Annotated in this window: 50 protein-coding genes and 1 pseudogene; 28 read left to right on the top strand and 23 right to left on the bottom strand. The window is 72.8% G+C overall.

The window, feature by feature from the left end:
* Positions 1 to 60: 60 nt before the first annotated feature.
* Positions 61 to 762 carry a FadR/GntR family transcriptional regulator gene (locus IE294_RS38820; RefSeq protein WP_189894092.1) on the bottom strand — a complete coding sequence of 234 codons (702 nt, stop codon included), beginning with the start codon at positions 760 to 762 and terminating at the stop codon, positions 61 to 63.
* A 164-nt stretch (positions 763 to 926) separates the two neighbouring features.
* Between IE294_RS38820 and IE294_RS38815 the strand changes: the two genes are divergently transcribed.
* The 8 genes from IE294_RS38815 to IE294_RS38780 are packed head-to-tail and all read left to right on the top strand — an operon-like array spanning position 927 to position 8,817.
* Positions 927 to 1,991: a sugar ABC transporter substrate-binding protein gene (locus IE294_RS38815; RefSeq protein WP_189894091.1), complete on the top strand. Its 1,065-nt coding sequence runs from the start codon at positions 927 to 929 to the stop codon at positions 1,989 to 1,991.
* Between the two features lie 41 nt (positions 1,992 to 2,032).
* Positions 2,033 to 3,541 carry a sugar ABC transporter ATP-binding protein gene (locus IE294_RS38810; protein WP_189894090.1) on the top strand — a complete coding sequence of 503 codons (1,509 nt, stop codon included), beginning with the start codon at positions 2,033 to 2,035 and terminating at the stop codon, positions 3,539 to 3,541.
* Positions 3,534 to 4,559: an ABC transporter permease gene (locus IE294_RS38805; protein ID WP_189894089.1), complete on the top strand. Its 1,026-nt coding sequence runs from the start codon at positions 3,534 to 3,536 to the stop codon at positions 4,557 to 4,559. Before IE294_RS38810 ends, IE294_RS38805 begins: the two co-directional genes overlap by 8 nt.
* 35 nt (positions 4,560 to 4,594) lie before the next feature.
* Complete coding sequence (locus tag IE294_RS38800; RefSeq protein ID WP_189894088.1) at positions 4,595 to 5,935, top strand: L-fuconate dehydratase; 1,341 nt, start codon at positions 4,595 to 4,597, stop codon at positions 5,933 to 5,935.
* Positions 5,932 to 6,705: an SDR family NAD(P)-dependent oxidoreductase gene (locus IE294_RS38795; protein ID WP_189894087.1), complete on the top strand. Its 774-nt coding sequence runs from the start codon at positions 5,932 to 5,934 to the stop codon at positions 6,703 to 6,705. The genes IE294_RS38800 and IE294_RS38795 overlap by 4 nt, the downstream gene beginning before the upstream one ends.
* Positions 6,702 to 7,670 carry an aldo/keto reductase gene (locus IE294_RS38790; RefSeq protein ID WP_189894086.1) on the top strand — a complete coding sequence of 323 codons (969 nt, stop codon included), beginning with the start codon at positions 6,702 to 6,704 and terminating at the stop codon, positions 7,668 to 7,670. The genes IE294_RS38795 and IE294_RS38790 overlap by 4 nt, the downstream gene beginning before the upstream one ends.
* Positions 7,667 to 7,981 (top strand): L-rhamnose mutarotase, encoded by a 315-nt coding sequence (locus IE294_RS38785; protein ID WP_189894085.1) that lies wholly within the window; start codon positions 7,667 to 7,669, stop codon positions 7,979 to 7,981. Before IE294_RS38790 ends, IE294_RS38785 begins: the two co-directional genes overlap by 4 nt.
* Complete coding sequence (locus IE294_RS38780) at positions 7,978 to 8,817, top strand: amidohydrolase family protein (RefSeq protein ID WP_189894084.1); 840 nt, start codon at positions 7,978 to 7,980, stop codon at positions 8,815 to 8,817. Before IE294_RS38785 ends, IE294_RS38780 begins: the two co-directional genes overlap by 4 nt.
* Here the strand turns inward: IE294_RS38780 and IE294_RS38775 are convergent.
* Positions 8,805 to 10,226 carry a lipase maturation factor family protein gene (locus IE294_RS38775; RefSeq protein ID WP_189894083.1) on the bottom strand — a complete coding sequence of 474 codons (1,422 nt, stop codon included), beginning with the start codon at positions 10,224 to 10,226 and terminating at the stop codon, positions 8,805 to 8,807. The genes IE294_RS38780 and IE294_RS38775 overlap by 13 nt on opposite strands.
* A 127-nt stretch (positions 10,227 to 10,353) precedes the next feature.
* Here IE294_RS38775 and IE294_RS38770 point away from each other — a divergent pair, with 127 nt between their 5' ends.
* The 3 genes from IE294_RS38770 to IE294_RS38760 all read left to right on the top strand — a co-directional run bounded on the left by IE294_RS38770 (position 10,354) and on the right by IE294_RS38760 (position 14,772).
* Positions 10,354 to 11,709 (top strand): DUF6777 domain-containing protein, encoded by a 1,356-nt coding sequence (locus IE294_RS38770; RefSeq protein WP_189894082.1) that lies wholly within the window; start codon positions 10,354 to 10,356, stop codon positions 11,707 to 11,709.
* 74 nt (positions 11,710 to 11,783) lie between these two features.
* On the top strand, positions 11,784 to 13,868 hold the full coding sequence (locus tag IE294_RS38765) for a SpoIIE family protein phosphatase (protein ID WP_189894081.1): 2,085 nt from the start codon (positions 11,784 to 11,786) through the stop codon (positions 13,866 to 13,868).
* A gap of 40 nt (positions 13,869 to 13,908) precedes the next feature.
* On the top strand, positions 13,909 to 14,772 hold the full coding sequence (locus tag IE294_RS38760) for an Fpg/Nei family DNA glycosylase (RefSeq protein ID WP_189894080.1): 864 nt from the start codon (positions 13,909 to 13,911) through the stop codon (positions 14,770 to 14,772).
* Positions 14,773 to 14,848: 76 nt separating this feature from the next.
* Here the strand turns inward: IE294_RS38760 and IE294_RS38755 are convergent, their stop codons facing one another.
* The 3 genes from IE294_RS38755 to IE294_RS38745 form a co-directional block, all read right to left on the bottom strand.
* Positions 14,849 to 15,502: a zf-HC2 domain-containing protein gene (locus IE294_RS38755; RefSeq protein ID WP_189894077.1), complete on the bottom strand. Its 654-nt coding sequence runs from the start codon at positions 15,500 to 15,502 to the stop codon at positions 14,849 to 14,851.
* A 150-nt stretch (positions 15,503 to 15,652) separates the two neighbouring features.
* Positions 15,653 to 16,168, bottom strand: a complete 516-nt coding sequence (locus IE294_RS38750) for a hypothetical protein (protein ID WP_189894075.1) — start codon at positions 16,166 to 16,168, stop codon at positions 15,653 to 15,655.
* Positions 16,169 to 16,318: 150 nt separating this feature from the next.
* Positions 16,319 to 16,867, bottom strand: coding sequence for a sigma-70 family RNA polymerase sigma factor (locus IE294_RS38745; protein ID WP_103813702.1), 549 nt, complete (start codon positions 16,865 to 16,867; stop codon positions 16,319 to 16,321).
* 262 nt (positions 16,868 to 17,129) lie between these two features.
* Here IE294_RS38745 and IE294_RS38740 point away from each other — a divergent pair, with 262 nt between their 5' ends.
* On the top strand, positions 17,130 to 18,278 hold the full coding sequence (locus tag IE294_RS38740; RefSeq protein WP_189894073.1) for a CapA family protein: 1,149 nt from the start codon (positions 17,130 to 17,132) through the stop codon (positions 18,276 to 18,278).
* Here the strand turns inward: IE294_RS38740 and IE294_RS38735 are convergent, their stop codons facing one another.
* Entirely contained in the window at positions 18,279 to 19,700 is a 1,422-nt protein-coding gene (locus IE294_RS38735; RefSeq protein ID WP_189894071.1) for an amino acid permease, read from the bottom strand. It lies immediately after the preceding gene.
* A gap of 349 nt (positions 19,701 to 20,049) precedes the next feature.
* On the bottom strand, positions 20,050 to 20,454 hold the full coding sequence (locus IE294_RS38730) for a universal stress protein (protein ID WP_189894095.1): 405 nt from the start codon (positions 20,452 to 20,454) through the stop codon (positions 20,050 to 20,052).
* A 172-nt stretch (positions 20,455 to 20,626) separates the two neighbouring features.
* Here IE294_RS38730 and lysX point away from each other — a divergent pair, with 172 nt between their 5' ends.
* Complete coding sequence (gene lysX / locus IE294_RS38725) at positions 20,627 to 23,905, top strand: bifunctional lysylphosphatidylglycerol synthetase/lysine--tRNA ligase LysX (protein ID WP_189894069.1); 3,279 nt, start codon at positions 20,627 to 20,629, stop codon at positions 23,903 to 23,905.
* Between the two features lie 95 nt (positions 23,906 to 24,000).
* Positions 24,001 to 24,837: a polysaccharide deacetylase family protein gene (locus IE294_RS38720; RefSeq protein WP_189894067.1), complete on the top strand. Its 837-nt coding sequence runs from the start codon at positions 24,001 to 24,003 to the stop codon at positions 24,835 to 24,837.
* A gap of 49 nt (positions 24,838 to 24,886) precedes the next feature.
* On the opposite strand, the gene IE294_RS38715 is transcribed toward IE294_RS38720, so the two are convergent.
* Positions 24,887 to 25,558: a class F sortase gene (locus IE294_RS38715; RefSeq protein WP_189894065.1), complete on the bottom strand. Its 672-nt coding sequence runs from the start codon at positions 25,556 to 25,558 to the stop codon at positions 24,887 to 24,889.
* Positions 25,559 to 25,890: 332 nt separating this feature from the next.
* On the opposite strand from IE294_RS38715, the gene IE294_RS38710 reads away from it, so the two are divergent.
* Positions 25,891 to 26,871 (top strand): hypothetical protein, encoded by a 981-nt coding sequence (locus IE294_RS38710; RefSeq protein ID WP_189894063.1) that lies wholly within the window; start codon positions 25,891 to 25,893, stop codon positions 26,869 to 26,871.
* A 161-nt stretch (positions 26,872 to 27,032) separates the two neighbouring features.
* On the opposite strand, the gene IE294_RS38705 is transcribed toward IE294_RS38710, so the two are convergent.
* On the bottom strand, positions 27,033 to 27,797 hold the full coding sequence (locus IE294_RS38705) for a bestrophin-like domain (RefSeq protein WP_189894061.1): 765 nt from the start codon (positions 27,795 to 27,797) through the stop codon (positions 27,033 to 27,035).
* 33 nt (positions 27,798 to 27,830) lie between these two features.
* Entirely contained in the window at positions 27,831 to 27,959 is a 129-nt protein-coding gene (locus IE294_RS49165) for a hypothetical protein (protein WP_258055832.1), read from the bottom strand.
* Positions 27,960 to 28,755: 796 nt separating this feature from the next.
* On the opposite strand from IE294_RS49165, the gene IE294_RS38700 reads away from it, so the two are divergent.
* The 3 genes from IE294_RS38700 to IE294_RS38690 all read left to right on the top strand — a co-directional run bounded on the left by IE294_RS38700 (position 28,756) and on the right by IE294_RS38690 (position 32,946).
* The gene (locus IE294_RS38700) at positions 28,756 to 29,721 is read left to right on the top strand and encodes an SCO0930 family lipoprotein (protein ID WP_189894094.1); all 966 of its coding nucleotides are present in this window, start codon (positions 28,756 to 28,758) and stop codon (positions 29,719 to 29,721) included.
* Positions 29,722 to 29,992: 271 nt separating this feature from the next.
* On the top strand, positions 29,993 to 30,805 hold the full coding sequence (locus IE294_RS38695) for an SAM-dependent methyltransferase (protein ID WP_189894059.1): 813 nt from the start codon (positions 29,993 to 29,995) through the stop codon (positions 30,803 to 30,805).
* A complete protein-coding gene (locus IE294_RS38690) occupies positions 30,802 to 32,946 on the top strand; it encodes a putative bifunctional diguanylate cyclase/phosphodiesterase (protein WP_189894057.1) in 2,145 nt (714 codons plus the stop codon). Before IE294_RS38695 ends, IE294_RS38690 begins: the two co-directional genes overlap by 4 nt.
* Here IE294_RS38690 and IE294_RS38685 read toward each other — a convergent pair.
* Complete coding sequence (locus tag IE294_RS38685; RefSeq protein WP_189894055.1) at positions 32,883 to 33,803, bottom strand: LysR family transcriptional regulator; 921 nt, start codon at positions 33,801 to 33,803, stop codon at positions 32,883 to 32,885. The genes IE294_RS38690 and IE294_RS38685 overlap by 64 nt on opposite strands.
* Positions 33,804 to 33,961: 158 nt before the next feature.
* Here IE294_RS38685 and IE294_RS38680 point away from each other — a divergent pair, with 158 nt between their 5' ends.
* A complete protein-coding gene (locus IE294_RS38680; RefSeq protein WP_189894053.1) occupies positions 33,962 to 34,852 on the top strand; it encodes an NAD(P)H-binding protein in 891 nt (296 codons plus the stop codon).
* Between the two features lie 208 nt (positions 34,853 to 35,060).
* Here IE294_RS38680 and IE294_RS38675 read toward each other — a convergent pair whose 3' ends face one another.
* A complete protein-coding gene (locus IE294_RS38675; RefSeq protein ID WP_189894051.1) occupies positions 35,061 to 35,945 on the bottom strand; it encodes a LysR family transcriptional regulator in 885 nt (294 codons plus the stop codon).
* A 120-nt stretch (positions 35,946 to 36,065) separates the two neighbouring features.
* On the opposite strand from IE294_RS38675, the gene IE294_RS38670 reads away from it, so the two are divergent.
* The 6 genes from IE294_RS38670 to IE294_RS38645 all read left to right on the top strand — a co-directional run bounded on the left by IE294_RS38670 (position 36,066) and on the right by IE294_RS38645 (position 42,509).
* Positions 36,066 to 36,737 carry a succinate dehydrogenase gene (locus IE294_RS38670; RefSeq protein WP_189894093.1) on the top strand — a complete coding sequence of 224 codons (672 nt, stop codon included), beginning with the start codon at positions 36,066 to 36,068 and terminating at the stop codon, positions 36,735 to 36,737.
* Between the two features lies 1 nt (position 36,738).
* Complete coding sequence (locus tag IE294_RS38665; RefSeq protein WP_189894049.1) at positions 36,739 to 38,688, top strand: fumarate reductase/succinate dehydrogenase flavoprotein subunit; 1,950 nt, start codon at positions 36,739 to 36,741, stop codon at positions 38,686 to 38,688.
* A complete protein-coding gene (locus IE294_RS38660) occupies positions 38,685 to 39,434 on the top strand; it encodes a succinate dehydrogenase/fumarate reductase iron-sulfur subunit (protein ID WP_189894047.1) in 750 nt (249 codons plus the stop codon). Before IE294_RS38665 ends, IE294_RS38660 begins: the two co-directional genes overlap by 4 nt.
* Positions 39,435 to 39,528: 94 nt before the next feature.
* Positions 39,529 to 40,557, top strand: coding sequence for a hypothetical protein (locus IE294_RS38655; RefSeq protein ID WP_189894045.1), 1,029 nt, complete (start codon positions 39,529 to 39,531; stop codon positions 40,555 to 40,557).
* A 255-nt stretch (positions 40,558 to 40,812) separates the two neighbouring features.
* Complete coding sequence (locus tag IE294_RS38650) at positions 40,813 to 41,583, top strand: GNAT family N-acetyltransferase (protein WP_189894043.1); 771 nt, start codon at positions 40,813 to 40,815, stop codon at positions 41,581 to 41,583.
* Positions 41,583 to 42,509 carry a lysophospholipid acyltransferase family protein gene (locus IE294_RS38645; protein ID WP_189894041.1) on the top strand — a complete coding sequence of 309 codons (927 nt, stop codon included), beginning with the start codon at positions 41,583 to 41,585 and terminating at the stop codon, positions 42,507 to 42,509. Before IE294_RS38650 ends, IE294_RS38645 begins: the two co-directional genes overlap by 1 nt.
* On the opposite strand, the gene IE294_RS38640 is transcribed toward IE294_RS38645, so the two are convergent.
* From IE294_RS38640 to IE294_RS38630, 3 genes are all read right to left on the bottom strand, one after another.
* Positions 42,485 to 44,821, bottom strand: a complete 2,337-nt coding sequence (locus IE294_RS38640) for an ATP-binding cassette domain-containing protein (RefSeq protein ID WP_189894039.1) — start codon at positions 44,819 to 44,821, stop codon at positions 42,485 to 42,487. The genes IE294_RS38645 and IE294_RS38640 overlap by 25 nt on opposite strands.
* A 29-nt stretch (positions 44,822 to 44,850) precedes the next feature.
* Complete coding sequence (locus IE294_RS38635; protein ID WP_189894037.1) at positions 44,851 to 45,048, bottom strand: antitoxin; 198 nt, start codon at positions 45,046 to 45,048, stop codon at positions 44,851 to 44,853.
* A 74-nt stretch (positions 45,049 to 45,122) separates the two neighbouring features.
* The gene (locus IE294_RS38630) at positions 45,123 to 46,130 is read right to left on the bottom strand and encodes an MsnO8 family LLM class oxidoreductase (RefSeq protein WP_189894035.1); all 1,008 of its coding nucleotides are present in this window, start codon (positions 46,128 to 46,130) and stop codon (positions 45,123 to 45,125) included.
* Between the two features lie 105 nt (positions 46,131 to 46,235).
* Here IE294_RS38630 and IE294_RS38625 point away from each other — a divergent pair, with 105 nt between their 5' ends.
* Positions 46,236 to 46,727, top strand: a complete 492-nt coding sequence (locus IE294_RS38625; RefSeq protein WP_189894033.1) for a phosphatase domain-containing protein — start codon at positions 46,236 to 46,238, stop codon at positions 46,725 to 46,727.
* A 21-nt stretch (positions 46,728 to 46,748) separates the two neighbouring features.
* Here the strand turns inward: IE294_RS38625 and IE294_RS38620 are convergent, their stop codons facing one another.
* On the bottom strand, positions 46,749 to 46,964 hold the full coding sequence (locus IE294_RS38620; protein ID WP_014676440.1) for a dodecin: 216 nt from the start codon (positions 46,962 to 46,964) through the stop codon (positions 46,749 to 46,751).
* A 209-nt stretch (positions 46,965 to 47,173) separates the two neighbouring features.
* Between IE294_RS38620 and IE294_RS38615 the strand changes: the two genes are divergently transcribed.
* Positions 47,174 to 48,430 carry an extracellular solute-binding protein gene (locus IE294_RS38615; RefSeq protein ID WP_189894031.1) on the top strand — a complete coding sequence of 419 codons (1,257 nt, stop codon included), beginning with the start codon at positions 47,174 to 47,176 and terminating at the stop codon, positions 48,428 to 48,430.
* 15 nt (positions 48,431 to 48,445) lie between these two features.
* Here the strand turns inward: IE294_RS38615 and egtD are convergent, their stop codons facing one another.
* From egtD to egtA, 4 genes are read right to left on the bottom strand one after another with little or no spacing between them, the layout of a single operon-like run.
* Positions 48,446 to 49,405, bottom strand: a complete 960-nt coding sequence (egtD, locus tag IE294_RS38610) for an L-histidine N(alpha)-methyltransferase (RefSeq protein WP_189894029.1) — start codon at positions 49,403 to 49,405, stop codon at positions 48,446 to 48,448.
* Positions 49,402 to 50,217, bottom strand: coding sequence for an ergothioneine biosynthesis protein EgtC (gene egtC, locus IE294_RS38605; RefSeq protein ID WP_189894027.1), 816 nt, complete (start codon positions 50,215 to 50,217; stop codon positions 49,402 to 49,404). Before egtC ends, egtD begins: the two co-directional genes overlap by 4 nt.
* Positions 50,217 to 51,560 carry an ergothioneine biosynthesis protein EgtB gene (gene egtB / locus IE294_RS38600; protein WP_189894025.1) on the bottom strand — a complete coding sequence of 448 codons (1,344 nt, stop codon included), beginning with the start codon at positions 51,558 to 51,560 and terminating at the stop codon, positions 50,217 to 50,219. The genes egtC and egtB overlap by 1 nt, the downstream gene beginning before the upstream one ends.
* Positions 51,557 to 52,903 (bottom strand): ergothioneine biosynthesis glutamate--cysteine ligase EgtA, encoded by a 1,347-nt coding sequence (gene egtA, locus IE294_RS38595; protein ID WP_189894023.1) that lies wholly within the window; start codon positions 52,901 to 52,903, stop codon positions 51,557 to 51,559. Before egtA ends, egtB begins: the two co-directional genes overlap by 4 nt.
* Positions 52,904 to 53,173: 270 nt before the next feature.
* Here egtA and IE294_RS38590 point away from each other — a divergent pair, with 270 nt between their 5' ends.
* On the top strand, positions 53,174 to 53,998 hold the full coding sequence (locus tag IE294_RS38590) for a TIGR02452 family protein (RefSeq protein ID WP_189894022.1): 825 nt from the start codon (positions 53,174 to 53,176) through the stop codon (positions 53,996 to 53,998).
* Positions 53,999 to 54,106: 108 nt separating this feature from the next.
* Here the strand turns inward: IE294_RS38590 and IE294_RS38585 are convergent, their stop codons facing one another.
* From IE294_RS38585 to IE294_RS38575, 3 genes and pseudogenes are all read right to left on the bottom strand, one after another.
* Entirely contained in the window at positions 54,107 to 54,553 is a 447-nt protein-coding gene (locus IE294_RS38585; RefSeq protein WP_189894020.1) for a type II toxin-antitoxin system PemK/MazF family toxin, read from the bottom strand.
* 88 nt (positions 54,554 to 54,641) lie between these two features.
* Positions 54,642 to 54,880: pseudogene (locus IE294_RS38580) on the bottom strand (IS5/IS1182 family transposase); the annotation flags it as partial.
* Between the two features lie 122 nt (positions 54,881 to 55,002).
* On the bottom strand, positions 55,003 to 55,563 hold the full coding sequence (locus IE294_RS38575) for a DUF6650 family protein (RefSeq protein ID WP_189894018.1): 561 nt from the start codon (positions 55,561 to 55,563) through the stop codon (positions 55,003 to 55,005).
* Positions 55,564 to 55,662 lie beyond the last annotated feature (99 nt).

Here is a 55,662-nt window from a genome sequence, read left to right as displayed (position 1 = left end):
GCGACCGTGCTGGTCGCAGCCATCAACGAGTGGCTGTGACCAGCACTTTCACAACAGACCCTAGCCGCCGAGCTGGGCCCGTAGCCATTCCTCCACCTCGCCCACGTGGGCCGCTGCCGCCGCCCGGGCCGCTTCCGGGTCGTGGGCGGCGAGGGCGCGGTGGATGGCGGCGTGTTCGCGGCGGGTGCGGGCTAAGGCGCCCTCCTCCTGGTAGCCGCGCCAGACGCGGGCGCGGAAGGTGCGGGAGGACAGGCCGTCCAGGATGGCGGCCATGGTCTCGTTGCCGGCGGCGGACGCGATCTCGCGGTGGAAGGCGAGGTCGTGGACGAGGATCTCCTCGGGGTCGTCGGTGGCGTTCATGGCCGCCAGGTGCTTCTCCACGGCGGCCAGTTGGTCGGCGGTGATGCGCGCGGCGGCCAGCGCGGTCGCCGTCGACTCCAGGATCCGGCGCACCTCCAGGAGTTCCACCAGGCGCGGGCCCCGGGACAGGTCGGCGACCACCCCGAAGGTCTCCAGCAGGTCGCCGGCCTCCAGTGCGGTGACGTAGATGCCGGACCCGTGCCGTGCCTCCAGGACGCCCATGACCGTCAGGGCGCGGATCGCCTCCCGCATCGAGCTGCGCGAGATGCCCAGCTGAGCAGCGAGTTCCCGCTCGGTGGGCAGCCGCTGGCCCGGCTCCAGCCGGCCCTCGGCGATCATCGCCTTGATCTCCTCGATGGCGCGCTGGGTCACCGTGCCCTTCTGCGGGGCTGCCTCGTCCACGCCACTCCTCCAGTCACCGGGTGCGTCGCAGTCTAGCCAGCCGAGTGGTCCGACCACTATGCGTCGGCAGCCGGAATTTTCGCTGCAAGAGGGTGTTCCACCGGCCGAGTGGTCTGATAAGTATGCGGTCGTCTGCTCGAACCCCCTCGACGAGGAGCCGCGAGATGCCCGCCAGCACAGTGACCAAACGCAGCAGGTCCCGGATCACCGGCGCGGCGGCCCTGGCCGTCGGTGCCTCGCTCGTGCTCGCCGCCTGCGGCAGCACCAAGGACACGGCGAGCGCGGGAAGCGGCGGCACCGGCAAGGTCGGCGTGATCCTGCCGCTGCTGACCTCGCCGTTCTGGCAGTCGTACAACGACTACGTGCCCAAGATGGCCAAGTCCGAGGGCGTCGAGGTGCTGAAGACGGTCAACTCCAACAGCGACCCCTCGCAGCAGATCACCGACATCGACAACGAGCTCAACCAGGGCGTCAAGGGACTGGTCGTCGCCCCGCTGGACAGTGCCGCCATCCAGGCCGGACTCGACCAGGCCGAACGCAAGGGCGTGCCGGTCGTCGCCGTGGACGTCGCGCCCGACAAGGGCAAGGTCGCCATGGTGGTGCGTGCCGACAACGTCGCCTACGGCAAGAAGGCCTGCGACTACCTCGGGCAGCACGTGAGCAGCGGCAAGGTCGTGCAGATCATGGGCGACCTGGCCTCGGTCAACGGCCGCGACCGATCCGAGGCGTTCCGGTCCTGCGTGAAGGAGAAGTACCCCAGGCTCAAGGTGCTGGAGATCCCCGCCAAGTGGGAGTCCGACACCGCCGCCGCCAAGCTCGACACCCTCCTCAACGCCAACCCCGACATCAAGGGCATCTACCTCCAGGCGGGCGGTGTCTACCTCGCCCCGACCCTCCAGACCCTGAAGTCGAAGAACATGCTCAAGGCGGCCGGGCAGAAGGGGCACATCGCGATCGTCTCCAACGACGGCATCCCGCAGGAGTACGAGGCCATCCGCAAGGGCCAGATCGACGCGACCGTCTCCCAGCCGGCCGACGCCTACGCCAAGTACGGCCTGTACTACATCAAGGCGGCGATGGAGGGGAAGAAGTTCAAGCCCGGCCCGACCGACCACGACTCCACGATCGTCAAGCTGCCCAGCGGCATCCTGGAGGACCAGCTGCCCGCCCCGCTGGTCACCAAGGACAACGTCGACGACCCCAAGCTGTGGGGCAACACGGTCCGATGAGCCACGGTCCGATAAACCACGGTCCGCAGAGCCACGGTTCGATGAGCACCCCGCCCGTCGACGTCACACCGCTGGTCGAAGCCACGGACATCGTCAAGCGGTACGGTCCCACGGTCGCCCTCGCCGACGGCCGGCTCACCGTGCTGCCCGGCGAGTCCCACGCCCTCGTCGGCCGCAACGGCGCCGGCAAGTCCACCCTGGTGGCCATCCTCACCGGCCTCCAGGCCCCGGACGCGGGCACCGTCCGCTTCGACGGCGAGAGCGCGCCCCCGCTCGCCGACCGGGACGCCTGGCGCCGCAAGGTCGCCTGCGTGTACCAGAAGCCCACCGTCGTACCGGAACTGACGGTCGCGGAGAACCTCTTCCTCAACCGGCAGCCGCGGGCACGGGGGCTGATCAGCTGGCGCCGGCTGCGCACCGAGGCCGCCGACCTCCTCGCCACCTGGGACGTCCACGTCGACCCGGAGGCCCGTACCGCCGAACTCAAGGTCGAGGACCGCCAGATGGTGGAGATCGCCCGCGCGCTGAGCTTCGGTGCCCGGTTCATCGTGCTGGACGAACCCACCGCCCAGCTCGACAACCGGGAGATCGAGCGGCTGTTCAGCCGGATGCGGGCGCTCCAGGACTCCGGGGTGACCTTCCTGTTCATCTCGCACCACCTGCAAGAGGTCTACGAGGTCTGCCAGACGGTCACCGTACTGCGGGACGCCCGCTGGATCACGACGGCCCCCGTCGCCGAGCTGCCCAGGTCGGCCCTGGTGGAGGCCATGGCAGGGGAGTCGATCACCGAGCATGCGCGGTCGCGCGGCACGGTGACCGGCGCCGCCCCGGTCGTGCTCGACGTGCGCGGCCTGACCTCCACCGCGTACGACGGCATCGACCTCACCGTCCGCCGCGGTGAGGTCGTGGGACTCGCCGGGATCAGCGGCAGCGGCAAGATCGAGCTGGCCGAGACCCTCGCCGGACTGCACACCCCGGCCGGCGGATCGGCCCTGCTCGAAGGGGAGCCGCTGCCGTTCGGAGACGTGCGGGCGGCCCTGGACGCGGGCGTCGGCTGTGTGCCCCGCGACCGGCACGAGCAGGGCCTCGTCCCCGGCATGACCGTCGGCGACAACACCACCCTGAGCGTCCTGGACCGGCTCGGCCGCTTCGGTTTCGTCGGCACCGACCGCAGAAGCGGCTTCGCCACCGAGCTGATCGACCGCCTCGACATCCGCACCGAGGGCCCCGGACAGCCCGTCTCCGACCTGTCCGGCGGCAACGCGCAGAAGGTCGTCATGGCCCGCGCCCTGGCCTCCGACCCCCGCCTGCTCGTCCTGATCAACCCGACGGCGGGCGTCGACGTGAAGTCCAAGGAGTCCCTGCTGGCCCGCATGGACAGCGCCCGCGAGGACGGCACGGCCGTGCTCGTCGTCTCCGACGAACTCGACGACCTGCGGCGCTGCGACCGCGTCCTCGTCCTCTTCCACGGCCGCATCGTCGCCGAGCACCCGGCCGGCTGGCGCGACCACGAGCTGATCGCCTCCATCGAAGGAGTGGACCATGGCTGACACCAAGGCCCCGCCGCTCACCTCGCCCCGCCTGCCCGACCAGCGGGCCGCCCGGGCCGTACTGCTCCGCCGTGCCCGCGAACTGGCGCTGGTACCGGCCCTGTTGCTGCTCATGGTGCTGGGCGCGGTGGTCAACGACTCGTTCCTCACCGAACGGAACCTGATCTCGATCCTGGGCGCTTCGGCCGCCCTCGCCATGGTGGTGCTCGCCGAGTCGCTGGTGCTCATCACCGGCAAGTTCGACCTGTCCCTGGAGTCGGTCGTCGGCATCGCGCCCGCCGTCGGGGCGCTCCTCGTCCTGCCCTCGGCGCAGGCCGGCTGGGGCACCGGGTTCCCGGCGCCGGTCGCCCTGCTGGCGATCCTCGTCGTGGGCGCGGCCGTCGGCGCCTTCAACGGCGTCCTGGTCGTGAAGTTCAAGCTCAACGCGTTCATCGTGACCCTCGCGATGCTCATCGTGCTGCGCGGGCTGCTGGTCGGCGCCACCAAGGGCAAGACCCTGTTCGGCATGCCCGACAGCTTCTCCTCGCTGGCCACCACCACCTTCCTCAACGTCCCGATGTCGGTGTGGCTGGCCGCCGTCGCCTTCGCCGTCACCGGAGGCGTGCTGAAGTACCACCGGGTCGGCCGCGCGCTGTACGCCATCGGCGGCAACGCGGAAGCCGCCCGTGCCGCGGGCATCCGCGTGGAGCGCGTGATGCTCGGGGTGTTCGTCGTCGCCGGTGTCCTCGCCTCCGTCGGCGGCATCATGCAGACCGGCTACGTCGGCGCGATCAGCGCCAACCAGGGCCAGAACATGATCTTCACCGTGTTCGCGGCGGCGGTGATCGGCGGCATCAGCCTGGACGGCGGCAAGGGCACCATGTTCGGCGCCCTGACCGGCGTCCTCCTCCTGGGCGTCGTGCAGAACCTGCTCACCCTCGCCCAGGTGCCGTCGTTCTGGATCCAGGCCATCTACGGCGGGATCATCCTCGTCGCCCTGATGATCGCCCGTGTCACCACGGGCCGCGCCCAGGACTGATGGTCCGTCACCTTCCCCCGGCAGAAAGGACATCCGTGTCCGACGCTCCCGCCCGCGTCATCGCGGTCGACACCCACGACATCCGCTTCCCCACCTCGCGCGAGCTGGACGGCTCCGACGCGATGAACCCGGACCCCGACTACTCGGCGGCCTACGTCGTCCTGCGCACCGACGCCGCCGACGGCCTGGAGGGACACGGATTCACCTTCACCATCGGGCGGGGCAACGACGTCCAGGTCGCCGCGATCGACGCGCTGCGGGGCCATGTGCTGGGCCGCGACGTCGAGGAACTGTGCGCCGACCCCGGCTCGCTCTTCCGGGACCTGATCGCCGACAGCCAGCTGCGCTGGCTCGGCCCCGAGAAGGGCGTGATGCACATGGCGATCGGGGCCGTCGTCAACGCCGCCTGGGACCTCGCCGCCCGGCGGGCCGGCAAGCCCCTGTGGCAGCTGCTCGCCGACGCCGAGCCCGAGTGGCTGGTCCGGCAGATCGACTTCCGCTACATCACCGACGCCCTCACCCCCGAGGAGGCCCTCGACCTGCTCAGGCGCGGCCGGGCGGGAGCCGAGGAGCGCCGGGCCCGGCTCCTGGAGCGCGGCTTCCCCGCCTACACCACCTCCCCGGGCTGGCTCGGCTACGACGACGACAAGCTCGGCCGGCTCGCCACCCAGGCCGTCGCCGACGGCTTCCGGCAGATCAAGCTGAAGGTCGGCGCCGACCTCGACGACGACATCCGCCGCTGCCGGGTGGCCCGCGCCGTCGTCGGACCGGAGATCCGCCTGGCGATCGACGCCAACCAGCGCTGGAACGTGGACGAGGCGATCCGCTGGACCAACGCCCTGGCCGAGTTCGGCCCGTACTGGATCGAGGAGCCCACCAGCCCCGACGACGTCCTCGGCCACGCCGCCATCCGCCGCGCGGTCGGCCCCGTGAAGGTCGCCACCGGCGAACACGTGCAGAACCGCGTCGTGTTCAAGCAGATGCTCCAGGCCGGCGCCCTCGACATCGTGCAGATCGACGCGGCCCGCGTCGGCGGGGTCAACGAGAACCTCGCCATCCTGCTCCTCGCCGCCAAGTTCGGCGTCCCCGTCTGCCCGCACGCCGGCGGCGTCGGCCTGTGCGAACTCGTCCAGCACCTGTCGATGTTCGACTACCTGGCCGTCTCCGGCAGCACCGAGGACCGGGTCATCGAGTACGTCGACCACCTCCACGAGCACTTCGTCACCCCGGTCGTCATCCGCGACGGCCACTACACGGCACCCACCGCGCCCGGCTTCTCCGCCGCGATGCGCCCGGAGTCCCTCGCGCGGTACACGTTCCCCGGCGGCACCTACTGGGCCGCCGACCCCGACACCCAGAAGGGACAGGCCGCATGAGCGACTTCGCGGGACTGAGGGCCCTGGTGACCGGCGGAGCGTCCGGCATCGGCCGCGCCACCGCCGACCTCCTCGCCGCCCGCGGCGCCCAGGTCGCGGTCCTCGACCTGGACCCGTCCGCGGTCGAGAAGCCCCTCATCGGGCTGCGCGCCGACGTCACCGACGACGCCTCGGTGCGTACGGCCGTCCAGGACGCCGCCGAGGCACTGGGCGGGCTGGACATCCTGGTGAACAACGCGGGCATCGGCGCCCAGGGCACCGTCGAGGACAACGACGACGCCGAGTGGCGGCACGTCTTCGACGTCAACGTCCTCGGCATGGTCCGCACCGCCCGCGCCTGCCTGCCGTACCTGCGCCGCACCGCCACTGCCCGTCCGGGCACCGCGGCGATCGTCAACACCTGCTCCATCGCGGCCACCGCCGGCCTGCCGCAGCGCGCCCTGTACAGCGCGACCAAGGGCGCCGTGTACTCCCTGACCCTCGCCATGGCCGCCGACCACGTCCGCGAGGGCATCCGCGTCAACTGCGTCAACCCCGGTACGGCGGACACCCCGTGGATCGGCCGGCTGCTGGACGCGGCCGGGGACCCGGCCGCCGAACGCGCCGCCCTGGAGGCCAGGCAGCCCACCGGGCGGCTGGTCTCCGCCGCCGAAGTCGCGGGCGCCATCGCCTACCTGGCGAGCCCCCTCTCCGGCGCCACCACCGGCACCGCCCTCGCCGTCGACGGCGGCATGCAGGGACTCAGGCTGCGTCCGGCGGCGGACCGGTGACCCGCCTGGGCCGCGGCGGCGCCGAGGTCACCTCCCTGGGCCTCGGCGCCGCCGCCCTCGGCAACCTGTACACCCCGGTCGGCGACGAGCAGGCGCACGCGGCCGTGCGGGCGGCCTGGGAGCGCGGCATCCGCTACTTCGACACCGCCCCCCACTACGGCCTCGGCCTGTCCGAACGCCGCCTGGGCGCGGCCCTGCGGGAGTACGACCGCGCCGACTACACGGTCTCCACCAAGGTCGGCCGCCGCCTGGAGCCGGCCGACGGCACCGGCGACGACCTGGCCAACGGCTTCGCCGTACCCGCCGCCCACCGCCGCGTCTGGGACTTCACCGCCGACGGCGTCCGCCGCACCCTGGAGGCGAGCCTGCAACGCCTCGGCCTCGACCGGGTCGACATCGTCTACCTCCACGACCCCGACGACCACGCCGAAGCGGCCTTCCGCGAGGGCTACCCGGCGCTGGAGAAGCTCCGCGCCGAGGGCGTGGTGGGCGCCATCGGGGCGGGCATGAACCAGGCGGAGATGCTGGCCCGGTTCGTCCGTGACACGGACGTCGACGTGGTGCTCTGCGCGGGCCGGTACACCCTCCTCGACCAGAGCGCGGCCACCGAGCTGCTGCCCGAGGCCGTACGACGGGGCGTGTCCGTGGTCATCGGCGGCGCCTTCAACTCCGGCCTGCTGGCGGACCCGGCCCGCCACCCGACGTACAACTACGCCCAGGCGCCCCGGGAGTTGCTGGACCGGGCGCTGCGGATCCAGGCGGTCGCCGAGCGCCACGGCACCACCCTGCGCGCCGCCGCCCTGGCCTTCTGCTCCGCCCACCCGGCCGTGGCGAGCGTCCTGGCCGGCGCCCGCTCGGCGGCCGAAGTCCACGACTGCGCCGACCAGTTCGCGAGACCGGTGCCGGACGCCTTCTGGCGGGAACTGCGCGCGACCGGCCTGCTGCCCCCGGAGGCACCGTCATGAGGGTCGCCCTGCACACCAAGGTCCGCGCGGACCGGATCGAGGAGTACGAGGCCGCCCACCGCGCGGTCCCGCAGGACCTCACCGACGCCATCCGCGCCGCGGGGGCCACCTCCTGGACCATCTGGCGGTCGGGGACCGACCTCTTCCACGTCCTGGAGTGCGCCGACTACGCCCGTCTGCTCGCCGAGCTGGAACGGCTCCCGGTCAACGCGGCCTGGCAGACCCGGATGGCGGACCTGCTGGACGTGGCGCACGACTACTCGCCCGAGGGCACGGCCGCCACCCTGCCCGTCGTATGGGAGCTGCCATGAGCGTCGACGCCCACCACCACGTCTGGGACCTGACCGTCCGCGACCAGGACTGGATCCGGGGACCCGAACTCCAGCCGCTGCGCCGGAACTTCACCGTCGCCGACCTGGAACCCGAGGCCCGAGCCGCCGGGGTCGACCGGACCGTCCTCGTCCAGACGGTCACCGTGCCCGAGGAGACCCCCGAGTTCCTCGCCCTCGCCGCCGCCCACGACCTGATCGCCGGGGTCGTCGGCTGGACCGACCTCACCCGCCCCGGCGTCGCCGACGAGCTGGCCCGGCTGCGCGCGCTCCCCGGCGGCTCCTACCTGAAGGGCATCCGGCACCAGGTGCAGGGCGAACCCGACCCCGAGTGGCTGCTGCGGCCCGACGTCCTGCGCGGCCTGGCCGCCGTGGCCGACGCCGGCCTGGTCTACGACCTGGTGGTCCAGCCCCACCAGCTCCCGGCCTGCGCGGCGGCGGCCAGGTCCCTGCCACAGCTCACCTTCGTCCTCGACCACCTGGGCAAGCCGCCCATCGCCTCCGGGGACCGCGCGTCCTGGGCCGCCGCCCTGCGCGCCCTCGCCGCCCTCCCCAACACCGTCGCCAAACTCTCCGGCCTGGTCACCGAGGCCGGCCCGGACACCCGGAACCCCGCCGGTCTGCGCCCGTACGTCGACACCGCCCTGGACGCCTTCGGCCCCGCCCGGCTGATGACCGGCTCCGACTGGCCGGTGTGCACCCTGGCCATGAGCTACACCGACGTCCACGCGCTCACCCGGGAGGTGACGGCCGGGCTCGGCGAGGCGGAGCGCACGGCGCTGTTCGAGACCACCGCGACCCGCGTCTACGACCTCTGAACCGCGCCCGCGAGCCGTGTCGGCGGCAGGTACTCCCGCACGAACGTCCGCTCCCAGCACGCCCCCGTCTCCCGCAGCTCCGCCCAGGTCGTGTACCGGTACCGGAACAGCCGGGCCCGGACGTAGCGCGGCGGGGTGTCCGGCGGGAACGGGGAGCGGCGCAGCAGCCGCAGCGTGTCCCGGTCGTTCTCCAGCAGGCGTTCCACCAGGCCGCCGAACCACTCCCCGGCATAGGCCGGCGACAGCGCCGCGAACCACATCAGCCAGTCCAGGCGCAGGTGGTAGGGGGCGAACTGGCGCGGCCAGCGGCGGGGATCGCCGGGCTTGCCCTTGAAGGCGTACTCCCGCCAGTCCGAGTCCGGGTGCGGGGTGTCGTCCAGCGTGCCCTCGACCACCACCTCGTAGCGGACCCGGCTGACGCTGCCGAACGCACCGTAGGTGTTCACCAGGTGCAGCGGGTCGAAGGAGCGGTTCATCACCTGGCGGCGGGAGACCATGTTCACCACCGGGCGGTGGCTCAGGAAGAGCAACAGCGCGCCGACCGCGAGCACCAGCACCTCGTACCACAGCGGTGCCGGGGGCACCGACGGCGCGGTCGCCGGCAGCCGGAGCGCGGACAGCGCCAGCACGATGGTGATCCAGTTCAGCCAGGAGAAGTTGCCGGAGAGCACCAGCCACAGCTGGGTGACGATCATCAGCGCGGCGGCGGCCGAGGCGATCGGCTGCGGGGTGAACAGCAGGACCGGTACGACGAGCTGGGTGACGTGGTTGGCGGCCACCTCCACCCGGTGCAGCGGCTTCGGCAGACGGTGGAAGAACCAGCTCAGCGGGCCCGGCATCGGCTGGGTCTCGTGGTGGTAGTCCAGACAGGTCAGCCGCCGCCAGCAGGCGTCGCCCCGCATCTTGATCAGCCCGGCGCCGAACTCCACCCGGAACAGGATCCAGCGCAGCAGGAACAGCACGACGACCGGCGGCGCCACCTCGCCGTTGCCGAGGAACGCGGCCAGGAAACCCGTCTCCAGCAGCAGCGACTCCCAGCCGAACGCGTACCACGTCTGGCCCACGTTGACGATGGACAGGTACAGCGCCCACGGCACCAGCCACAGCAGGATCCCGGCCCACAGCGGCAGCAGCGAGTCCGCCCCGGCCAGCAGGGCCGCCGACACCGCGCAGCCCGTCCAGGCACAGGCCGCGAAGAAGCCGTCGGAGTAGTGCAGGTGGAACAGGCTCGGGGCGTGCCGGAACCGCACCCGGGTCAGATGGCGGGGGATCGGCAGCATCCCGCGCTCGCCCAGCAGGGCCCGGAACTGGAGGGCCGCCGTCAGGAACGCGACCAGGTACACGGCGGCCAGGGCCCGCTGGAAGACCAGCCGGCTCAGCCAGTAGTCGGGTGCGGTGAACCAGTCCACGGCTGTGCGCGCCCTCCTGTGCGGCGAACCCGGCGCCGCTGTCGTCACGGCGTTCCCCGAGTTGCCAGCCAAACCTGAGCGATGCCAACAATAGGGCGTAATCACCCACAGTGATGCGGAGTGTGCGGTGCGGATACCCACCCGATCCATCGTCGCGGCCTGGGCGCTCTCGGTGGCGCTCCTCGCCGCGGGCTGCGCGGGCGCCGGTGTCAAGCAGACCAAGGCCGGTGAACTGGTCGTCCTGGAGGCCGCCACCGACCGGGGGCCCGACCCCTTCACCGACCCCACGGACACCGGAACCCCCCGGCCGGAGTCCCCCCGGGGCACCGCCAGGGTCCCGCCCGGCGAAGTCGAGGCACCCCTGCGCGCGGCCCGTACCGTGTCCGGTGCCACGCCCGGCCTGTACCGGGGCACCCCGCACGTCGCCGCCTGTGACGTCGAGCGGCACATCGGCCGGCTGGTGGCGGACGAGGCCAAGGCCGACGCCTTCGCGCAGGCGGCCGGCGTCACCCGGTCGGCGCTCCCCGGCTATCTGCGCGGCCTGACCCCGGTCGTCCTGGGCGGTGACACCCGTGTCACCAACCACGCCTACCGCGACGGCCGGGCGGCCCGCTACCAGGCCGTGCTCCAGGCCGGCACCGCCGTCCTCGTCGACGACCGGGGCCTGCCCCGGGTGCGCTGCGCCTGCGGCAACCCGCTCAAGCCGCCCGCGCCGACCCGCGGCGGTGCCGGGGCCCGCGGTACCCCCTGGGCCGGCTACCAGCCGAACCAGGTGATCGTGGTGGCCCCGGCGCCCCGGGCCGTCACCAGCATCACGATCATGGACGCCGCGACCCGTACCTGGATCGAGCGCCGGGTCGGCCCCGACGTCCGCCGGGACCGGATCGTGGCCCCGCCCGCGAGTGCCGCCGCCAGCCCGGTCCCGTCCGGTCCGGCGGACGCGGGACCCTCGGTCACCGGGCGGCCCAGCCCGCGCGAGAGCGGCCCGGCCGCGTCGACGTCCCCGTCCGGTACACCGCCGTCCCCGTCCGGCTCAGCGGTGCCGGACGGCCGGGGCGATCGCCCGGACGGTGCCAGCGGGCTCGCGGACCGGAACACCGGGACGACGGCGCAGGAGCCGCCGCCCGCCGAGGACGCCCCCGATCCCGATCCCGTTCCCGATCCGGCCCGCGATCTCTCCCTCGACCTCTCCGTGGACCCCTCGGACCCGGGTGCCTCCGATCCGGACGGCCTTGTTCCGAGGGCCCCCGATCCGGGCGCCGCCGATTCGGGCACCTCCGCTCCGGACGCCTCTGCTCCAGGCGACTCAGAGCTGACCCTCACCGCCCCGGACACCTCCGCCGGCACCAGCCCGTCCACCCTTCCCGAGATCCCCGGCCTCCCCGACGGCGGCGGCCCGATCCCGGACGCCCCGCCCGCCGCCCGGTCCGGCACGGCGCCCGGCACCGCCCCCGCCCGCCCCTCGGACGAGCCCGGCGGCTGAGCACGGGCCCGGTGCCCGCCGGGCCCGTCGCCGATCAAGTCGAAGAATCGGCCGGTTCCTGGCAAGGTGGCCCCATGGCCGATCGGGGAGCGAGCGCCCCGTCACTCCCGGAGGACTGGCCCGCACACCCGGACCCGATCCTCGCGCTCAACCGCATGGGCAGCTTCGACTGGGACCTGGACGCCGGTCTGTTCCACATGGACGCCCAGGCCCTCGCGGTGTTCGACCTGCTGCCCGAGGAGTACGACGGGCGCCCGCAGACCCTGGCCGTCCGGGTGCCGCCGCCGGAGGCCGCCCGGCTCGACTCGGTGGTCGCCCGCGCGATCAAGGACGGCAGCGAGAACTACGGCGCCTACTTCCGCATCCGCTGCCGTGACGGCGCCATGCGCTGGACGCACACGCAGGGCTACATCCGGCGCGACGGCACGGGCCGTCCGCGCCGGGTCGTCGGCATCGTCCGCGACGCCACCGAGGAACTCGCCGACAGCGCGGCCCGCAGCCTCCGGGCCGCCCAGGACGAGGCGTTCCGGCAGCAGACCAGCGTCGTCCAGGTCACCTCCGCCGCGCTCGCCCACGCCCGCAGCGTCCAGGACGTCATCGACGTCCTCAAGGACACCCACGGCATCCGTCACCTCGGCGCGGCCAGCCTGGTGATGGGCCTGGTGGAGGCGGGCCGGATCCGGCTGGTGGCCGAGGGACCCGTGGGCGCCTCCGTCCCCGGGACCCGCATCACCCGGATCGACGAGCCGTACCCGATGAGCGAGGTCGTCCGCACGCTCGGCCCCCGGTTCATCGAATCGCCCGAGGAGTTCGCCGAGGGCTACCCGATCCTCTGGCCGCACCTCACCGACCTGCACATCACCTCGGCCGCCTACCTGCCCCTGATCGCCCAGGCCCGCCCGATCGGCGCGATGGGCCTGCTCTACGACGACCGGCGCGGCTTCTCCGCCGAGGAGCGCGCCGTCCTCGTCGCGCTGGGCAGCAGCATCGCCCAGAGCCTCATGCGGGCCATGCTCTACGAACAGGAGAAGGACCTCGCCCAGGGCCTCCAGCAGGCCATGCTGCCCCGCACCATCCCCGGCGTCCCCGGCGCCGATGTCGCGGTCCGCTACCGCTCGGCGGCGCTGGGCCGGGACATCGGCGGCGACTGGTACGACCTCATCCCGCTGCCCGGAGACCGGGTCGGCGCGGTCATCGGGGACGTCCAGGGCCACGACACGCACGCGGCGGCCGTCATGGGCCAGCTGCGCATCGTGCTGCGCGCCTACGCCGCCGAGGGCCACCCCCCGGCCACCGTGATGGCCCGCGCCTCCGTCTTCCTGCACGAACTGGACACCGACCGCTTCGCCACCTGCCTGTACGCCGAGGCGGACCTGTCCACCGGAGTCGTCCAGGTGGTCCGCGCCGGGCACATCGACCCACTGGTGCGGCACGGTGACGGCAGCTGTGCCCGGGTCGGCGTCGAGGGCGGGCTGCCGCTCGGCCTGTCCGCCGAGTTCGGGCGGCTGGAGTATCCCGTCGCCACCCTCGAACTCGATCCCGGCCACACCCTGCTGCTGTGCACCGACGGGCTGGTCGAACAGCCCGGCGCCGATCTGGACGACGGCATGCGCGGCCTGGTGGACCTCGTCCGCGACGGCCCCCGCGAGGTGTGCGACCTCGCCGACCGGCTGATCCGGCTCGCCGAGGAGCGGGGCGGCGACGACGACGTGGCGCTGCTCCTGCTGCGGCGCCGCGGCCGGGAGGTCACGTGGGCCGGCGGCCGGCTCCGGCAGCAGGTGGCGCCCGGCGACCCCGAGGCCCTCACCCGGGCCAGGCACATGATCCGGGCCGCGGTCCGCGCCTGGGGCGCCCACGGCCTCGCCGACGAGATCGAGCTGGTCGCCGGCGAGCTGATCACCAACGCGCTGATGCACACCGAGGGCTGCGCGACCGTCACCCTGCGGGCCCTGGACGGCGGCGACCGCAGGCTGCGCGTCGAGGTCGAGGACGGCTCCAGTGCCCTGCCACGGCGCCGCGACGCGGGGGAGGTCGGTGTCTCCGGGCGCGGCCTGGTCCTCGTGGAACGGCTCTCCGACAGCTGGGGCGTCCAGGCGCGGGGCGGCGGCAAGGCGGTGTGGTGCGAGTTCCGGGTGCCCCGGCCACCGGTCCGGGCGTGACGGCAGGGGCGTTGTCGGTGCCGGATGGCACTCTGGACGTATGCCCGAACTGCCCGAGGTAGCAGCGCTGACGGACTTCCTCACCGAGCACCTGGTCGGACGGCGGATGGTGCGGGTGCTGCCCGTGGCCATCAGCGTCCTGAAGACGTACGACCCCCCGGTCACGGCCGTCGAGGGAGCCGAGGTGACGGCCGTGCGCCGGCACGGCAAGTTCCTGGACGTCGAGACGGACGGCGGGCTGCACCTGGTGGCCCATCTGGCCCGCGCGGGCTGGCTCCAGTGGAAGGACCGGCTGCCGGACGGCCCGCCGAAGCCCGGGAAGGGCCCGCTGGCGCTGCGCGTGGCCCTGGAGACCGGCGAGGGCTTCGACCTGACCGAGGCCGGCACGCAGAAGCGCCTCGCCGTGTACGTCGTCCGCGACCCGGAAGAGGTGCCCGGCATCGCCCGCCTCGGCCCGGATCCGCTCGCCGGCGACTTCGACGAGGACCGCTTCGCCGCCCTGCTCCAGGGCGAACGGCGGCAGCTCAAGGGTGCCCTGCGCGACCAGTCGCTGATCGCGGGCGTCGGCAACGCCTACAGCGACGAAATCCTGCACGCCGCGAAGATGTCCCCGTTCAAGCTGGCCGCCTCCCTCACCCCGGAGGAGACCCACCGGCTCTACGAGGCGCTGCGCGACACGCTCACCGAGGCGGTCGAGCGCGCCCGGGGCGTCGCCGCCGGGCGGCTGAAGGCGGAGAAGAAGAGCGGCCTGCGCGTCCACGGCCGCACCGGCGAGGCCTGCCCGGTGTGCGGCGACACCATCCGCGAGGTCTCCTTCAGCGACTCCTCGCTCCAGTACTGCCCCACCTGCCAGACGGGCGGCAAGCCCCTGGCCGACCGCCGGCTGTCCCGCCTGCTGAAATGAGCCCGGGGCCCGGCTGAGGCTGTTGTGCCGGCGGGGTGTGGGTGGTGCCGAGGAGCACGGTCACGTCCCGGTGCGGTCACCGTGCCCGCACCGTGACCAGCCGTTTCCCGTCCGTCGTGCGGATCTCGAACCGGGCGATCTGCTCCGGACGCATCGCGGTGGCGCCCATCGCGGTGGTGGGCCGGGTGCCGTCGCCCGTGTTGGTCCAGCCGGCGACGACCTGTTCCGTGCCGTCGCGGCCGACCGCGACCAGCCGGCAGGTGTGCGCTCCGGAGCCGTCCTTGACCTCCAGCCGCAGATCGCTGCCGAAGTCCTCCTCCGCCGAGGTGACCCGCGCCCACACCCCGGTGTCCGGGTCGGTCGCCGCGGCGACCTGTGCGGCCGGGTCCGTGTGGCCGGCGAACGCCACGATCCCGGGACCGGCCACGGCCAGCACCACGGAGGCGGCCAGGCCGTACAGCGCCCGGCGGCGCCGCGTCCGCCGCAGGCGGGCCGGTTCGCGGAGCAGCCGGTCCAGCAGCCGGGGACCGGGCTGTGCCATGGGGTGCACGAAGCGCGGCGTGGCCCGGCGGTACAGCATCAACTGCCGGGTCGTGGCCCCGAATCCGGTCACCTGCGCCGCGCACCGAGGGCACTCCATGAGGTGGTCCTCGAAGCGGAAGGCCTCCGCCTCGTCCAGCACGCCGAGCGCGTACGCGCCGACGTCGCGATGCCTTTCCAGGGACCTCATGCCGAATCCTCGTGCCGAAGGGTGGGGGAGGGTTACTCCTTGCTCCCACCCGTACGCAGCCGACCGCCGAATCACTCAAGCCACGCGCAGAATCGCGGACGAGGGATTCGGAGCGGTCCGGCCCGCGGATTGGTGTGAATTCCGGAAGGTTCAGAAGAGGTGGATCGCGAGGTGCCCGAGGGGCAGCCCGAGCCGCCAGGCCGGGGTCCACACCTTCGGCCCGTCGTCCTCCCCGGACACCGTCCCGCCGCCGGGCACGGCGTCCAGGTCCGGCGCGAGCAGTTCGGTCTCCTCCAGCCAGCGCCAGGCGTCCGCCGCCAGGGCCAGGTCGGGGCCGGGCGCCCCGGAGCCGGCCGCCCGCTCGGTCAGCTCGGCCAGGCGCTCGCGCACCCAGTCCTGCCACGGCTGGTCGTAGGCGGTCAGCGACAGCCAGTTCTCCAGCTGGGAGATCACCCGGATGCCGGACAGCTCCCCGTCGGTGTCGGACAGGAAGACGGTCAGCGCCAGCGCGTCCCGGCCGGCCCGGAACTCGAAGGACGTCGGTGGCATCAGATCGCCGGTGCGCAGCAGCTCGTCGGCGATGTACTCGGCGTACAACCAGGCCATCGGAACGACCAGTTCACCGCCGTCGGCGCCGTCCGTGCTCTCGTGCCCTCTGTGCAGCATCCCTTCCTGCCTTCCTCCGGTGCGTGCGCGTCGCCCGAGCCCCGTCGGGACCGCGGCCCCGGTGCCCGCGAGAACGCGGATGAGGACAGCCCATGCCCGAACGGGGGCCGCAGCAAGGCGCTTTACCGAGGTTTGACCCGGCTCCCGGTTTCACCGCAGGTCGGTCGCGTAACCCGGAAGGCCCCGGCGCAGGGCGCGCAACGCGTAGTACGCGCGGGATTTCACGGTACCGGGTGGAATCCCCAGGGTCTGCGCCGCTTCCGCCACACTGGCCCCGCGGAAATACACGAGTACCAGCACGTCACGGTGTTCCGGCGTGAGTGTCTTCACAGCCTCCCGGACGTCGAGCATCGCGGCGGCCCGTTCGGCGTGGTCCGCGGTCACCCGCGCGTTCTCGGGGACCTCGTCGCCGATCTCGGGCGGTCGCGCCTGCCGGGCCCGCCGGGCGTCGATCGCGAGCCGCCGGGCCACGGTGAGCAGCCAGGGCCGTACGGAGTCGTAGCCGTCGGCGTGCAGTGCCTCCGGATGCTGCCAGGCGCGCACCAGGGTCTCCTGGACGAGGTCCTCGGCGCGCTGCCGGTCTCCGTCGCAGAGCCTGAACAGCAGGGCGAACAGGGGTCCGCCGTGCTCGCGCTGGAGCGCGGCCAGCTCGTGCTCGGCGGTCGTCGTCCCGGGGGTGAGTGAGGTTCCGGCCGTCATGGCCGTATGGCAGCGCAGGGCGCGGCCGGCGGACAGGGGGCGGACCCGGTTGTGCGACGGACGGTCGAACGCGTCGATGAACGGTCGGACGAGCGGTACGCCGGGGCCCCGGCGAGCCGTGCGTCAGGACCCGGACGAGCGGTACGCCAGGGCCCCGGACGGGCTAAGGACGACTCCCGGGCTGTTTATCCGACTCGTCAGATTCATACCCATATGCCCGTGACGGCTTCGTCTGTATATACGACAATCTTGGGGTGAGTTGATGATCGGACGCAGACAGCAGGTGGCCCTGGTCCTGACCGCCGTCCTCGCGGCCGGAGCCGCCTGCCAGAACCAGAACCGGGAGTCCGGCGCGGAGGGACGTTCCGCGCCCGCCGCCGCGGACGGCTTCACCCTCGTCGCCTCCGGAGACGTGCTGCCGCACACCTCCGTCATCGAGCGCGCCTCCTTCGACGCCGGCGGCAGCGGCCACGACTTCCGCCCGATGCTCGCCGGCGTCAAACCGGTCGTCGCCGGCGCCGATCTGGCGCTGTGTCACATGGAGACCGTCTACGGCGCCGACGGCGACTACGCCGGCTACCCCGACTTCAAGTCCCCGCCGCAGATCGCCCAGGCCCTCGCCGCCACCGGCTACGACGGCTGCTCCACCGCCTCCAACCACGCCCTGGACGACGGCGCCACCGGCATCCGGCGCACCCTCGACGCCATGGACCGGGCCGGCCTCCGGCACGCCGGGACCGCCCGCACCGAGGCCGAGGCCCGCTCGCTCACGCTCCTGCGGACGGGCTCGGCCAAGGTCGCCCACCTGTCGTACACCTTCGGCACCAACGGCAACGCGCTGCCGCCCGGACAGCCCTGGGCCGTCGACCTGATCGACGCCGACCGGATGATCGCCGACGCCCGCGCGGCCCGCCGGGCCGGCGCGGACGTCGTCGTGCTCTCCGTGCACTGGGGCACCGAATGGCAGGACGAGCCCGACCGGCAGCAGCTCACCCTCGCCCAGCGGCTCACCTCCTCGGCCACGGCCGGCCGCCCGGACATCGACCTGATCCTCGGCACCCACGCCCACGTCCCGCAGGCGTACGAGAAGGTCAACGGCACCTGGGTGGTCTACGGGATGGGCGACCAGATCGCCGGCGAGATGTACAACGGCGAGGGCGCCCAGGACCCGCGCGGCAACGAGTCCACCCTCGGCCGCTTCACCTTCGCCCCGCCCGCCCGGCCGGGAGAGCCCTGGCGGGTCACCAAGGCCGAGTTCGTCCCGCAGCTGTACGACCTCGACGCCGGCCGGGTCGTCGACCTCAACAAGGCCATCGCCGAGGGCGCGGAGCTGGAGGGCGTGCGGGACCGGATCAAGGACGTGGTGCTCAGCCGGGGCGCCGGGCAGGACGGCCTGGTCATGGCCGAGTGACTACGGGGCCGGCCGCTCCGCCAGCACCGAGCGGCGGTAGGAGTAGCCGAAGTAGATACCGCAGCCGATCACGAACCACACCGCGAACCGCACCCAGGTCTGCCACTGGAGGAACGTGATCAGCCAGATCGAGAAGACGACCCCCAGCGCGGGCACGACGGGCATCCCCGGCGTCCGGAAGGTGCGCCGAAGCTCCGGCTGCCGGTAGCGCAGCACGATCACCGCGGTGCACACCACCACGAACGCCAGCAGGATGCCGATGTTGGTCAGCTCGGCCGCCTCGCCGATCGGTACGAACCCGGCGATGACGGCCGAGGCCAGCCCCACGATCCAGGTCACCCGGGTCGGCACGTGCCGCGTCGGGTGCGTCTTCGCGAACCACCGGGGCAGCAGTCCGTCCCGGGACATCGAGAACCACACCCGGGTCACGCCCAGCATGAACGTGAACATGACCGTGAGGATGCCGATGATCGCCCCGACCGCGATCACGTCGGCCAGCGCGTCCAGCCCCACCGACTTGAACGCCGTGGAGAAGCCGCTCTCCTTGTCGATGTCCTTGTAGTTCTGCATGCCCGTCAGCACCAGACAGGCCGCCACGTACAGCACCATGGAGATCACCAGCGAGTAGATGATCGCCTTCGGCATGTGCCGCTGGGCGTCCTTCGACTCCTCGGCCGCCGTCGACATCGCGTCGTAGCCGAACACGGCGAAGAACACCGTCGCGGCGCCGGTGAACGCCCCGCTGATGCCGAACGGGAAGAACGGGTGGTAGTTGCGCGTGTTGATGTGGAAGACGCCCACCCCGATCACCAGCAGCACCACCAGCACCTTCAGCGCGACCACGAACGTCTCGAAACGGGCCGCGCTGCGGATGCCCTGGTTCAGCAGCCAGGCGATCAGCAGGCAGAGCAGGGCCGCGAACAGGTCGACCCGGTGCCCGGCCCCGGTGCCGGGCGCGCCCAGCATCCACCGCGGCAGGCCGGCGCCCATCTGCTCGACCAGGAAGCTGAAGTAGCCGGAGATGCCGATGGCCACCACGGCCACGATCGCGGTGTACTCCAGCAGCAGGTCCCAGCCGATGAACCAGCCCGCGAACTCGCCGAGCACCGCGTAACCGTAGGTGTAGGCCGACCCCGCCTTCGGGATCAGCCCCGCGAACTCGGCGTACGACAGCGCCGCGCACGCGCTCGCGGCACCGGCGATCAGGAACGACACCAGCACCGCGGGCCCGGCCGTGCCGTTCGCCACCGTTCCGGCCAGCGTGAAGATGCCCGCGCCGATGATGCCGCCCACACCGATCGCGGTGAGCTGCCAGAGTCCCAGCGACCTGTCCAGCCGGGTGCCCTCGCCGACCTCCGTCTCCTCGATGTGCTCGATGGGTTTGCGGCGGAGAATCCCCTCACCCGCTCGGAGCCTGTCCATGGGCCTCACCTCTTCGCCTGCGGCAAACGGCTGACGGCGGATCATGATGGCTCAGCGAGGAGTCCCAGGGAAGGCGCCACGCACGGCCCACGCGGTGCCCGGACCCGGCCGGGGAGAGGGACGCGCCGGGTCTGCTCGCCGGCGAGGACGACGAGCCGGCGGCCGGCGACGGTACGGGCGCCACCCGGTCGCCGGGGTCGGATCGAGGCACGCGGCGGTCCTCACCCGTGCCGGTCAGGGGACACCGGGCCGGGCCGGGAGGCGGGGGCGCCCGGTGCGGCCTGCCCGCACCCCTCGGCGGTCCGTGCGCCACGCTCACCTCCGCAGGAGCGTCCCCTTCCGCGCCGCCCTACGGCACGACCGTGACCGGCCAGCGGCCCGTCTTCACCAGGCGGACCGCCACCGAGCCGATGATCCGGTGGCCGGCCTGTTCCGAGGCGCCCACCACGACCGCGTCCGCCTTCAGCTCGTCCGCCGCCTTCACCAGCCCGTTGTAGGGGTCGCCGCGGAAGGTGTGGAACTCCCAGCGCACCTCGAACGTCCCCTTGAGCCGCTCGGCCGCGTCCCGGATCTGCGCGACCAGATCCTCGGCGATCTCGTCGGTGGTCTCCGCCACCGGCGCCCCGAGCGCCGCCCCGGCCGCGAGCACCGGCTGCACGTACACCACCGCCAGCAGCGCGCGCTGGCGCCGGGCCAGACCCGCCGCGTACGAGGCGGCGCGCATCGAGGAGTCGGAGCCGTCCACGCCGACCATGATGACCTTCGGCCCGTCCGTGCCCCGTTCGAACCGGTGGGCGTGAGAGTGCTGCTCGTGATGCTGTTCCGTCACACCACGAGGCTATCGGAATCGACCGTTCCTGGTGAACGCCTGTTCACGGGGGCCGCTCGACGGGCGCGGCACGGCGGCCCTTCCTAGAGTCGGAACCATGACCGCCACCGCGGAACCCGCAGCGGGGAGGGCCGCCACGGCGCCGACACGCCCGCCCGCCGGCGGACGCCTCGGCTGGGTCCCGCAGGCCTTCGCGACCCTCTTCGCCGCCCTCGGCCTGCTGTGCGCCCTGCTCGCGATCATCAGCCCGCTGCGCCACCCGCTCCGCCCGTTCGTCCACACCCTCGACCTGCTCCTGGTCCCCATCAGCGACAACCTCGCCTACGCCGTCTTCCTGTTCCTGCTGGCCGGCGCCACCGCCGCCCGCAAGAAGATCGCCTGGTGGCTGGTCGTCGTGTATCTCGGCCTGCTCGTCCTCACCGACGCGCTCGGCACCGCCGTCGGCCTGTACGCCGAGTCACTGCCGTCCCTCGTGCTGTGCGCCCTGCTGCTACTCCTGCTCGTGCTCGCGCGCGGGCAGTTCTACGCCGTCTCCCGCCGCGGAGCCGTATGGCGGGCCCTCGCCGTGCTGCTGGCCGGGCTCGCCGTGGCGATACTCCTCGGCTGGGGCCTGGTGCTGCTCTTCCCCGGCACGCTCCCGGCCGGCCAGCACCTGGCCTGGGCCGCCGACCGGGTGTGCGGCGGGCTGGTCCCGGGCAGCGCCTTCGACGGCCGCCCACCGCGCCAGGTGACCTTCGTGCTCGGCCTGTTCGGCGCCCTCGCCCTGCTGAACGCGGCGGCCACGCTGTTCCGCTCCCAGCGCCTGGAAGCCGCCCTGCACGGCGACGAGGAGGCCCGCATCCGCGCCCTGCTCGCGGCGTACGGCCACCGGGACTCCCTCGGCTACTTCGCCACCCGGCGCGACAAGGCCGTCGTCTTCTCGCCCAGCGGCAAGGCGGCCGTCACCTACCGCGTCGAGGCCGGGGTGTGCCTGGCCTCCGGGGACCCCGTCGGCGACCCGGAGGCCTGGCCGCGCGCCATCGACGCCTGGCTGGACCTGGCCCGCCGGCACGCCTGGGCGCCCGCCGTCATGGGCGCCTCCGAGGCCGGCGCCCGCGCCTGTGCCCGCGCCGGCCTCGGCGCCCTCCAACTCGGCGACGAGGCGATCCTGCACGTCCCGGAATTCGACCTGGCCGGCCGCGGGATGCGCGTCACCCGGCAGGCCGTGCACCGGGTCCGCCGCACCGGAGCCGTCTGCCGCATCCGCCGCCACGCGCACCTCGGCGAACGCGAGATGGAGGAGATCGTCCGCAAGGCCGACGCCTGGCGGGACACCGAGACCGAACGCGGCTTCTCGATGGCCCTGGACCGGCTCGGCGACCCCGCCGACGGCGACTGCCTGCTCGTGGAGGCCCTCGGCGAGGACGGCCGGCTGCTCGCGCTGCTCTCCTTCGTGCCCTGGGGCCGCGACGGCGTCTCCCTGGACCTGATGCGCCGTGACCGCGCGGCACCCAACGGGGTCATGGAGTTCATGGTCGCCGAACTGTGCGCCGCGGCGCCGAAACTGGGCGTGCGCCGCGTCTCCCTGAACTTCGCCGTCTTCCGCTCGGCCTTCGAGGAGGGCGCCCGCATCGGTGCCGGACCGGTCCTGCGGCTGTGGCGCCGGCTGCTGCTGCTCCTCTCCCGCTGGTGGCAGCTGGAAGCCCTGTACCGGTCCAACGCCAAGTACCTCCCCGAGTGGTACCCGCGCTTCATCTGCTACGGCGACACCGCCTCCCTCGCCCGCATCGGCCTCGCCTCCGCCATCGCCGAAGGCTTCGTCTCCGTCCCCTCGCTGCGCAAACTCTGGGGAAAGGGGCACCCGGACAGCGGACGGCGGCCCGCCACCACGGCGGGCCCGTCGTCCGCGCCGGTGTCCGGCCCCGCCGGAGGGGACGGGGCCGGGCCCGCCGCACCGGACGCGGGCCCGTCCGACCAGGTCCGTGTCCGGTACCGCACCCTCGACCGGCTGCGGGCCACCGGCACCGACCCCTATCCCGTGGGCGTGCCCGCCCCGACCCACGCCCTCGCCGACGTCATCCCCGGCGCGGACGTCACCGTGGCCGGACGCGTCATGCTGGTCCGCGACCTCGGCGGCATCGTCTTCGCCGTACTGCGCGACTGGTCCGGCGACCACCAGATCGCCCTCACCCGCGACGGCTCCGGCCCGGCACTCGACCGCTTCACCCGCGACACCGACATCGGCGACCACATCACCGTCACCGGCCACGCCGCCCCCAGCGACAGCGGTGAACCCACCGTCTTCGTCACCTTCTGGCAGCTCACCGGCAAGTGCCTGCACCCCCTGCCCGACAAGCGGCGCGGCCTGACCGACCCCGAGGCCAAGGTCCGCCGCCGCCACCTGGACCTGATCACCAGCCCCGACGCCCGTGCCCTCCTGCGCACCCGCTCCGCCGCCGTCCAGGCCCTGCGCCAGGGGCTGCTGGACCGCGGCTACCTGGAGGTCGAGACCCCGGTGCTCCAGCAGGTCCACGGCGGAGCCCACGCCCGTCCCTTCACCACCCACATCAACGCCTACGACCTCGACCTGTACCTGCGCATCGCCCCCGAGCTCTACCTGAAGCGGCTGTGCGTCGGCGGCCTGGAGAAGGTCTTCGAACTGGGCCGCACCTTCCGCAACGAGGGCGTCTCCCACAAGCACAACCCCGAGTTCACGATGCTGGAGGCCTACCAGGCGCACGCCGACTACGACGTCATGCTCGACCTCGCCCGCGAGCTGATCCAGGGCGCCGCGACCGCCGCCTTCGGCTCCCCGGTCGCCCGCAGGGACGGCGGGGAGCACGACCTCTCCGGGACCTGGCCCGTCAAGACGGTGCACGGGGCGCTCTCCGAGGTGCTCGGGGAGGAGATCGGCCCCGGCACCGAGCTGCTGCGGCTGCACCGGCTGTGCGACCGTACCGGGGTGCCGTACACCGCGTACGACGGGCCCGGTGACGTCGTGCTGGAGATGTACGAGCGGCTGGTCGAGCACCGGACCGGACCGCCCACCTTCTACAAGGACTTCCCGGCCGACGTCTCCCCGCTGACCCGGCGGCACCGCACCGATCCGCGGCTCGCCGAACGCTGGGACCTCGTCGCCTTCGGCACCGAACTCGGCACCGCCTACTCCGAGCTGACCGACCCCGTCGAGCAGCGCCGCAGGCTCACCGCGCAGTCGCTGCTGGCCGCCGCCGGCGACCCGGAGGCCATGGAACTGGACGAGGACTTCCTCCAGGCCCTCGCCTACGCCATGCCCCCGACCGGCGGCCTCGGCCTCGGCGTCGACCGGGTCGTCATGCTCCTCACCGGTCTGACGATCCGTGAGACGCTGCCCTTCCCGCTCGTGCGCCGCCGCTGAGACGTCCGACGCCCACTGCGCTGTCCGGGTGCATTACCGCCGCCGCACCGGTGCCGTTGTGGTGCGCCGGACTCCGGTGGGGCGACTGATGGGTCATGCAGAAGGATCAGTTGTTCACCCGGCGCCGGATGCTCCTCGCCGGCGTCGCCGCCCTGGGAGCCGCGGGCACCGCCGGAGTCGTCCTGGCGCAAGGCGGCGAGGAGACCGCCGGGACCGCCGCCGCCCCCGTCGCCGGCCCACAGGCCCGCCAGGCGCTCAAGCCCTCCGCCTTCCGGCTCCAGCCGCTCACCGGAGACGGACCGCCACGCGCCGCGCCCCGCAGGCTGAAGGTGCGGAAGGAACCCATCATGCGGGTGTCCACGAGCGGTCGGCACATGGTGCTGACCTTCGACGACGGGCCCAACCCGGCGTACACCCCGCACATCCTGGACACCCTCGCCAAGCACGACGTACGGGCGATGTTCTTCGTCTGCGGCGAGTGCGTCGTGCAGAACAAGGAACTGCTGGCCCGGATGGCCGACGAGGGCCACGTGGTCGGCAACCACACCTGGACGCACCCGCTGCTGACCGAGCTGAACCGCCGTGAGATCCGCTCCGAGATGGAGAGCACCAGCGACGCCATCGAGGACGCCTACGGCGAGCGCCCGCAGTGGTTCCGCGCTCCCTACGGCGCCTGGAACCGCGCCGCGTTCCAACTGGGCGCGGAGATGGGCATGGAACCGATGGCCTGGACCGTGGACACCACCGACTGGATGGAGCCCGGCACCCGCACCATCATCGACCGGGTCGAGGGCGGCGCCGCCCCCGGTGTCGTGGTGCTCTCCCACGACGCCGGGGGCGACCGTTCGCAGACCGTCCGCGCGATCCGCGAGTGGCTTCCCTATCTGATCGACTCCGGATACCGCCTCACCGTGCCGCGCCGGCGCGTGTGACGCCTTCCGGCCGTACCGGCTCCTCCTGCGCCCGCCTGGCCACGGTGATTCACACGACCGTGGCCAGACGGGCGAAGACCACGACGTTCCCGTCGTAGCCGTTCTGCTTGGAGAAACCGCCGCCGCAGGTGATGACCCGCAGTTCCGGTGCCCCCTTCGAGCCGTACACCCGGTCGCCAGGGAAGTTGTTCTTCTCGAAGACCTCGACCCCGTAGATCTCGAAGACGGCGGTCTTCCCGTCCTGGCGCAGGACCTCGACCTGGTCCCCCTTCTTCAGCGCCCCGAGGCCGTAGAACACGGCGGGGCCCTGCTTGTTGTCGACGTGTCCGACGACGACCGCGGTGCCCTTCTCCCCCGGGGACACGGCGCCGGTGAACCAGCCGGCCAGGCCCGGGTTCTCCGGCGGCGGGGCGGCGACCCAGCCGTCCGCGTCCAGCCCGACCTGTACGACGGGCGCGTCCACCCGGATCGCCGGGATCCGGACCCGCTGCACGGGGGAGAACGGCAGGGAGGCGGGCGCCGCCGGGAAGGTGCCCAGGGTGGCGCGGTTGTCCGGGGCCGCCGCGGTGGCGGGCTGCGGCGGGCCGACGTCGAACTCTCCCGAACCGTTGCGAATGAGCGCCAGGCCGGTCAGCAGAACAAGCGCTATCACGCCCCAGGGGGCGCGCTTCCTCCGCCGCTCCTCCTCTTCGGCAAGCTGGGCCAGCTCGGACGCAGACATTCGTCACCCCTCTCGACGCGGGCCTCGCCACGTCCCTCGCGCATGGGAAAACGCTAAGTCCCGCGCGTGCGGCGTGCGGCGGGTCGAACGGCGAACGGGTGGCCTCGCACCCGGCCGGTGCGCCATCCGAGTTGCCGTTTCCAGGAAATTTCTGACGGTCCGTGACCTGCGGCAATATCCGATTGTGTGGTTGTCCGTCGGCGTGTCGGCTCACCAGGACGGACCATTCTCGACATGCGGGCGTGTTCTGCGCGTCTGAGGGTCTACCCGGGAGGTGTTTTCTCGCCGATCCACCGGGGACGGGACCCGGGGTGCCTCCCGCGGAGGATCACATGCGCAACCAACGCGCCCTGGCGGCGGCGTGCACCGCGGTCGCCGTGCTCGGGCTCGCCGCCCCTGACGCCGTCGCGGACGGCATGGGCAACGGGGGCGGACCGAGCAGCACCGACAACAACGCCACGGTCGTCGTGCCCGGTACCGGCAACATCGGCACCTTCAGCGGGAACGGCGTCTTCCCCGGGAACGGCGTCTTCCCCGGGAACGGGAACTTCAACGGAAACGGGAACTTCAACGGGAACGGCCACTTCAACGGCAACGGCAACTTCAACGGGAACGGGAACAACCACGGCAACGGCAACTTCAACGGGAACGGGAACAACCACGGGAACGGGAACTTCAACGGGAACAACCACGGGAACGGGAACTTCAACGGGAACGGCAACGGCCGAAGGGACGAAGGCAACGGCCGTGGAGATGAGGGCAACCGCCGAGGGGATGAGGGCAACCACCGAGGGAACGAAGGCAACGGCCGTAGGGGCGAGGACAACCACCGTGGCGATGAAGGCAACGGCCACGGAGACGACTTCGGCCGCGGGAACGACTTCGGCGGAGAAGGGTTCGGGCGCGGCGACGACTTCGCCAACTCGCGCGACATCTTCGTCACGCCCGACATCGTCTCGGCCGGAGGCCGCCTCACCATCATCGTGAACGGCTGCCGGCGCGGTACGGCGAGCTCTGACGCCTTCGGCACCATCGACCTGGAACAGTTCCACGACGACACCGCACGGGGTTTCGCCATCGTGGACCGCGACGCCGGCCGCGGCCGGTTCAACGTCACCGTCCGCTGCGACGGCCGCACCCTGACCCGCCGCGGGGCCTTCAGCGTCGTCGGCGGCGTCAACGGCGGCTTCGGTGGCAGCAGGATCAGCGGCGCGACACCCACCGACATGGCCATCGGCGGCGGCCTGGTGGGCGCGGCCGTGCTCGGCAGCGGTGCCTTCTGGCTGCGCCGCCGGCACGAGAAGCGCGCCTGAGTCCCCGGTGCGCCGCCGAGGCCACCGGATCCGTCCCCGTCCCCGAGCACACGCACGTCGGCAGGCCTTCGCCCCGGTTCCTCGCGGAAGCGGGGGCGAAGGCCTGCCGTGGCTGCCGTCCCGGTCCGGCGGCGGACGCCGCTTCGCCGGGATGGCCGGGATCAGCCGGTGATGCCCGGGAACAGGCTCTGGAACGGTTCCGCCGTCACCGCGATGCCCCGGCTGTAGGGCGCGTCGAAGTCCCAGATGAGGAACAGCATGAAGGCGATGGTCGCGGAGAACAGCCCGGCCAGGACCAGTTCGCGCCCGGTGCGCCGGATCTGGAGCGCGAACACCATGCCGACGGTGATCAGCGCGCCGGTGAGCAGCCCCCACCACACGACCGGCGGCATGGTGGCCCCGGTGGAGTCGGCGCGCGCGTTGCGCGCCTGGTCGGCGGTGGCCATCTGGTCCAGCAGCGGCTGGTAGGCCTGCGCCTCGAAGTCGTTCTTCGGCCGGTAGTCGGTGACGGCCTCCCGGACCTTGTGCAGCAGTTCGGTGCCGCGGTCCGTGACCCGCTCGTCGTCCGCCATCCTCCGCCACTCGGTGTGGACGACGTAGCCGACGTAGGCGTCGACGTCCGCACGGATCCCGTCCCGGACGTCCGGCGGGTAGACCCGGACCCGCTCCGAGATCTCGTGCAGCGCCTGGGCCTCGGTCTGCACGTGGTCCTGGGCGGCGTTGCGCGCCTCCCACACGCCCGCGATGGCCAGGCCCAGGACGATGGCGTAGATGACGCCGATCCACATCGTCATGTACTCGATGACGTCCGGGGTCTCGTTGGGATCCTCGTCCTCGGGGGCTGCCCGGTGCCGTAGCAGCGTGATGACGACCACCACGGCGCAGGCCGCCAGCATCGCGAGGACGAGAACAAGCCAATCCGACAACTGGTGCCTCCAGGGAGTGAGATGGCCGGCGCGTCAGCGCGGGCGCAGCGCCGCCACGGCGACGATCGCGGGGACGGTGATGAGCAGGACGTAGGTGACCGGCGAGGTGTGACCGCGCGTGGGGCGGCTGATGGCGTGGGGGTGGTACTCCGGGTAGCTCACCGGGGTCACGGAGGGCCGTGGGGTGGGCTTGGGCGTCGGCTTCGGCGTGGGTCTCGGCGGTGCCGGCGGCGTGGGGGTGGGGGTCGGCCGGGGTGCCGGGGGAGGCGGGAGCGCCGGAGCGGGCCGGGCGGGCGGTCGCGGCGTGGGGGCCGGTCTCGGCGGCGGTTCCGGCGTCGGTCGGGGTGGCGGTTTCGGCGTCGGAGTCGGCGTCGGCTCGGGCGGAGGCGGCGGCTTCGGCGGCGGGGTCGGTGTCGGAGTGGGCGTGGGAGTGGGCGTCGGTGTCGGCGGACACGGTGGCGGGGGCGGCTTGGGACAGGGCGGGTCGGGCCAGGGCGGGTCGGGCCAGTGATGGCCGCCGGCATGGGCCACCGCCACCGTGCCGTCCGGGCCCGTGGAGGCGTACGCGCAGGCGTCGGCCGACGCGCTGCCGGCCGGCCAGCCCACCAGGGCCCAGGTCAGCGCCAACAGGGCCAGCACCCGTGTGGCGGGCGCGCATCGGGTCACTTCGGGTCCAGGCACGACCGAGATCATGAGGCGCGGAAGGCCGCCGTACCCCGCAGTGGGCCGAGATTGCTCCGAAAGAGGGAGATGGGGTGATCAGAGGTTTGACGAACGGAAGAGTCCACTATCGCCCGATCCGCCCCCCTGGCGCTCCCGCCCCGGCCCCGGCGCCGCACGGCGGCCGGAAAGAATTTCCGGCCGCCGTTGAACACCCGGGCCCCTCCGGTGCGTACCCATGGCCGTGCGGCGGCACATCAGGGCGCTGCAATATCCAGGCGATAATGGGGAGTTGACGATGAAGACCTCCTGGCGGACCGCCTCACTGGTGGCGACAGCCGCTTCGGTGCTGGCGCTCACGACGGCGTGCGGTCAGGACAATGCCACCACTCCCGCGTCGGCGGCCCAGAACGTCGGGGCCACGGCCGCGGCCGGCGACTACGGCAACCCGGGCAGCGGCACCGCGTCGGGCGCCGGCAACGGATACGGCGCCGACGGCAACCAGAGTTCCGGCTCCCCGGCCCCGGCCATCCCCGCGGGCAAGCTCGCCGTGGCCAGTAACCCCCAATTGGGCAATGTGCTCACCGACGGCCTGGGCCTCACCCTCTACCGGTTCGACAAGGACACCGCCAACCCGCCCAGGTCCGCCTGCGACGGCGACTGCGCCACCACCTGGCCGCCGGTCCCCGCCGACGACGCCACCGCCGGCGCCGGCATCGACAAGGCGCTGCTCGGCGAGGTCACCCGTGCCGACGGCGCCAAGCAGCTCACCATCGGCGGCTGGCCGGCCTACCGTTACGCCAAGGACGTCAACGCCGGTGACGTCAACGGCCAGGGCGTGGGCGGCAAGTGGTTCGCGCTCGCCCCCACCGGCAAGAAGGCCAAGCTGTCCGATCTGCCCGGCCTGTCCGTCCGCAAGGACGCCAAGCTGGGTGACATCGTCGTCGACAAGAACGGCATGACGGTCTACCGCTTCATGAAGGACCAGGCCTGGCCGAAGTCCGTCTCCCACTGCACCGGCGCCTGCCTGGAGAAGTGGCCGGCGGTCGGCCCGGTCAACGCCGACGACACCGAGGGCGTCAAGAAGAAGGGCCTGATGCCCTTCACCCGCCCCGACGGGGTGAAGCAGATGACCGTCAACTGCTGGCCGATCTACACCTTCTCCGGGGACAAGGCCCCGGGCGACACCAACGGTCAGGGCGTGGGCGGCACGTGGTACGCCGTCTCGCCCGACGGAAAGCCGGTCGGCGCGCCGGGCGACTGATCACCTCCCCAGGTCGATCGCCCCGCCCGCCCGGCGCGCGGCCGAAGATCCGCCCCCTCCGCACCGCACGGAGGGGGCGGATCGTTGTGTGCGGTGAGCGCGCGAGCCGCCCGTACAGCCGTCACACAGCGGGGTCATACGGGCACTTGCCGCAGGCAGTGACCGGGAACGGACGGTCAATTTCCGGTTGGGGTCGCTCCATTGGCGGGCGATCAGTAGCCTCAGCTCGAACACCGGATCGCCTGCACCCGTCCACGCCTTGGAGAGATACATGGAGCGTCCCGCCTGGGCCCCACGGAGCATCGACATCTCGGTGCCCAGCGTCTCGCGGATCTACGACTACTACCTGGGCGGTTCGCACAACTTCGAGGTCGACCGGGAAGCGGCCCGCAAGGCGATGGAGTTCATGCCGGGCCTGCCGAAGATCATGCAGGCCAACCGGGCGTTCATGCGCCGGGCCGTGCGGTTCGCGGCGGGGGAGGGCATCACCCAGTTCCTCGACATCGGCTCCGGCATCCCCACCTTCGGAAACGTCCACGAGGTGGCGCAGGCGGCCGTGCCGGGCGCACGCGTGGTCTACGTCGACCACGACCCGGTGGTCGTCGCGCACAGCCAGGCGGTCCTGGCGGGCGACGACGACATCGACGTGGTCGCGGCGGACCTGCGCAAGCCCCAGGAGATTCTCTCCAGCCCCCCATTGCACCGCCTGATCGACCTGAATCGGCCAGTGGCGCTCCTCCTCGTTGCCATACTGCACTTCGTGGAAGACGCGGACGACCCGTACGGTGCGGTGGCCGAGCTGCGCGAGGCGCTCGCGCCCGGCAGCCTGCTGATCCTCACCCATGCCTCGTACGAGGGAATCCCGCTGCCCGCCGAGCGGGCCCGGGGTGCGGTGGACGTGTACAAGGACATTCGCAACCCGCTGATCATGCGCTCGCGCGACGAGATCGCGCGGTTCTTCGAGGGGTACGACATGGTGGAACCCGGACTGGTGCTGATGCCGCGCTGGCGCCCGGACTCGGCGCCGGAGGACGAGGATCCGTACGCCTTCTCCGGATTCGCCGGCGTGGGGCGTACGGCGTGAGCGCGGAGCCGGACGGGCCGGAGGGCAGACTGCGCCGGCTGACGACGATCTGGAGCCGGGCGCTCTTCCCGGTGACCTCCACGTCACTGACCCGCACCGAGTTCGAGGAACAACTGCTGCCGCTCGCCCGGCGGCTGAGCGAACTGCTGCGGGCCCGCAGCTTCGACGCGGACGCGGCGAAGGCCGTCGGCGCCGCCCTGGTCGGGGCGCACTGCACCGACCCCGAGGCACTGGCCCGCACCCTCGACTGCGTCGACGCCTACCTGGTCCTGTACTGCGGCGAGGACGGCCCCCAGGACGAACTGCGCATCCGTTCCTCCCGGTTGCAGCACGCCATGGCCGCCGGCTACGCCCAGGCGCTGCGCGAGCGCACCCTCGCCGAGCAGGAGGCCATCGCCCAGGCCGCGTTGCGGGCCCAGGGCGTGGTGGCCCAGGCGCTGCACGCGAGCGAGGCCCGCTTCCGCGCGGTCTTCGAGGGCGCCGCGATAGGAATCGGCATCGCCGACCTCGACGGCAACGTCCTCCAGGTCAACAAGGCGCTGCTGCGCATGTTCGGCCTCTCCGAGCAGACCCTGCGCGGCCGGCGCGTGCAGGACTGGGTCCACCCCGAGGACGCCCCGCAGACCTGGCGGCTGTACGACGAACTCGTGCACGGCGACCGCGAGCACTACCACGTCGAGAAGGCCTTCAACCGCCCCGACGGGACGGTCCTGTGGACCAACCTGACGGTGTCCCTGCTGCGCGACGCCGACGGTGACCCGCAGTACCAGCTCGCCCTCATGGAGGACACCACCGAGCGCCGGCTGCTCAACCTCCGGCTGCGCTACGAGGCCACGCACGACGCCCTCACCGGCCTGCCCAACCGCTCCCTGTTCTTCGAGCGGCTGGAGAAGGCCCTCGGCGCGGGCGAGGGCCAGCGCTTCGGGTTGTGCTACCTGGACCTGGACGGCTTCAAGACCGTCAACGACAGCCTCGGCCACGCGGCCGGCGACCGGCTGCTGGTGGAGGTCGCCGACCGGCTCCAGTCCTGCGCGACCGCGCCCGGCGAGATGGTCGCCCGGCTCGGCGGCGACGAGTTCGTGGCCCTGACCACCGGCCCCGGCACCGAACGGAAGGTGGACGAACTCGCCGAGCGCATCATGAACGCGCTGGTCACCCCGATCAGCATCGACGGCCGTGACCTCATGGTGCGCGGCAGCCTCGGCATCGTGGAGGGCCCGGCCGGGGAGCGCACCGCGGCCGAGGTGCTGCGCAGCGCCGACATCACCATGTACCGGGCCAAGTCGGCGGGCGGCAACCGCTCCGAACTCGCCGACCCCGAGGCTGACGCCCGCGCCATCACCCGGCACGGTCTGACCACGGCCCTGCCGACCGCGCTGGAGCGCGGCGAGTTCTTCATCGAGTACCAGCCCCTGGTCCACCTCGGCGACGGCAGCGTGCGCGGCGCCGAGGCCCTGGTGCGCTGGCTGCACCCGCAGCACGGCGTCCTCGGCCCCGACCGCTTCATCCCGCTCGCCGAGCACACCGGCCTGATCGTGCCGCTCGGCCGCTGGGTCCTGGAGGAGTCGATCCGCCAGGCCCGCGCCTGGCGGGAACTCCACGGCGGGCAGAAGGCGGCCGGCCCGCTGCGGATCAACGTCAACCTGTCCCCGTGCCAGCTCAGCCACCCCGGCCTGGTGCAGGACACGGTCGACATCCTCGAACGGACGGGCGTCACCCCGGACGCCCTGTGCCTGGAGGTCACCGAGTCCGCGCTCATCGGCGCCGACGACGACCTGCTCAAGCCCCTGCGCCGGCTCGCGGAGATGGGCGTCGACATCGCCCTGGACGACTTCGGCACCGGCTACTCCAACCTCGCCAACCTGCGCCGCCTGCCGGTGAGCATCCTCAAGCTGGACCGCTCCTTCACCCAGGGCATGCAGCAGTTCCCCGCCGACCCCGTCGACCTGAAGATCGTGGAGGGCATCGTCTCGCTCGCCCACAGCCTCGACCTGGCGGTCACGGTCGAGGGCGTGGAGACCGGCGCCCAGGCCGAGCAGTTGCGGATACTGGGCTGCGACACGGCCCAGGGCTGGTACTACGCCCGCCCGGGCCCGCCGGAGAGACTCCACGACCTGGCCCTGGTGGACGCGACGGGCTGACCGGCCGGAGCCGCGCCGCCGTCCCCCTCCCGGACGGCCGCGGCGACGGCGGCGGCCGCCCGGACGAGTGCCGCGGTGGCCGTGGAACGGGACTGCTGCGGCCAGGCGACCGCCAGCAGCGAGGGCGGCGCGTCCGGGACGGGCCGGTAGACGGCGCCCGGACGCGGATAGCGGTCGGCGACGGACGCCGGCAGCAGCGCGACCAGCTCGCCCAGGGCGACACGGGTGAGCAACTGGGCCAGATCGTGGCCCTCGTGCCGCATGTCCTCCAGGAACCGGTGCACATCCCCGGGGCGCAGCCCGAGGTCGGCGAGGAGGACGTGGTCGCGGGCGGCGAGCGGGTGGGCCGCGCCGAGCACCGCGACACGCGGCTCGGCGACCAGGGTCTCGCTGTCCAGGCCGGTGCGGTCGAAGGGCTCGTGGACCAGCGCGGCGTCTGCCTCGCCGCGCCGCAGCAGCCGCGGCTGTTCCAGCCAGCCGCACAGCCGGACCGTCACCGGGACGGCGGCCGGGTCGGTGGCGTAGCGCTCCAGGACCGGCTCCAGCAGTCCCGCGTCGCCGTCGGCCTTGACCGCCAGGACCAGCTTCCGGTCCGGGTCCGCCGCGCGCCGGGCCCGCCGCCCGGCGGCGTCCAGGGCGTCCAGCGCGAACCGCGCCTGTGCGAGGAGCACTTCGCCCGCACGGGTCAGGGCCACGCTGTGGGTGGTCCGTTCGAAGAGGGTGACCCCGAGCTCCGCCTCCAGGCGGCGGATCGCCCGGGACAGCGGCGGGGCGGAGATGCCCAGCCGATCGGCCGCGCGCGCGAAGTTGAGTTCCTCGGCGACGGCGACGAAGTAGCGCAGCGGGCGGGACTCCACGGCTTCGCCCTCCCTTGGTCAGTGCCTTCGGCTCGGCAGTACCCCCGAACTCGGTATTGCCCTGAGGGTAACAACCCGGAGCGAAGCGGTCCTTCAGTTGCCGGGCGCCGGACGGCAGGCTCGATCACGCCCCCCTCCCGTGCTTCCAGGAGCCTTCCATGATCCTTGTCACCACCCCGACCGGCCAGATCGGCAGCCGGGTCCTCGACTCCCTCCTCGACGCCGGGGACGCGGCGGGAGAAGTCCGCGTGATCGTGCGCGATCCCGAGCGCCTGTCCCCGCGCGTACGGGCCCGCGTCGAGGCCGTCACCGGCTCGCACGCCGACCCCGACGTCACCGCCAAGGCGTGCGCGGGCGTCGACCGGGTGTTCTGGCTGGTGCCGCCGACGCCCACCGCCGACAGCGTCGACGGCCACTTCGACGCCTTCACCCGGCCCCTGGTCGACGCGATCCGCGCCGGGGGCGTCGAGCGGGTCGTCGGCGTCTCCACCCTGGGCCGCGGTGTCGCCCGGAACGCCGGGCAGATCTCGGCCTCACTGGCCATGGACGACGAGATCCGGGCCACCGGTGTCCACCACCGGGCGCTGTGCCCGCCGTACCTCATGGAGAACCTGCTCCACCAGGCCGCGGCGATCCGGGACAGCGGTGTGATCGCCATGGCGACGTACGGCGACCGGGTGCTGCGCACCTGCACCACCCGTGACATCGGCGCCACAGCGGCACGGCTGCTGCTCGACGGTTCCTGGACCGGCCAGGAGGACGTCCCGATGGTCGGCCCCGACACGCTGACGCCCGAGGGCATGGCACACGTCGTCTCCGAGGTGCTGGACCGGCCGGTCCGCTTCCGGCGGATCAGCGGGGCGGAGTACCAGGCGTCGATGCTGAAGCACGGCGCGAGCGAGAACTGGGCCCAGGCCGTGGCCGACCTCGCGGCCGCGACCGCCGAGCAGGGCTTCTACGGCAGCGCGGCGCCCACCACGCCCGAGACCGCGCCCACGTCCTTCCGCCGGTGGTGCGAGGAGGTACTCAAGCCGACCGTACTGACCTGACGGCCACCTCCCACGGCTCCGCCGGCACCGCCTGGGGCTCCGCCAGGCGCCGCTGACGGTTCCGGCGGCAGTGCCGGCGGTCCCGCCAGGCGCGGCCTGTGGCTCGACCGGCGTGGCCAATGTTCCACGGGCACCGCCCACGGTTCCGCCGGCACCGCTGACTCCCAGCGGCGCCGCGCCGGCCACCAGCAGACTCCGCCCGTACCGCCTACCGCTCCAGCAGCATCCGTTGCAGTTCCCGGGCCGCTCGCGGCGGAGCCACATCGCTGCGGTGGGCGAGTGCGATGGTGCGGTGCAGGCCGGGGCGGGCCAGCGGGGTGACCCGCAGGCCCCGGCCCGCCCGGGCGGCCACCATCCGGGGGACGACGGCCACGCCGAGCCCCGCCCGGACGAATCCCAGCACCGCGTCCATCTCACCGCCCTCCACCGCGAAGTCCGGCTCGAACCCGGCGGAGCGGCACGCGGCGACGGTCAGTTCCCGCAGGTCGTACCCGTGCCGGAACATCACCAGCCGTTCCCCCTCCAGGTCGGCGATCTCCACGGCCCGTCCGCCCCGGCCGGGTTCCGGCGCCTCCGGCGAGGACACCACCACCAGGTCCTCGCGCAGCAGCTCGACGGTCGTCAGCGCGGGCGCCGGCGTCGGCAGCGGCAGCACGATCAGCGCGAGATCCAGCGCGCCGCGCGCCAGTCCCCGTACCAGGTCGTGGGAGCCGCCCTCCTCGATCAGGAGCTGGATACCGGGATACCGGTCGTGGAAGGCCCGCAGCACGTCCGGCAGCAGTCCCGTGCACAGGCTCGGCGTCGCCCCCAGCCGGACCCGTCCCCGCCGCAGCTGCACCAGTTCCTGCACCTCGTGCCGGGCGGTGTCGGCGTCGGCCAGGATGCGCCGGGCCAGCGGCAGCAGCGCCTCGCCCGCGTCGGTGAGCGTGATGTTGCCCCGGGCGCGCAGGAAGAGGTCCGCGCCCAGTTCCCGCTCCAGTGCCTTGATCTGCTGGGACAGCGAGGGCTGGGCGACGTGGACCAGCTCGGCGGCCCGGGTGAAGTGCCGGGTCTCGGCGACGGCCACGAAGTACTGGAGCTGCTGGAACTGCACACCTCCAGGATAGCCCCGGCCTATGGAAACGAGCTGGACCATGTCTTGGACCGATCGGGTCCTTCGCCCCTAGCGTGCTGTTCCATGGCTCTGGCAACGCGGACGGACCGACGGACGTCCATGGCGCGCACGATGTGGGACTCCTCCGTCGGCAAGAAGACGGTGATGGCCGTCAGCGGCGTGATCATGCTGCTGTACCTGGTCGCGCACATGATCGGCAATCTGAAGATCTACTTCGGCGCGGGCGAGTTCAACCACTACGCACACTGGCTGCGCACCGTGGGCGAGCCCTTCATGCACTACGAGTGGACGCTCTGGCTCATCCGGATCGTCCTCGTGGTCGCCGTGGTGGCCCACGCCACGTCCGCCTACCAGCTCAGCCGGCGCGACATCAAGGCACGGCCCAGCAAGTACGTGCACAAGAAGCCGCGGGCCGGCTACGCGACCCGCACCATGCGCTGGGGCGGTGTCATCCTCGGCCTGTTCATCGTCTGGCACCTCCTCGACCTGACCACCGGCACCGTGCACTCCGGCGGCTTCCAGGAGGGCCACCCGTACCAGAACGTCGTGGACACCTTCTCCACCTGGTACGGCAACGTGATCTACATCGTCGCGATGCTCGCGCTCGGCCTGCACATCCAGCACGGCTTCTGGAGCGCCGCCCAGACCCTCGGCGTCGGCAGCCGCACCCGCGACCGCGCCCTGAAGACCCTCGCGAACGTCCTCGCGCTGCTGCTCACGGCCGGCTTCATCGCCGTACCCGTGGGCGTCATGACCGGAGTGGTGAGCTGACATGACTACCTACGCCGACTACGCGACCGGCGCGCCGGTCACCGACACCAAGGCCCCCGCCGGGCCCGTCCGCGAACGCTGGGACAAGCGCCGCTTCGAGGCGAAGCTGGTCAACCCCGCCAACCGCCGCAAGCACACGATCATCGTCGTCGGCACCGGCCTGGCCGGCGGCTCTGCCGGCGCCACGCTGGCCGAACAGGGTTACCACGTCGTCCAGTTCTGCTACCAGGACTCCCCGCGCCGCGCCCACTCCATCGCCGCGCAGGGCGGTATCAACGCGGCGAAGAACTACCGCAACGACGGCGACTCCATCCACCGGCTCTTCTACGACACCGTCAAGGGCGGCGACTTCCGGGCCCGGGAGTCCAATGTGCACCGGCTCGCGCAGATCTCCGTCGAGATCATCGACCAGTGCGTGGCCCAGGGCGTGCCGTTCGCCCGTGAGTACGGCGGCCTGCTCGACACCCGCTCCTTCGGCGGTGTCCAGGTCTCGCGGACCTTCTACGCCCGCGGCCAGACGGGCCAGCAGCTGCTGCTGGGCGCCTACCAGGCGCTGTCCCGGCAGATCGCGGCCGGGAACGTGGAGATGCACCCGCGCACCGAGATGCTCGACCTGATCGTCGTCGACGGACGGGCACGCGGGATCGTGGCGCGCGATCTCATCACCGGCAGGATCGACACGTACTTCGCGGACGCCGTCGTCCTCGCCTCCGGCGGCTACGGCAACGTCTTCTACCTGTCGACCAACGCCATGAACTCCAACGCGACCGCCGTCTGGCGGGCGCACCGGCGCGGCGCGTACTTCGCCAACCCCTGCTTCACCCAGATCCACCCGACCTGCATCCCGCGCACCGGCGACCACCAGTCCAAGCTGACGCTGATGAGCGAGTCGCTGCGCAACGACGGCCGGATCTGGGTGCCCAAGGCCCAGGGCGACACCCGGCCGCCGAACGAGATCCCCGAGGACGAGCGCGACTACTACCTGGAGCGCATCTACCCCTCCTTCGGCAACCTCGTGCCCCGGGACATCGCCTCCCGCGCCGCGAAGAACGTCTGCGACGAGGGCAGGGGAGTGGGCCCCGGCGGGCAGGGTGTGTACCTCGACTTCGCGGATGCCATCCGGCGGATGGGGCGCGAGGCCGTCGAGGCCAAGTACGGCAACCTCTTCGACATGTACCAGCGGATCACCGACGAGGATCCGTACGAGGTGCCGATGCGGATCTACCCGGCCGTGCACTACACGATGGGCGGCCTGTGGGTCGACTACGACCTCCAGACCACGATCCCCGGCCTGTTCGCGATCGGCGAGGCCAACTTCTCCGACCACGGCGCGAACCGGCTCGGCGCCTCGGCGCTGATGCAGGGCCTGGCCGACGGCTACTTCGTGCTGCCGGCCACCATCAACGACTACCTGGCCCGCAACCCGCACCAGGAACCGGTCACCGAAGGCCACCCCGTCGTCCAGGAGGTGCTGGCCGAGACCGAGGACCGGATCAACCTGCTGCTGGCCGTGGACGGTGACCGCACCCCGGACTCCTTCCACCGCGAACTCGGCGAGCTGATGTGGGAGTTCTGCGGCATGGCCCGCTCCGACACGGGGCTGCGCAAGGCGCTGGAGCGCATCCCGCAGATCCGCGAGGAGTTCTGGCGCCGGATCAAGGTGCCCGGCACCGGCGAGGAGTTCAACCAGTCGCTGGAGAAGGCCAACCGGATCGTCGACTACCTGGAGCTCGCCGAGCTGATGTGCCTCGACGCGCTGCACCGCACCGAGTCCTGCGGCGGCCACTTCCGCGAGGAGTCCCAGACCCCGGACGGCGAGGCCGCCCGCAAGGACGAGGAGTTCTCGTACGCCGCCGCCTGGGAGTTCACCGGCACCGGCGAGGCCCCCGTCCTGCACAAGGAAGACCTGGTCTTCGAGTACGTCCATCCCACCCAGCGGAGCTACGCATGAAGCTCACCCTGCGCGTCTGGCGGCAGAAGAACGCCGACGCCGAAGGAGCGATGTCCACCTACGAGGTGGACGACATCTCGCCCGACATGTCCTTCCTGGAGATGCTGGACGTCCTCAACGAACAGCTCATCCTCTCCGGGGAGGAGCCGGTCGCCTTCGACCACGACTGCCGCGAGGGCATCTGCGGCGCGTGCTCGCTCGTCATCAACGGCGACGCGCACGGACCGGAGCGCACCACCACCTGCCAGCTGCACATGCGGTCCTTCCGGGACGGCGACACGATCGACATCGAGCCGTGGCGGGCGTCCGCGTTCCCGGTGATCAAGGACCTGGTCGTGGACCGGTCGGCGTTCGACCGGATCATCCAGGCCGGCGGCTACATCACCGCGCCGACCGGCTCCGCGCCCGAGGCCCACGCCACGCCGGTGCCGAAGGCCGACGCCGACTTCGCGTTCGAGCACGCCGAGTGCATCGGGTGCGGGGCCTGCGTCGCCGCGTGTCCCAACGGGGCGGCGATGCTGTTCACCTCCGCCAAAGTCAACCATCTGAACGTACTGCCCCAGGGCGCGCCCGAGCGGGAGACGCGGGTGCTGGACATGGTGGCGCAGATGGACGCGGAGGGGTTCGGCGGCTGCACGCTGACCGGTGAGTGCGCGACCGCCTGTCCCAAGGGGATCCCGCTGGTCTCGATCACCGGCATGAACAAGGAGTGGCTGCGGGCCACCCGGAAGGCCGGCAAGAGGTAGCACACAAGAGCGTTCGCCGACCGGTGGACGGGCGGGGCCGGGAGTGGTGCTCCCCGGCCCCGTCTGGCTCTCCCGGTCCCGGTAGTCTCCGCGCATGATCTTCGGGAACAAGGGGAGGGAGCGGTTCCGCGACGCCGCTGCCGGTTTCGAGGCCGCTGTCCGCGAACGGGACGCCGGCCGCTCGCAACAGTACTTCCAGGACATGCACCGGTTCTTCGGTGACGCGGCCGACCAGGAACTCCTCCAGGCCGGGCCACGGCTCGCCGGCATACTCGACGAGGTGCCACCCGGCCCCCGCGCCACCGTCGCCGTGATCGTCGGCGCGTGCGTCGAGCGCGGTGCCGACGCCTCCGCGTGCGGGCCGCGCGTCCTCGCCGGGCTCGCCGAGACGCTCGACGGCGCGCGGGAGGCCTGCGAGCGGTGGGAGGCGACCGGCGGCGGAGAACTTCCGGACCCGGAGGCCGAGGAACCCGCCACGGACCTCTTCGACCGGGTCGGGGAGGACGCGGCCGTGGCCTGGCTCACCCTGCACCAGTGGGAGATGGCCTCCGTCGCCATGCTCAACCACGCCGCCGTCCGCACCGCCCTCGACGCCGGCGCGCGCGCCCGCCTGCTGCGGACCCTGCGCTCGGTGGAGGAGGCATCCGGGCACGCCTTCAAGTGCCTGGCCTACGCCCTGCTCGTCCTGGACGACGAACCGCTGATCGTGCTGGACCGCCCCACCGGCACCGGGTACGCCTTGCGCATGAGCGGTATCGGCGACAACTTCCAGCTGCACACCCTGCTCGCCGACGTGCTGATCGGCGGCGGCCACCTGCCCGGCCGCGCCCCCTCCGCCGAGGAGGCGGCCGTCTGCCGGGACCAGCCCGGACAACTGGACACCACCGGCTCCTTCAACCTTGTCACCCCGTCCGGCGACTGGGTGTGGAACGAGGGCACCCCCTCGGACATCCCCGCCGTGGACGGCGTACGGCTGCTCGTCCTGGACCCGCCGCCGTACGAGCGGAGCTGGCCCGCCGGCCGGTTCTTCCCGCACATGACGGGCGACCTCGTCCTGGAGCGGGTGCTCGGCGAGGCGGAGGCCGGGCGCCTGCTCGCCGGGTGCGTGAGCAAGGACGCGTGAGCCAGGACGCGTGACCATGGACGGCTGACCGAGAACGCCTGACCGAGAACGCCTGTGCCGGGATCGCCTGGGCCGGGATCGCCTGGCCGAGGACGGCCGGCCCCCGTCGGACCCCGGCGTTCACCACCCCCACATCCCCTCTCCCGGCACCGGTCACGCGCACGCCAACCGGCCTCGGAAGAACAGGAGCGGCGGACCGTACGCACCAGGCCCGCCTCCTTCGTCGCCGACCCGGCCCGTGCCCAGGAGAGAGCCATGACCGGCGTTTCCACCCTCGACCGTCCCCCGCAGCCCGCGGCCCCCACCCGCTACACCGTCACCCTCGCCCGCGACGAGGCCGACGTGCGTGCCGCCCAGCGGCTGCGGCACGACGTCTTCGCCGGGGAGATGGGGGCCCTGCTGGCCACCGCCGAGCCGGGACACGACATCGACGCCTTCGACGCCTACTGCGACCACCTGCTCGTGCGCGAGGAGGTGACCGGGCAGGTCGTCGGCACCTACCGGCTGCTGCCGCCGGAGCGGGCCGCGGTCGCCGGCCGGCTCTACTCCGAGGGCGAGTTCGACCTGGCCGCGCTGGACGCGATCCGGCCCGGCCTGGTCGAGGTCGGCCGCTCCTGCGTCCACCCCGACCACCGCGACGGCACCGTCATCGGCCTGATCTGGGCCGGCATCGCCCGCTACATGACCGACCGGGGCCACGAGTGGCTGGCGGGCTGCTGCTCGGTGCCCCTCGCCGACGGCGGCGCCCTCGCCACCGGCACCTGGGAGCGGGTCCGGAACAAGCACCTGGCGCCCGAGGAGTTCCGGGTCCGGCCGCTGCTGCCGTGGACCCCGAACACCGCGGCCCCCGCCGCCCGCACCGAACTCCCCGCCCTGCTGCGCGGCTACCTCCGGCTGGGCGCCTGGGTGTGCGGCGAACCCGCGCACGACCCCGACTTCGGGGTCGCCGACCTGTACGTCCTGCTGTCGATGCGCCGGGTCGACCCGCGCTACCTGCGGCACTTCCTCTCCCTCGTCCCGGCCTGATGAGTGTCTGGCTGCCCACCGCGCCCTGCACCCCGGGCGCCTGCCTGGAGCCGGTCCGGGCCGCCGCGGCCGTACCCCGTGCCGTGCTGCGGCTGACCGCGGTCGCCGTGCTGCTGCTGGCCGGGATCGTGCTGTGCCCGCTCGGCGGGAGGATCCCCGCCGAGTGGGTCGGGCGGTGGTGCCGGATGATCGTGCGGGCCATCGGGGTCCGGGTCCGGATCACCGGCGCCGCCCCGCCGGCCGGCGGACTGCTGCTGGTCGCCAACCACGTCTCGTGGCTGGACGTCCCGCTGCTCACCGCCGTCCGCCCGGCCCGGATGCTCGCCAAGACCGAGGTCCGGCGGTGGCCCCTGGCGGGCGCGCTGGCCGCGCGCGGCGGGAGCCTGTTCATCGAACGGGACCGGCTGCGCGCCCTGCCCGGCACGGTCGCCGAGATCGCCGGCGCCCTGCGCGCGGGCGCGGCCGTGGCCGCGTTCCCCGAGGGCAGCACCTGGTGCGGGCGCGCCCACGGCCGTTTCCGCCGGGCCGTCTTCCAGGCCGCGCTCGACGCGGGCGTGCCCGTCCAGCCGGTCGGCCTGCGCTACCGGTGGCAGGACGGCGGGCCCGGCACCACGGCGGCCTTCGTCGGCGAGGACACCCTGCTGGCCTCCCTGTGGCGGGTGGCCCGGGCCCGCGGCCTGGTCGCCGAGGTGGAGGTCCGGCCGGTGATCCCGCCCGGCGCCCACCCCGACCGCCGCGCCCTCGCCCACGCGGCCCAGCCGGCCGCGCCCGAACCGGCCTGGACCCACGCGGCGCTGGTCGCGAGCGCGCTGGAGGGCCCGCACGGCCAGTTGGGTCCGGCTGCGCCGGGCCCGGTGCGGGGTGGCCGGTCCGTCAGCAGGAACCGGCAGCGACCCGGGGCTCAGGGCATGACCCGTGCCAGATAGGGCGCCGTCGCGCTGCCCTCGGCGCGGGACACCCGGTCCGGCGGGCCGACCGTCACGATCCGGCCGCCCCGGTCGCCGCCGCCCGGACCCAGGTCGATCACCCAGTCCGCGCCCGCCACCACCGTCATGTCGTGCTCCACCACGACGACGGTGTGCCCGGCGTCGACCAGCCCGTGCAACCGGTCCATCAGGACCTCCACATCGGCCGGGTGCAGACCGGTCGTCGGCTCGTCCAGCAGGTACAGGGTGTGGCCCCGGCGCCCGCGCTGGAGCTCGCTCGCCAGCTTGATCCGCTGCGCCTCCCCGCCGGACAGCTCGGTCGCCGGCTGGCCGAGCCGCAGATAGCCGAGGCCCACGTCCAACAGGGTGCCGAGGCTGCGGGCGGCGGCGGGGGAGTCCGCGAAGAACTCCGCTGCGGCCTCCACGGTCAGGTCGAGCACGTCGGCGATGGTCCGTCCCCGGTACGTCACCTGGAGCGTCTCGGGGTTGTAGCGGGCGCCGCCGCAGTCCGGGCAGGGCGCGTAGGTGCTCGGCAGGAACAGCAGTTCCACGCTGACGAACCCCTCGCCCTGGCAGGTCTCGCAGCGCCCACCGGCCACGTTGAACGAGAACCGCCCGACGCCGTACCCGCGCTCCCGCGCCTCCTCGGTGCCGGCGAACACCTTCCGTACGACGTCGAACAGGCCGGTGTAGGTGGCCAGGTTGGAGCGCGGGGTGCGCCCGATGGGCTTCTGGTCGACGCGGACCAGCCGCTCGACGCCGTCCAGGTCCTCCGTCAACTCGCCGATCAGCGTGGACTTGCCGGAGCCGGAGACACCGGTCACCGCGGTGAACGCGCCGAGCGGGAACCGTGCCGTCACCTCCCGCAGGTTGTGCCGGGTCACCGGGCCCACCGTCAACCAGCTCCGCGGTGGGCGGACTTCGCGCGGCGGACCGGGCGACTCGTCGAAGAGGAACACGGCCGTCGCCGACTCCTCGACCGAGGCCAGCTCGGCGACCGGCCCGCTGTACAGCACCCGCCCGCCGTGCTCGCCCGCGCCGGGGCCCACGTCGACCACCCAGTCGGCGCCGCGCACCACCTCCAGGTGGTGCTCCACCACGAACACCGAGTTCCCGGCCGCCTTCAGCCGGTCCAGCACGGTCAGCAGGGCCTCGGTGTCCGCCGGGTGCAGCCCCGCGGACGGCTCGTCCAGCACGTACACCACGCCGAACAGCCCGGACCGCAACTGCGTGGCGAGCCGCAGCCGTTGCAGCTCGCCCGCCGAGAGGGTGGGGGCGGCCCGGTCCAGGCTGAGATAGCCGAGCCCCAGCTCGACCACCGGCGCGATCCGGGACATGAGGTCGGCCGTGAGCACCCGGGCCGTCTCCGTCCCGGTGCCGCCGTCGAGCAGTCCCGCGAGGTCGGTCAGCGGCAGCGCGGCCAGCTCGGCGATGGTCCGCCCGCCGAACGTCACCGCGAGGGCCTCGGGCCGCAGCCGGCTGCCCCCGCAGGCGGGACAGGGCGCGCTGGCCAGGAAGCGCTCCGCCTTCGCCCGCAGGGTCGGCGACTTGGTGTCGGAGAACGTCTTCAGGACGTACCGGCGGGCGCTCATGTAGGTGCCCTGGTACGGCCGTTGGATGCGGTCGGCGTCCCGGACCGGGTGGACGGTGACCACCGGCTGCTCGTCGGTGAACAGGATCCACTCGCGCTCACGCGCGGGCAGTTCGCGCCAGGGCCGGTCCACGTCGTGACCGAGCGTGTCCAGGATGTCCCGCAGGTTCTTGCCCTGCCAGGCGCCCGGCCAGGCCGCGACGGCGCCCTCCCGGATGGTCAGCGAGGGGTCCGGGACCAGCAGCTCCTCGGTGGTCTCGTGCACCTGCCCGAGGCCGTGGCACGTGGGGCAGGCACCGGCCGCCGTGTTCGGCGAGAACGCGTCCGAGTCCAGCCGCTCGGCGCCGGGCGGGTAGGCGCCGGCGCGCGAGAACAGCATGCGCAGCGAATTGGAGAGGTTGGTGACCGTGCCCACCGAGGAGCGCGAGCCGGGGGCGGAGCGGCGCTGCTGGAGCGAGACCGCGGGCGGCAGCCCGGTGATCTCGCCGACCTTGGGCGCCCCCACCTGGTGGATCAGCCGGCGCGCGTACGGGGCGACCGACTCGAAGTACCGCCGCTGCGCCTCGGCGTAGACCGTGCCGAACGCCAGGGACGACTTGCCCGAGCCGGAGACGCCGGTGAAGACGGCGAGGACGTCCCGGGGGATGTCCACGTCGACGCCCTTGAGGTTGTGCTCGCGGGCGCCGCGGACGCGGACGTACGGATCATGGGGGCTGTGCATCGGGGGGATACTCTAACCGCCCCCGCGCGCTAGACCTGCGGGGGGTTGTCCCGGTCCTGCGGCCGGGTGCCGAACTCGTCGCGCAGTTTGTCCTGGCCGGTGTCGACCTGCGACCGGTACTTGTTCCCGGTGCGCTCGTCGATGTAGTCGCCGCCCTTGTCGATGCCCTTGTCGGCCATACCCTCACGGCCCTTGAGCATGCCCTTGATCTTGTCCTTGAGGGACATGGCAGCCCTCCTCGTCGTTAGGGGTTCGCCCTCCCAGGGTCACCGGCCCGGGCCGGGTTCGCATCTCGGGCGGGTCACCTGACCGGCGCGAAGAGCGCGGCGAGCCGCCGGTGGGAGTCGAGCAGGGCCGTACGGTCGTAGGTGCTGGTGGTGACGAGCACCTCCTCGGCGCCCGTCTCCTCGAGCACGGTCTCCAGCTCGTGGGCCACCTGGTCCGCGGTGCCCGCGATGTGCCCGGCGAGTCCGGACGCGTAGAGGTCCCGTTCCTTCGCGGTCATCGCGCGGGCCTCGACCGCCCCGGCGGGGGCGAGCGGCGGGAAGGTGCCGTGCGTACGGGAGTACGCCATCGCCCAGGCCTCGGGGACCAGCAGCCGGCGCGCCTCGGCCTCGGTGCCGGCGACCGCCACCGTGCCGGAGATCACGACGTACGGCTCGGACGCCCAGCGGGAGGGGCGGAACAGGGAGCGGTACTGGTCGATGCCGCGCAGCATCTTCGCACGGTCCCGCAGGTCTCCGATGACCATGGGCAGGCCCGCGCGGGCCGCGATGCGCGCGCCCTCGCCCATGGCCAGCACGAACGGCGGCACGGTCAGCCCCTCCGCGGGGCGGGCGTGCACCCCGGTCGGCGAACTGCCCGTGAACCAGTCCAGCAACTCGCCGAGCTGGGCCGCGAAGTCCTCCGCGTCGCCCTTGTCCCGGCCGAGCGCCCTGCGCACCCCGTCCGTGAAGCCGACGGAGCGGCCGAGCCCCATGTCGACACGGCCCGGGAACAGGGCCTCCAGCACCCCGAACTGCTCGGCGACGACCAGGGGTTGGTGGTTGGGCAGCATGACCCCGCCGGTGCCGACCCGGACGGTGCGGGTGGCGGCGGCGACCGCGGCGGCGAGCACGGTCGGCGCGGAGCCGGCGACACCCGGCACGCCGTGGTGCTCGGACACCCAGAACCGGTGGTAGCCGAGCGCCTCCACCTCGCGCGCCAGCGCGACGGTGTCCCGCAGCGCCTCGGCGGGCGGGTGGCCCTCGCGGGTGCGGGAGCGGTCGAGGACGGAGAACCGGGTCCGGCTGATCAGTGTGCTGCTCACAACAGGGTCCAACGCCGTGGCAGGCCCGGGATTCCCGCGGCCACCCCCGGTGGGTGCGCGGGTACGCACCGTACGGCCGGCCGGGGCCTGGTTAGGGTGGTCGGTGTGACCGACAGCAGCAAGCGCCCGCTCGCCGTGTTCGACCTCGACAACACGCTTGCCGACACCGCCCACCGCCAGCACTTCCTGGAGGGCCGGCCGCGGAACTGGGACGCGTTCTTCGCCGCCGCGCCCCAGGACCCGCCGATCGCCGAGGGCGTGGCGCTGGCCGTGGAGAGCGCCCGCGCCTGCGAGGTCGTCTACCTCACCGGCCGCCCCGAGCGGTGCCGCCGCGACACGCTGGAGTGGCTCGCGGCCCACGGGCTCCCGGCGGGGCGCGTGCACATGCGGCGCGCCGCCGACCGCAGGCCGGCGCGGTTCACCAAGCTGGAGATCCTGCGCCGGCTCGCCCGGGACCGGGAGGTCCGGGTGGTCGTGGACGACGACGAACTGGTCTGCGACGACGCCGAGCGGGCCGGTTTCACCGTCGTACGGGCCCGCTGGGCCGCGAAGTCGGCCGCCCTGCAAGAGGTGCAGGAGCGGGAAGGACGTACCTGAGCAGGGCGCGAGCGGACGGGCTCAGTCGCCGTCCTCCAGGCGGAAGCCGACTTTCAGGCCCACCTGGTAGTGCTCGATCCTGCCGTTCTCGATCTGGCCGCGGACCTGCGTCACCTCGAACCAGTCCAGGTTGCGCAGCGTCTGGTCGGCGCGGGCGATGCCGTTGCGGATGGCCTGGTCGACGCCCTCGTGCGAGGTGCCGACGATCTCGGTGACCCGGTAGGTGTGGTTCGACATGCGGTGCTCCTCTCGTGTCACGCCGTACTCCACCGTGCCGTATCGGCGCTCCGCGCGCACGGCGTCGCGGGCCGGCCGGGGTCCGGCCCTTGACCTCCGCATTGGTCCATACCAAAATCCGGAACACCCGTACGAGCCGCGCGCTCGTCCCCCCACGTCGGGCCCCCACCCCTGTCCCAGCACTCTCGCCAGACAGAACAGGACCCCTCGTGAGACGTCGTCTGCTCGCCCTCATCTGCGTCACCGGTTCGCTCGTCAGCGGCTGCGGGATGCTCCCCGGCGACCACGACCGCAAGACCGTGACCGTGTGGCTGATGAAGGGCAGCGCCTCCGGGGAGTTCCTGCGGCGGTTCACCGAGGACTTCGAACGCACCCACGAGGACCTGCGGCTGGACATCCGCATCCAGGAGTGGACCGGCATCGTGGACAAGGTCCGCGGCGCGCTCAAGGCCGGCTCCGGCGACGGCCCCGACGTCATCGAGGTCGGCAACACCCAGGTGCCGCTGTACGCGGACGGCGGCCGGCTCGCGGACCTGACCCTGGAGTCGATGCGGGACTGGGGCAAGGAGAAGTGGCTGCCCGGTCTCGCCGAGCCCGGCAAGGACGGAAACAAGCAGTACGGCATCCCGTGGTACGCCGCCAACCGCGTCGTCATCTACCGCAAGGACCTGTTCGAGCAGGCCGGCGTCACCAGCCCGCCGAAGACCCGCGACGCATGGCTCGCCGCCACCGAGAAGCTCGACTCCGGCGGCAACCAGGGCATCTACCTCGCCGGACAGGACTGGTACACGCTCTCCGGCTTCATCTGGGACGAGGGGGGCGACCTCGCCCGGGAGAAGGACTACGAGTGGCAGGGCACCCTGGACACCCCGGCCGCACTGCGCGGCATGGACTTCTACCGCCGGCTCCAGGCGCTGGGCGAGGGGCCCGTGGACGCCGACGAGGAACACCCGCCCCAGGCCGGGGTGTTCGCCGGCGGCAAGGTCGCGCAGATCGTCGCCGTACCCGGGCTCGCCCAGGCGGTCGTCCGGCAGAACCCGGGCCTGAAGGACAAGCTCGGCTTCTTCCCCGTGCCCGGCCGGACCGCCGGGCGGCCCGGCACGGTCTTCACCGGCGGCTCGGACCTGGTCGTCCCGCGCAACACCGACGACCAGTTCGCCGCGACCGCCGTCGTCGGGGCGCTCACCGGCGCCAAGTGGGACACCGAGCTCGCCCGCGCCATGAACTACGTGCCCAACAAGACCACGCTGGCCGACGCGGTCGGGGGCGAGGAGGGGGTCGCCGCCATGGCCGCGGGCGCGGCACACGGCCGGGCGACCCCCAACACCCCTCAGTGGGCCGACGTGGAGGCCGACAACCCGATCAAGGAGTACATGACCCGGGTGCTGGGCGGCGCGGACCCGGCGACCGAGGCCCGCCGCGCCTCACGCGAGATCACCGAGGCGCTCGCCCCGAACGTGGGCTGACCGGGCGCACCCGGCTCACCGCGCCATGCTCAGCGACAGCGCGAACCGGCCCTCGGCGTCCGTCCACCAGTGGGTCAGCTCCAGGCCTGCCGCGGCCAGTTCTCCGGTCACGCCCTCCTTGCGGAACTTGGCCGACACCTCGGTGCGCAGCTCCTCGCCCGCCGCGAAGTCCACGGCGAGATCCAGCGCGGGCACCTTCACGGTCTGCCCGGTACGGGAGCGCAGCCGCATCTCGATCCACTCCCGCTCGGCGTCCCACAGGGCCACGTGGTCGAACGCGTCCGGGTCGAAGTCGGCGCCCAGTTCGCGGTCGACCACGGCCAGCACGTTCTTGTTGAACGCGGCCGTCACCCCGGCCGCGTCGTCGTACGCCCGGACCAGCACCCGTTCGTCCTTCACCAGGTCCGTGCCGAGCAGCAGTCCGTCGCCCGGTGCGAGCAGCGCCCGCACCGAGGCGAGGAACCCCGCGCGTTCGACGGGCAGCAGGTTGCCGATCGTGCCGCCGAGGAAGGCCACCAGCCGGGGCCCCGGTGTGGCGGGCAGGGTCAGCGGGGCGGTGAAGTCGGCGATCAGCGCGTGGACTTCGAGGTCGGGGCGCTCCTCGATCAGGGCCCCGCCGGCCTGGGTGAGGGCGCTCTCGCTGACGTCGACCGGGACGTACGCCGAGAGGGGGAGCGCGTCGATCAGGTAGCGGGTCTTCTCCGAGGAGCCCGAGCCCAGTTCGACCAGGGTGCGGGCACCGCTCGCGGCGGCGATCTCACCGGACCGGGCGGCGAGGATCTCGCGTTCGGCGCGCGTGGGGTAGTACTCGGGCAGTTCGGTGATCCGCTCGAACAGCTCGCTGCCGCGGGCGTCGTAGAACCACTTGGGCGGCAGCCACTTGGGAGTGGCGGTGAGGCCGCGCAGGACGTCGGCGCGCAGCGCGGCGTCCGTCGCGTCCTCGGGGAGCGTGCGGGTGACGTGCAGGGGGCTCAACGGCAGGGCTCCTTCGGTGATCGGGGTGCCCCCGCTCGGGCGGAGCCGAGCGCGGGCGAGGCCGCCGGGTCCTCCAGCGGGGCGAGCAGCACGCCGGCGCGGCTCGCGGTGAGCACGGTGCGGTCGGGGGCCTCCCGCCAGAGCGGGTCGTCGTCGTACGGCTCGGAGGCGACGACCGTGCTCCGGCCGGGCTCCGTGCGGTACCAGAGCGAGTCGCCCCAGGCGGTGGCCGTGATCGTGGCTCCGTCGGTCAGCAGCAGGTTGAGGCGGGAGGCAGGGGCCGCCCACGCCAGCTGGCGAACCGTTTCTCCCATGGCCTGGTCCGCTTCGTCGCCGCTGCGCAGCCGGTGCAGGACCAGTGCCCAGACGAACGCCGAGTCGTTACGGGCCTGGAGCGAGAGCAGCTCGACCGGTGGCAGCGCGGACACCAGGGGCGCCGCCGCGTCCGGCCAGCCCGCGACCGCGCCGTTGTGACTGAACAGCCACCGCCCGGACGCGAACGGCGCCGCGGCGGCCTCGGCGTCCGCCCCCGCGAAGGTCGCGTCCCGGACGGCCGCGAGCACGGCGCCCGAGCGCACCACCCGGGACAGGTCGGCGAAGGACAGGTCGGCCCAGATCGGCCCGGCCCGCCGGTAGCGTGCCGGTACCGGGTCCTGCGAGGCGTACCAGCCGACCCCGAAACCATCGGCGTTGACCGTGCCGTACCGCTGCCGGCGCGGCGCCCACGACTGGCGGAACAGACTGTGCGGGGGTTCCACGAGGACCCGGCCGAGCGGTTCCTCGGGGCCCAGGTAGGCGAGGTGACGGCACATCAGACCGCCTCCGAGCGGGCGGTGCGGAACCCGGAGAAGATCTGCCGGCGGATCGGGTAGTCCCAGTTGCGGAAGGTGCCCCGGCAGGCCACCGGGTCCACGGCGAACGAACCACCGCGCAGCACCTTGTGCTCGGGGCCGAAGAACACCTCCGAGTACTCCTTGTACGGGAAGGCGCGAAAGCCCGGGTACGGCAGGAAGTCGCTCGCCGTCCACTCCCACACGTCACCGATCAGCTGCCGGACGCCGAGCGGCGAGGCACCGGCCGGGTAGCTCCCGGCGGGAGCGGGCCTGAGGTGCCGCTGGCCCAGGTTGGCGTGTTCCGGCGCCGGGTCGGCGTCCCCCCACGGGTAGCGCCGCGAGCGGCCGGTGGCCGGGTCGAAGCGGGCCGCCTTCTCCCACTCCGTCTCGGTGGGCAGCCGCCGCCCGGCCCAACGGGCGTAGGCGTCCGCCTCGTACCAGCACACGTGCAGCACCGGCTCGTCGGGCGGGACCGGTTCCGTGATCCCGAACCGGCGCCGCAGCCACTGGCCGCCGTCCCGCCGCCAGAACAGCGGGGCGGCTATGGCGTGCTGCCTGATGTGCGCCCAGCCCTCCGGCGACCACCAGCGCTCGGTGTCGTAGCCGCCGTCCTCCATGAACGCCTGGTACGCCGCGTTCGTCACCGGGGTCGTGTCGATCCAGAACGGCGCCACCTCGCGCGGGTGCGCCGGGCGCTCGTTGTCCAGCGCCCAGGGCTCACTGGAGGTGCCCATGGTGAACGGGCCGCCGGGGACGAGGACTTCGGCCGGCCCGGTGAAGAACGGGACCGGCTCCGGGTCCGGGGCGGTCAGCGCCTGCGGGCCCTTGCGGAGCTGGTGGGTGATCAGCATGGTCTCGTCGTGCTGCTGTTCGTGCTGGGCGATCATGCCGAAGGCGAAGCCGGCCTCGGTCAGCCGGGTGCCGTGGAAGTCCGCTGCCTGGAGCAGGTCCAGCGCCCGGCCGCGCACCTCGGCCGCGTACCGGCGGGCCTCGGCGGCCGGCAGCAGCGGCAGGGTGGGGCGCTCGGACCGCGGGTGCTCGAAGGCGTCGTACAGGCTGTCGATCTCGGGCCGCATCGCCTCCCGGCCGCCGACCGCCCGCAGCAGCCACAGCTCCTCCTGGTTGCCGATGTGTGCCAGGTCCCACACCAGTGGGGACATCAGCGGCGAGTGCTGGGCGGTGAGGTCCGGTTCGTCGACGCAGGAGGTCAGCAGCGTGGTGCGGTCGCGGGCGGTGGTGAGGGAGGCCAGCGCGCGCTCCCGCAGCGCCTCGGCGTCCGTCTCGGCCGTCTGGGTCTCGATGTCGGTCTCGGGGGCGGTCATGTACGGATGTCCTTCCTCCCGCGGGCGGTGCGGGTTCCGGCCGGGCCGGACCCGGACGAGGGCGGGGCGGTCACGGGCAGCCGGTCCAGCAGGTCGTCGGCCGGGCAGCGGCCCCGGGCGACATAGCGGTCCCGGTACGCGGCCACGGCGTCGGTGACCCGGGTGGTGGCGCCGAGCCGGGGCAGCGCGTCCAGGGCCGCCGCGAAACAGACGTCGGCGGCCTCGCGCAGCTCCGGGTCGGCGAGCCCGGACCGGGCCGCGTCGACCCACAGGGGGTTGTGCGGGGCCGGGAGGTCAAGGGCCCGTTCGGCCAGTGGTTTCACGGTCCGGTAGGCGGTCTCGGCGGCCTCCGGGTCGTCGAACAGCGCCGCCGTCACCGCGAGCGGCACGATCCAGCCGTCCTCGCCGGGCTGGGCGTCGATCATCCGCAGCTCCAGATGGCCGCGCGGCCGGACCGGCGGGAACAGCGTGGTGAGGTGGTAGTCGAGGTCCGCCCGGGTGGGCGGCCGGGGCGAACCGGAGCGGGTCCACTCCCGGAAGGTGAGCCCCTCGGGCACCTCCCACGGTCCGCTGTCCCGGCGCACGCACATCACGGGCGCGTCCAGCACGTGCCGGGCCCAGGCGGCCCGCGGCTCGCCGTTCGGCGGGGGAGCGCCGGCCCGGCCGGCACCTATCTCCGTCCATATCAGCTGCCGTGCGGACTGCCAGCCCGTGGGGCGGCCGCCGATCAGCGGCGAGTTGGCGAACGCGGCCACCAGGACCGCGCCCAGCTGGTGCGCCAGCCACCAGCGCCGGGCGTGCCCCAGCGGGCCCGGCTCCTCCTGTCCGGCGTCCACGCAGACCTGGACGGACGCCGAGGCGCACATCATGTGCCGGCCGGCCGGACCGGTGCGGTCCAGGCAGGTCTCCATGGCGTCGTAACGGGGCTCGCGCAGGAATCTGCGGGGCGGGTGCCAGGGATCGTGACCGATGCCCGCGAGGCCGAGACCGTCCTGGGCCAGCACGGCCCGGACGGCGTCCAGGTCGGCGGAGACGGTGTCGACGCACTCCATCAGGGAGGCGGCGGGCGGCGAGCTCAGCTCCAGCTGGCCGCCGGGTTCGACGGTGAGCGCCGATCCCAGGGGTACGGCCCGCACGGTGGCGTAGGCCGCTTCGAGTCGTTCGGGTGTGACCGGGAGCTGCGGCAGCTCCAGCGGGTGGACGAGCCACTCCAGCTCGACACCGAGGGTGCGGGGCGGTCCGGTCTTGAAGCAGATGCCCCGGACCAGGGCCTCCACCTCGGCCTCGGTGACGGCGGTGCGGTGCTCCGTACAGTCACCACCGTCGCTCTGTACATGAGACATGTCGGGATCCTCCTGAGATTCCACCATGCCACGGGCCCAGCGTCCCGGCCCGTGGCACTCGTTCCACCCAAGACCTTCGCACCGATTCGCACAAGAGTGCCAGCGGGGACGTTCCGGATCCGTCACTTCCGTTTCCTTGTGTGTTTCCGGGCCGTTGCGGAGCCGGGAAACTCCGTTGCACCGCATCACCAGCATCGCCCAGGATGCGTGCATGAGCACGACGGGGGAGACCGCGCGGGCCGCGGTCGTGGCGCCCACGGGGGTGGCGCCGTGAGCGCGCGCCTGCGCGGGATCGCCGAGGAAACGGAACGTATCGTGGCCGCGGGCCGGTATTGCGCGTCGGACGGCCGGGAGGTGTCACTCGCCGAATCGGTGCAGGCCGCGCGGGCGGGCACCCGGATGTACGGCCCCGCCCCGGTGCCGGTGACACCGGCAAGCGGAACCGAGTTGGCGGTCGAGGTCACCGGCGAGAGCAGCCTGGAGGCGGCCCGCAGGCTCGCCGACGCCCCCGTCGCCGTCCTGAACTTCGCCTCCGCCCGTAATCCCGGCGGCGGTTACCTCAACGGCGCGCAGGCGCAGGAGGAGGCCCTGTGTCGCGCCTCCGCGCTGTACACCTGCCTGCTGACGGCCCGCGCCTTCTACGACCATCACCGCACCGACCGCGATCCGTTCTACTCGGACCGCGTGATCCATTCCCCGGCCGTCCCCGTCTTCCGCGACGACCGGGGCCGGCTGCTCCCCGAGCCGTACCACGCGGGCTTCCTGACGGCCGCCGCCCCCAACGCGGGGGTGATCCGGCGAACGGCGCCGGAGCGGGCCGCCGCGCTCCCGGCAGCCCTGGCCGTACGGGCCGGACGCGTCCTGGAGACGGCCGCCGCCCACGGTTACCGGCGGCTGGTGCTCGGCGCCTGGGGCTGCGGCGTCTTCCAGAACGACCCGGCGCGGGTCGCGGGAGCCTTCCGGACGCTACTGGGACCTGACGGCCGGTTCGCTCGGGCGTTCGATCACGTGGTGTTCGGTGTGCTGGACCGGACGCCGGGGGCGGTGGTGCGGGGGGCGTTCGAACGGGCGTTCCCGGAGTCGGTGGGGGTGTAGCGGGGCTTCGGAGATTCGGGAGTGGGGGGTCCGGCTGCCGGCTCGGTCCGGGGGCGGACCCGCCCGTAGCGCTCGACCGTGGGCACGGCCCGTGGGGCTCGGGGGCGGTCAGGTCCAGCCGTAACGTTCGTGCAGGCGTTGGCGGACGAGGTTGAACCGCATGCGGTCCAGTGCGCACGCCTCGCGGCGCATGCCCTGCTCGTGCAGCCGCAGCACCCGGTCCACGTCCACCCACGAATCACGGCCCGACCGGTCCCAGGGTCCGCTCCCGATCGCCACCCACTCGCGGTCGGCGTCGTGCCGCTTGCTGGACAACTGTACGGCGAGCAGGGTGCCGGCGGCCTCCCGGGCCACCACCAGCACCGGGCGGTCCTTGCCCCGGCCGTCGTTCTCCTCGAACGGCACCCAGGTCCACACGACCTCCCCGGGGTCCGGGTCGCCGTCATGGGCCGGGGAGTACTCGGTCCGCACCCGGCCGACCTCGCGCGGGTCGGCCTCGGTGGTGGCGTGCGGGCCGTACCGGCCGGGGACGTTCTCTTCGGTAAACGTGCTCACGGAGGCACCCTAAGGGCTCTCCCGTAATGATCTGAAGTGCGCTGACGCTGACGGGCCACCCCGCTCGACCGTCACCCGGCCAGGGTGAGTTGTGCAGGCGTACGAGGCCGAGCATGGCATGGTGGACGCCGTCGCCTTCCAGGCGGCGGTCGAGCAGGATCTTCCGGCCCTCCAAGCGGGCGAGGGCGTGCTCGACGCGGGCGCGGGCCGTGCGATTCCCCTGCGCTCGCGACGGTGCGGGATGACCAGGCCGGCACCCCGGTAGCCGCCGTCTGCAATGACCGTGCCCCTGCCGACAGCGACCACAAGCCGGGTGTCGGCATCGATGGCACAAAGCGTCGCAATGGGGCAGCCATCGTCATGGCAGGTCGGGCCTGGGCGTCACTCCCATCTTGTGGACCGGGCAGTGGTGGGCGGAACGGACCGGGGGCCTCGCCCCCATGACGCAGCTAATCCCGGTCGTCGAAGTACAGCGGCGACAGTCTGGCGCCACGCTCTGAGGCGTCTGCATCAGGCGGCGTGACATGGGCGAGGTCACCGTCGATCGGGATGTCGAACTTCCGGCCGATCTCGGCGACAGCAACTCCGACCCGGCCGCGCAACAGGCCCAGGGCCTGAAGCCCCAATGTCCACTGCATCCGATCCCGATCCCGGGGTGAGGCGTTTCCTTGCGTTCTCTCGGCGAACCTGCGTGCCGACTCCACATCAGTCAGCCACTGCCTCACGGCGGCGCGCATTGCGCGCACTTGCTCCCGAAGCTCCTCGGACTCACACTGTTCGACCTGCTCGTTCAGATAGGCACGCAGCGCCTCGATCGAGCCCCAAGTCCCGTCCTCCTCTTCGAGCTCATATGGCGCATGCAGCACGCGGTGATCTTCCAGGCGAAGCAGGATCGATCTTGCCCGCTCGCGCTCACTCCGAGTGAACTCCAGACTGGCGCCTTGCCCGAAGAACGAGAAGCTGATCGTCTGCAATCGGCCGCGCCAGCGCCAGCGCCACTGCTTGAACATTCCCACCTTCCAGCTCCTGCAACAGGTGAGATCAAGCTAGTGTCCTGCGCCGGTAGTCCGTCGTTAGATCTTGTATGAGTTCTCCTGCCGGGGTGCCGG

It is taken from the genome of Streptomyces canarius (assembly GCF_014650735.1).
Lineage (GTDB): Bacteria > Actinomycetota > Actinomycetes > Streptomycetales > Streptomycetaceae > Streptomyces > Streptomyces olivaceoviridis.
This window is presented reverse-complemented; position numbering and strand designations above follow the sequence as displayed.

Bases quoted from the DNA above. Each gene is read 5' to 3' on its own strand.
- IE294_RS38660 (WP_189894047.1), top strand. From the start codon at position 38,685: ATGAAGCTCACCCTGCGCGTCTGGCGGCAGAAGAACGCCGACGCCGAA.
- egtA (WP_189894023.1), bottom strand. From the start codon at position 52,903: ATGTCTCATGTACAGAGCGACGGTGGTGACTGTACGGAGCACCGCACC.
- IE294_RS38670 (WP_189894093.1), top strand. From the start codon at position 36,066: ATGGCGCGCACGATGTGGGACTCCTCCGTCGGCAAGAAGACGGTGATG.
- IE294_RS38645 (WP_189894041.1), top strand. From the start codon at position 41,583: ATGAGTGTCTGGCTGCCCACCGCGCCCTGCACCCCGGGCGCCTGCCTG.
- IE294_RS38780 (WP_189894084.1), top strand. From the start codon at position 7,978: ATGAGCGTCGACGCCCACCACCACGTCTGGGACCTGACCGTCCGCGAC.
- IE294_RS38730 (WP_189894095.1), bottom strand. From the start codon at position 20,454: ATGGTCGGCGTGGACGGCTCCGACTCCTCGATGCGCGCCGCCTCGTAC.
- IE294_RS38745 (WP_103813702.1), bottom strand. From the start codon at position 16,867: ATGACGGCCGGAACCTCACTCACCCCCGGGACGACGACCGCCGAGCAC.
- IE294_RS38815 (WP_189894091.1), top strand. From the start codon at position 927: ATGCCCGCCAGCACAGTGACCAAACGCAGCAGGTCCCGGATCACCGGC.
- IE294_RS38700 (WP_189894094.1), top strand. From the start codon at position 28,756: ATGAAGACCTCCTGGCGGACCGCCTCACTGGTGGCGACAGCCGCTTCG.
- lysX (WP_189894069.1), top strand. From the start codon at position 20,627: ATGACCGCCACCGCGGAACCCGCAGCGGGGAGGGCCGCCACGGCGCCG.
- IE294_RS38665 (WP_189894049.1), top strand. From the start codon at position 36,739: ATGACTACCTACGCCGACTACGCGACCGGCGCGCCGGTCACCGACACC.
- IE294_RS38750 (WP_189894075.1), bottom strand. From the start codon at position 16,168: ATGCTGCACAGAGGGCACGAGAGCACGGACGGCGCCGACGGCGGTGAA.
- IE294_RS38735 (WP_189894071.1), bottom strand. From the start codon at position 19,700: ATGGACAGGCTCCGAGCGGGTGAGGGGATTCTCCGCCGCAAACCCATC.
- IE294_RS38640 (WP_189894039.1), bottom strand. From the start codon at position 44,821: ATGCACAGCCCCCATGATCCGTACGTCCGCGTCCGCGGCGCCCGCGAG.
- IE294_RS38655 (WP_189894045.1), top strand. From the start codon at position 39,529: ATGATCTTCGGGAACAAGGGGAGGGAGCGGTTCCGCGACGCCGCTGCC.
- IE294_RS38715 (WP_189894065.1), bottom strand. From the start codon at position 25,558: ATGTCTGCGTCCGAGCTGGCCCAGCTTGCCGAAGAGGAGGAGCGGCGG.
- IE294_RS38785 (WP_189894085.1), top strand. From the start codon at position 7,667: ATGAGGGTCGCCCTGCACACCAAGGTCCGCGCGGACCGGATCGAGGAG.
- IE294_RS38650 (WP_189894043.1), top strand. From the start codon at position 40,813: ATGACCGGCGTTTCCACCCTCGACCGTCCCCCGCAGCCCGCGGCCCCC.
- IE294_RS38760 (WP_189894080.1), top strand. From the start codon at position 13,909: ATGCCCGAACTGCCCGAGGTAGCAGCGCTGACGGACTTCCTCACCGAG.
- egtC (WP_189894027.1), bottom strand. From the start codon at position 50,217: ATGTGCCGTCACCTCGCCTACCTGGGCCCCGAGGAACCGCTCGGCCGG.
- IE294_RS38810 (WP_189894090.1), top strand. From the start codon at position 2,033: ATGAGCACCCCGCCCGTCGACGTCACACCGCTGGTCGAAGCCACGGAC.
- IE294_RS38635 (WP_189894037.1), bottom strand. From the start codon at position 45,048: ATGTCCCTCAAGGACAAGATCAAGGGCATGCTCAAGGGCCGTGAGGGT.
- IE294_RS38740 (WP_189894073.1), top strand. From the start codon at position 17,130: ATGATCGGACGCAGACAGCAGGTGGCCCTGGTCCTGACCGCCGTCCTC.
- IE294_RS38720 (WP_189894067.1), top strand. From the start codon at position 24,001: ATGCAGAAGGATCAGTTGTTCACCCGGCGCCGGATGCTCCTCGCCGGC.
- IE294_RS38765 (WP_189894081.1), top strand. From the start codon at position 11,784: ATGGCCGATCGGGGAGCGAGCGCCCCGTCACTCCCGGAGGACTGGCCC.
- IE294_RS38575 (WP_189894018.1), bottom strand. From the start codon at position 55,563: ATGTTCAAGCAGTGGCGCTGGCGCTGGCGCGGCCGATTGCAGACGATC.
- IE294_RS38755 (WP_189894077.1), bottom strand. From the start codon at position 15,502: ATGAGGTCCCTGGAAAGGCATCGCGACGTCGGCGCGTACGCGCTCGGC.
- IE294_RS38680 (WP_189894053.1), top strand. From the start codon at position 33,962: ATGATCCTTGTCACCACCCCGACCGGCCAGATCGGCAGCCGGGTCCTC.
- IE294_RS38695 (WP_189894059.1), top strand. From the start codon at position 29,993: ATGGAGCGTCCCGCCTGGGCCCCACGGAGCATCGACATCTCGGTGCCC.
- IE294_RS38795 (WP_189894087.1), top strand. From the start codon at position 5,932: ATGAGCGACTTCGCGGGACTGAGGGCCCTGGTGACCGGCGGAGCGTCC.
- IE294_RS38620 (WP_014676440.1), bottom strand. From the start codon at position 46,964: ATGTCGAACCACACCTACCGGGTCACCGAGATCGTCGGCACCTCGCAC.
- IE294_RS38710 (WP_189894063.1), top strand. From the start codon at position 25,891: ATGCGCAACCAACGCGCCCTGGCGGCGGCGTGCACCGCGGTCGCCGTG.
- IE294_RS38805 (WP_189894089.1), top strand. From the start codon at position 3,534: ATGGCTGACACCAAGGCCCCGCCGCTCACCTCGCCCCGCCTGCCCGAC.
- egtB (WP_189894025.1), bottom strand. From the start codon at position 51,560: ATGACCGCCCCCGAGACCGACATCGAGACCCAGACGGCCGAGACGGAC.